The organism is Roseovarius sp. MBR-78, assembly GCF_040547535.1.
Lineage (GTDB): Bacteria > Pseudomonadota > Alphaproteobacteria > Rhodobacterales > Rhodobacteraceae > Roseovarius.
Window position 1 is genome coordinate 1 of the sequence record NZ_JBEPPX010000011.1, and the last position, 52,939, is coordinate 52,939.

Annotated in this window: 62 protein-coding genes, 1 tRNA gene and 2 pseudogenes (1 of these 65 cut by a window edge); 40 read left to right on the top strand and 25 right to left on the bottom strand. The window is 63.5% G+C overall.

Annotated elements, in window-relative coordinates; genetic code table 11:
• The first annotated feature begins 44 nt into the window (after nucleotides 1-44).
• The 5 genes from ABIE58_RS10515 (at nucleotide 45) to ABIE58_RS10535 (ending at nucleotide 2,597) form a co-directional block, all read left to right on the top strand.
• A tRNA-Met gene (locus ABIE58_RS10515) sits at nucleotides 45-121 on the top strand.
• Nucleotides 122-443: 322 nt separating this feature from the next.
• Nucleotides 444-734, top strand: coding sequence for a helix-turn-helix domain-containing protein (locus ABIE58_RS10520; protein ID WP_354544671.1), 291 nt, complete (start codon nucleotides 444-446; stop codon nucleotides 732-734).
• Nucleotides 731-2,038, top strand: coding sequence for a type II toxin-antitoxin system HipA family toxin (locus ABIE58_RS10525; protein ID WP_354544672.1), 1,308 nt, complete (start codon nucleotides 731-733; stop codon nucleotides 2,036-2,038). The genes ABIE58_RS10520 and ABIE58_RS10525 overlap by 4 nt, the downstream gene beginning before the upstream one ends.
• Nucleotides 2,038-2,370 (top strand): hypothetical protein, encoded by a 333-nt coding sequence (locus ABIE58_RS10530; RefSeq protein ID WP_354544673.1) that lies wholly within the window; start codon nucleotides 2,038-2,040, stop codon nucleotides 2,368-2,370. Before ABIE58_RS10525 ends, ABIE58_RS10530 begins: the two co-directional genes overlap by 1 nt.
• Nucleotides 2,367-2,597 carry a type II toxin-antitoxin system RelE/ParE family toxin gene (locus ABIE58_RS10535; RefSeq protein ID WP_354544674.1) on the top strand — a complete coding sequence of 77 codons (231 nt, stop codon included), beginning with the start codon at nucleotides 2,367-2,369 and terminating at the stop codon, nucleotides 2,595-2,597. The genes ABIE58_RS10530 and ABIE58_RS10535 overlap by 4 nt, the downstream gene beginning before the upstream one ends.
• Here the strand turns inward: ABIE58_RS10535 and nusG are convergent.
• Complete coding sequence (nusG, locus tag ABIE58_RS10540) at nucleotides 2,584-3,096, bottom strand: transcription termination/antitermination protein NusG (RefSeq protein ID WP_354544675.1); 513 nt, start codon at nucleotides 3,094-3,096, stop codon at nucleotides 2,584-2,586. The genes ABIE58_RS10535 and nusG overlap by 14 nt on opposite strands.
• A 208-nt stretch (nucleotides 3,097-3,304) precedes the next feature.
• Here nusG and ABIE58_RS10545 point away from each other — a divergent pair, with 208 nt between their 5' ends.
• The 22 genes from ABIE58_RS10545 to ABIE58_RS10650 are packed head-to-tail and all read left to right on the top strand — an operon-like array spanning nucleotide 3,305 to nucleotide 25,371.
• Nucleotides 3,305-4,912: a recombinase family protein gene (locus ABIE58_RS10545; protein ID WP_354544676.1), complete on the top strand. Its 1,608-nt coding sequence runs from the start codon at nucleotides 3,305-3,307 to the stop codon at nucleotides 4,910-4,912.
• A 27-nt stretch (nucleotides 4,913-4,939) separates the two neighbouring features.
• Nucleotides 4,940-5,818: a ParB N-terminal domain-containing protein gene (locus ABIE58_RS10550; RefSeq protein ID WP_354544677.1), complete on the top strand. Its 879-nt coding sequence runs from the start codon at nucleotides 4,940-4,942 to the stop codon at nucleotides 5,816-5,818.
• 14 nt (nucleotides 5,819-5,832) lie between these two features.
• Nucleotides 5,833-6,921 carry a plasmid partitioning protein RepB C-terminal domain-containing protein gene (locus ABIE58_RS10555; protein WP_354544678.1) on the top strand — a complete coding sequence of 363 codons (1,089 nt, stop codon included), beginning with the start codon at nucleotides 5,833-5,835 and terminating at the stop codon, nucleotides 6,919-6,921.
• Nucleotides 6,922-6,957: 36 nt separating this feature from the next.
• The gene (locus ABIE58_RS10560) at nucleotides 6,958-7,257 is read left to right on the top strand and encodes a hypothetical protein (protein WP_354544679.1); all 300 of its coding nucleotides are present in this window, start codon (nucleotides 6,958-6,960) and stop codon (nucleotides 7,255-7,257) included.
• A gap of 42 nt (nucleotides 7,258-7,299) precedes the next feature.
• Nucleotides 7,300-7,662, top strand: coding sequence for a MarR family EPS-associated transcriptional regulator (locus ABIE58_RS10565; RefSeq protein ID WP_354544680.1), 363 nt, complete (start codon nucleotides 7,300-7,302; stop codon nucleotides 7,660-7,662).
• On the top strand, nucleotides 7,659-8,963 hold the full coding sequence (locus ABIE58_RS10570) for a UDP-glucose dehydrogenase family protein (RefSeq protein ID WP_354544681.1): 1,305 nt from the start codon (nucleotides 7,659-7,661) through the stop codon (nucleotides 8,961-8,963). Before ABIE58_RS10565 ends, ABIE58_RS10570 begins: the two co-directional genes overlap by 4 nt.
• Nucleotides 8,963-9,970: an NAD-dependent epimerase/dehydratase family protein gene (locus tag ABIE58_RS10575; RefSeq protein WP_502950086.1), complete on the top strand. Its 1,008-nt coding sequence runs from the start codon at nucleotides 8,963-8,965 to the stop codon at nucleotides 9,968-9,970. Before ABIE58_RS10570 ends, ABIE58_RS10575 begins: the two co-directional genes overlap by 1 nt.
• Before the next feature lie 8 nt (nucleotides 9,971-9,978).
• Nucleotides 9,979-11,241: a Vi polysaccharide biosynthesis UDP-N-acetylglucosamine C-6 dehydrogenase TviB gene (gene tviB, locus ABIE58_RS10580; RefSeq protein WP_354544682.1), complete on the top strand. Its 1,263-nt coding sequence runs from the start codon at nucleotides 9,979-9,981 to the stop codon at nucleotides 11,239-11,241.
• An 18-nt stretch (nucleotides 11,242-11,259) separates the two neighbouring features.
• Nucleotides 11,260-12,204, top strand: a complete 945-nt coding sequence (locus ABIE58_RS10585) for a Gfo/Idh/MocA family protein (protein WP_354544683.1) — start codon at nucleotides 11,260-11,262, stop codon at nucleotides 12,202-12,204.
• Nucleotides 12,201-12,788: an acyltransferase gene (locus ABIE58_RS10590; protein ID WP_354544684.1), complete on the top strand. Its 588-nt coding sequence runs from the start codon at nucleotides 12,201-12,203 to the stop codon at nucleotides 12,786-12,788. The genes ABIE58_RS10585 and ABIE58_RS10590 overlap by 4 nt, the downstream gene beginning before the upstream one ends.
• Nucleotides 12,785-13,861, top strand: a complete 1,077-nt coding sequence (locus ABIE58_RS10595; RefSeq protein WP_354544685.1) for a DegT/DnrJ/EryC1/StrS family aminotransferase — start codon at nucleotides 12,785-12,787, stop codon at nucleotides 13,859-13,861. The genes ABIE58_RS10590 and ABIE58_RS10595 overlap by 4 nt, the downstream gene beginning before the upstream one ends.
• Entirely contained in the window at nucleotides 13,855-15,231 is a 1,377-nt protein-coding gene (locus ABIE58_RS10600; protein WP_354544686.1) for a lipopolysaccharide biosynthesis protein, read from the top strand. Before ABIE58_RS10595 ends, ABIE58_RS10600 begins: the two co-directional genes overlap by 7 nt.
• Nucleotides 15,224-15,808 carry an acyltransferase gene (locus ABIE58_RS10605; protein ID WP_354544687.1) on the top strand — a complete coding sequence of 195 codons (585 nt, stop codon included), beginning with the start codon at nucleotides 15,224-15,226 and terminating at the stop codon, nucleotides 15,806-15,808. The genes ABIE58_RS10600 and ABIE58_RS10605 overlap by 8 nt, the downstream gene beginning before the upstream one ends.
• Nucleotides 15,805-16,440: an imidazole glycerol phosphate synthase subunit HisH gene (gene hisH / locus ABIE58_RS10610; protein WP_354544688.1), complete on the top strand. Its 636-nt coding sequence runs from the start codon at nucleotides 15,805-15,807 to the stop codon at nucleotides 16,438-16,440. Before ABIE58_RS10605 ends, hisH begins: the two co-directional genes overlap by 4 nt.
• Nucleotides 16,433-17,194, top strand: coding sequence for a HisA/HisF-related TIM barrel protein (locus tag ABIE58_RS10615; RefSeq protein ID WP_354544689.1), 762 nt, complete (start codon nucleotides 16,433-16,435; stop codon nucleotides 17,192-17,194). The genes hisH and ABIE58_RS10615 overlap by 8 nt, the downstream gene beginning before the upstream one ends.
• The gene (locus ABIE58_RS10620; protein WP_354544690.1) at nucleotides 17,191-18,309 is read left to right on the top strand and encodes an N-acetyl sugar amidotransferase; all 1,119 of its coding nucleotides are present in this window, start codon (nucleotides 17,191-17,193) and stop codon (nucleotides 18,307-18,309) included. Before ABIE58_RS10615 ends, ABIE58_RS10620 begins: the two co-directional genes overlap by 4 nt.
• Before the next feature lie 23 nt (nucleotides 18,310-18,332).
• On the top strand, nucleotides 18,333-19,409 hold the full coding sequence (wecB, locus tag ABIE58_RS10625) for a non-hydrolyzing UDP-N-acetylglucosamine 2-epimerase (protein WP_354544691.1): 1,077 nt from the start codon (nucleotides 18,333-18,335) through the stop codon (nucleotides 19,407-19,409).
• 2 nt (nucleotides 19,410-19,411) lie between these two features.
• Nucleotides 19,412-20,521 carry a CapA family protein gene (locus ABIE58_RS10630; RefSeq protein ID WP_354544692.1) on the top strand — a complete coding sequence of 370 codons (1,110 nt, stop codon included), beginning with the start codon at nucleotides 19,412-19,414 and terminating at the stop codon, nucleotides 20,519-20,521.
• Entirely contained in the window at nucleotides 20,518-21,573 is a 1,056-nt protein-coding gene (locus ABIE58_RS10635; RefSeq protein ID WP_354544693.1) for an ATP-grasp domain-containing protein, read from the top strand. Before ABIE58_RS10630 ends, ABIE58_RS10635 begins: the two co-directional genes overlap by 4 nt.
• A complete protein-coding gene (locus tag ABIE58_RS10640) occupies nucleotides 21,570-22,901 on the top strand; it encodes a glycosyltransferase (protein ID WP_354544694.1) in 1,332 nt (443 codons plus the stop codon). Before ABIE58_RS10635 ends, ABIE58_RS10640 begins: the two co-directional genes overlap by 4 nt.
• Entirely contained in the window at nucleotides 22,898-24,214 is a 1,317-nt protein-coding gene (locus ABIE58_RS10645; RefSeq protein ID WP_354544695.1) for an O-antigen ligase family protein, read from the top strand. Before ABIE58_RS10640 ends, ABIE58_RS10645 begins: the two co-directional genes overlap by 4 nt.
• An 8-nt stretch (nucleotides 24,215-24,222) precedes the next feature.
• Nucleotides 24,223-25,371, top strand: a complete 1,149-nt coding sequence (locus ABIE58_RS10650; protein WP_354544696.1) for a glycosyltransferase family 4 protein — start codon at nucleotides 24,223-24,225, stop codon at nucleotides 25,369-25,371.
• A 170-nt stretch (nucleotides 25,372-25,541) separates the two neighbouring features.
• On the opposite strand, the gene ABIE58_RS10655 is transcribed toward ABIE58_RS10650, so the two are convergent.
• Complete coding sequence (locus ABIE58_RS10655; RefSeq protein WP_354544697.1) at nucleotides 25,542-25,805, bottom strand: spike base protein, RCAP_Rcc01079 family; 264 nt, start codon at nucleotides 25,803-25,805, stop codon at nucleotides 25,542-25,544.
• 233 nt (nucleotides 25,806-26,038) lie between these two features.
• Between ABIE58_RS10655 and ABIE58_RS10660 the strand changes: the two genes are divergently transcribed.
• The 5 genes from ABIE58_RS10660 to ABIE58_RS10680 all read left to right on the top strand — a co-directional run bounded on the left by ABIE58_RS10660 (nucleotide 26,039) and on the right by ABIE58_RS10680 (nucleotide 30,501).
• Entirely contained in the window at nucleotides 26,039-27,223 is a 1,185-nt protein-coding gene (locus ABIE58_RS10660; protein WP_354544698.1) for a LegC family aminotransferase, read from the top strand.
• Nucleotides 27,220-28,407 carry a UDP-N-acetylglucosamine 4,6-dehydratase gene (locus ABIE58_RS10665; protein ID WP_354544699.1) on the top strand — a complete coding sequence of 396 codons (1,188 nt, stop codon included), beginning with the start codon at nucleotides 27,220-27,222 and terminating at the stop codon, nucleotides 28,405-28,407. Before ABIE58_RS10660 ends, ABIE58_RS10665 begins: the two co-directional genes overlap by 4 nt.
• A gap of 3 nt (nucleotides 28,408-28,410) precedes the next feature.
• A complete protein-coding gene (locus tag ABIE58_RS10670) occupies nucleotides 28,411-29,076 on the top strand; it encodes a sugar transferase (RefSeq protein WP_354544700.1) in 666 nt (221 codons plus the stop codon).
• A 62-nt stretch (nucleotides 29,077-29,138) separates the two neighbouring features.
• Nucleotides 29,139-29,915, top strand: a complete 777-nt coding sequence (locus tag ABIE58_RS10675; protein WP_354544702.1) for an acyltransferase — start codon at nucleotides 29,139-29,141, stop codon at nucleotides 29,913-29,915.
• Nucleotides 29,916-30,048: 133 nt separating this feature from the next.
• Nucleotides 30,049-30,501 (top strand): GNAT family N-acetyltransferase, encoded by a 453-nt coding sequence (locus ABIE58_RS10680; protein WP_354544704.1) that lies wholly within the window; start codon nucleotides 30,049-30,051, stop codon nucleotides 30,499-30,501.
• 214 nt (nucleotides 30,502-30,715) lie between these two features.
• On the opposite strand, the gene ABIE58_RS10685 is transcribed toward ABIE58_RS10680, so the two are convergent.
• The 12 genes and pseudogenes from ABIE58_RS10685 to ABIE58_RS10735 form a co-directional block, all read right to left on the bottom strand.
• Nucleotides 30,716-31,792 (bottom strand): DUF2793 domain-containing protein, encoded by a 1,077-nt coding sequence (locus ABIE58_RS10685; RefSeq protein ID WP_354544706.1) that lies wholly within the window; start codon nucleotides 31,790-31,792, stop codon nucleotides 30,716-30,718.
• 10 nt (nucleotides 31,793-31,802) lie between these two features.
• Nucleotides 31,803-33,941: pseudogene (locus tag ABIE58_RS20345) on the bottom strand (baseplate multidomain protein megatron); the annotation flags it as partial.
• Nucleotides 33,942-34,610: 669 nt separating this feature from the next.
• Nucleotides 34,611-36,539: pseudogene (locus ABIE58_RS20350) on the bottom strand (baseplate megatron protein TIM-barrel domain-containing protein); the annotation flags it as partial.
• Between the two features lie 9 nt (nucleotides 36,540-36,548).
• Nucleotides 36,549-36,983 carry an NlpC/P60 family protein gene (locus ABIE58_RS10695; protein ID WP_354544709.1) on the bottom strand — a complete coding sequence of 145 codons (435 nt, stop codon included), beginning with the start codon at nucleotides 36,981-36,983 and terminating at the stop codon, nucleotides 36,549-36,551.
• Nucleotides 36,980-37,864 carry a phage/gene transfer agent baseplate hub protein gene (locus ABIE58_RS10700; protein WP_354544710.1) on the bottom strand — a complete coding sequence of 295 codons (885 nt, stop codon included), beginning with the start codon at nucleotides 37,862-37,864 and terminating at the stop codon, nucleotides 36,980-36,982. The genes ABIE58_RS10695 and ABIE58_RS10700 overlap by 4 nt, the downstream gene beginning before the upstream one ends.
• A 126-nt stretch (nucleotides 37,865-37,990) precedes the next feature.
• Nucleotides 37,991-38,221, bottom strand: a complete 231-nt coding sequence (locus ABIE58_RS10705) for a hypothetical protein (protein WP_354544711.1) — start codon at nucleotides 38,219-38,221, stop codon at nucleotides 37,991-37,993.
• Between the two features lie 86 nt (nucleotides 38,222-38,307).
• A complete protein-coding gene (locus tag ABIE58_RS10710) occupies nucleotides 38,308-38,538 on the bottom strand; it encodes a hypothetical protein (protein WP_354544712.1) in 231 nt (76 codons plus the stop codon).
• A 4-nt stretch (nucleotides 38,539-38,542) separates the two neighbouring features.
• Nucleotides 38,543-39,202 carry a lysozyme gene (locus ABIE58_RS10715; RefSeq protein ID WP_354544713.1) on the bottom strand — a complete coding sequence of 220 codons (660 nt, stop codon included), beginning with the start codon at nucleotides 39,200-39,202 and terminating at the stop codon, nucleotides 38,543-38,545.
• Nucleotides 39,203-39,206: 4 nt separating this feature from the next.
• Nucleotides 39,207-39,338 carry a hypothetical protein gene (locus tag ABIE58_RS10720; RefSeq protein ID WP_354544714.1) on the bottom strand — a complete coding sequence of 44 codons (132 nt, stop codon included), beginning with the start codon at nucleotides 39,336-39,338 and terminating at the stop codon, nucleotides 39,207-39,209.
• Nucleotides 39,331-39,681 (bottom strand): Clp protease/crotonase-like domain-containing protein, encoded by a 351-nt coding sequence (locus ABIE58_RS10725; protein ID WP_354544715.1) that lies wholly within the window; start codon nucleotides 39,679-39,681, stop codon nucleotides 39,331-39,333. The genes ABIE58_RS10720 and ABIE58_RS10725 overlap by 8 nt, the downstream gene beginning before the upstream one ends.
• The gene (locus ABIE58_RS10730) at nucleotides 39,678-40,304 is read right to left on the bottom strand and encodes a phage distal tail protein, Rcc01695 family (RefSeq protein ID WP_354544716.1); all 627 of its coding nucleotides are present in this window, start codon (nucleotides 40,302-40,304) and stop codon (nucleotides 39,678-39,680) included. The genes ABIE58_RS10725 and ABIE58_RS10730 overlap by 4 nt, the downstream gene beginning before the upstream one ends.
• Nucleotides 40,301-42,706 (bottom strand): phage tail tape measure C-terminal domain-containing protein, encoded by a 2,406-nt coding sequence (locus ABIE58_RS10735; protein ID WP_354544717.1) that lies wholly within the window; start codon nucleotides 42,704-42,706, stop codon nucleotides 40,301-40,303. Before ABIE58_RS10735 ends, ABIE58_RS10730 begins: the two co-directional genes overlap by 4 nt.
• 64 nt (nucleotides 42,707-42,770) lie before the next feature.
• Here ABIE58_RS10735 and ABIE58_RS10740 point away from each other — a divergent pair, with 64 nt between their 5' ends.
• Entirely contained in the window at nucleotides 42,771-42,989 is a 219-nt protein-coding gene (locus tag ABIE58_RS10740) for an AbrB/MazE/SpoVT family DNA-binding domain-containing protein (RefSeq protein ID WP_354544718.1), read from the top strand.
• Nucleotides 42,989-43,369: a type II toxin-antitoxin system VapC family toxin gene (locus tag ABIE58_RS10745; protein ID WP_354544719.1), complete on the top strand. Its 381-nt coding sequence runs from the start codon at nucleotides 42,989-42,991 to the stop codon at nucleotides 43,367-43,369. Before ABIE58_RS10740 ends, ABIE58_RS10745 begins: the two co-directional genes overlap by 1 nt.
• Here ABIE58_RS10745 and ABIE58_RS20355 read toward each other — a convergent pair.
• From ABIE58_RS20355 to ABIE58_RS10765, 4 genes are read right to left on the bottom strand one after another with little or no spacing between them, the layout of a single operon-like run.
• The gene (locus ABIE58_RS20355; RefSeq protein ID WP_502950087.1) at nucleotides 43,359-43,604 is read right to left on the bottom strand and encodes a DUF7697 family protein; all 246 of its coding nucleotides are present in this window, start codon (nucleotides 43,602-43,604) and stop codon (nucleotides 43,359-43,361) included. The genes ABIE58_RS10745 and ABIE58_RS20355 overlap by 11 nt on opposite strands.
• Nucleotides 43,601-44,038 (bottom strand): hypothetical protein, encoded by a 438-nt coding sequence (locus tag ABIE58_RS10755; protein ID WP_354544721.1) that lies wholly within the window; start codon nucleotides 44,036-44,038, stop codon nucleotides 43,601-43,603. Before ABIE58_RS10755 ends, ABIE58_RS20355 begins: the two co-directional genes overlap by 4 nt.
• Before the next feature lies 1 nt (nucleotide 44,039).
• Nucleotides 44,040-44,978: a phage tail tube protein gene (locus ABIE58_RS10760; RefSeq protein WP_354544722.1), complete on the bottom strand. Its 939-nt coding sequence runs from the start codon at nucleotides 44,976-44,978 to the stop codon at nucleotides 44,040-44,042.
• A 24-nt stretch (nucleotides 44,979-45,002) separates the two neighbouring features.
• Nucleotides 45,003-45,422 carry an acyl-CoA transferase gene (locus ABIE58_RS10765; protein WP_354544723.1) on the bottom strand — a complete coding sequence of 140 codons (420 nt, stop codon included), beginning with the start codon at nucleotides 45,420-45,422 and terminating at the stop codon, nucleotides 45,003-45,005.
• A gap of 89 nt (nucleotides 45,423-45,511) precedes the next feature.
• On the opposite strand from ABIE58_RS10765, the gene ABIE58_RS10770 reads away from it, so the two are divergent.
• Together ABIE58_RS10770 and ABIE58_RS10775 are read left to right on the top strand one after the other, a co-directional pair.
• On the top strand, nucleotides 45,512-45,796 hold the full coding sequence (locus ABIE58_RS10770; RefSeq protein ID WP_354544724.1) for a CopG family ribbon-helix-helix protein: 285 nt from the start codon (nucleotides 45,512-45,514) through the stop codon (nucleotides 45,794-45,796).
• On the top strand, nucleotides 45,784-46,074 hold the full coding sequence (locus tag ABIE58_RS10775) for a type II toxin-antitoxin system RelE/ParE family toxin (RefSeq protein WP_354544725.1): 291 nt from the start codon (nucleotides 45,784-45,786) through the stop codon (nucleotides 46,072-46,074). Before ABIE58_RS10770 ends, ABIE58_RS10775 begins: the two co-directional genes overlap by 13 nt.
• A 14-nt stretch (nucleotides 46,075-46,088) precedes the next feature.
• Here the strand turns inward: ABIE58_RS10775 and ABIE58_RS10780 are convergent, their stop codons facing one another.
• From ABIE58_RS10780 to ABIE58_RS10800, 5 genes are all read right to left on the bottom strand, one after another.
• Nucleotides 46,089-46,718 carry a DUF6441 family protein gene (locus ABIE58_RS10780; RefSeq protein ID WP_354544726.1) on the bottom strand — a complete coding sequence of 210 codons (630 nt, stop codon included), beginning with the start codon at nucleotides 46,716-46,718 and terminating at the stop codon, nucleotides 46,089-46,091.
• Complete coding sequence (locus ABIE58_RS10785; protein WP_354544727.1) at nucleotides 46,715-47,026, bottom strand: head-tail joining protein; 312 nt, start codon at nucleotides 47,024-47,026, stop codon at nucleotides 46,715-46,717. Before ABIE58_RS10785 ends, ABIE58_RS10780 begins: the two co-directional genes overlap by 4 nt.
• Before the next feature lie 10 nt (nucleotides 47,027-47,036).
• On the bottom strand, nucleotides 47,037-48,059 hold the full coding sequence (locus ABIE58_RS10790) for a major capsid protein (protein ID WP_354544728.1): 1,023 nt from the start codon (nucleotides 48,057-48,059) through the stop codon (nucleotides 47,037-47,039).
• 60 nt (nucleotides 48,060-48,119) lie between these two features.
• A complete protein-coding gene (locus tag ABIE58_RS10795) occupies nucleotides 48,120-48,500 on the bottom strand; it encodes a head decoration protein (protein WP_354544729.1) in 381 nt (126 codons plus the stop codon).
• A 111-nt stretch (nucleotides 48,501-48,611) separates the two neighbouring features.
• Nucleotides 48,612-50,048: a S49 family peptidase gene (locus ABIE58_RS10800; protein ID WP_354544730.1), complete on the bottom strand. Its 1,437-nt coding sequence runs from the start codon at nucleotides 50,046-50,048 to the stop codon at nucleotides 48,612-48,614.
• 80 nt (nucleotides 50,049-50,128) lie between these two features.
• Between ABIE58_RS10800 and ABIE58_RS10805 the strand changes: the two genes are divergently transcribed.
• Both ABIE58_RS10805 and ABIE58_RS10810 read left to right on the top strand, forming a co-directional pair.
• Nucleotides 50,129-50,380, top strand: a complete 252-nt coding sequence (locus ABIE58_RS10805; protein ID WP_354544731.1) for an AbrB/MazE/SpoVT family DNA-binding domain-containing protein — start codon at nucleotides 50,129-50,131, stop codon at nucleotides 50,378-50,380.
• A complete protein-coding gene (locus ABIE58_RS10810; RefSeq protein WP_354544732.1) occupies nucleotides 50,377-50,775 on the top strand; it encodes a type II toxin-antitoxin system VapC family toxin in 399 nt (132 codons plus the stop codon). Before ABIE58_RS10805 ends, ABIE58_RS10810 begins: the two co-directional genes overlap by 4 nt.
• Nucleotides 50,776-50,781: 6 nt before the next feature.
• Here ABIE58_RS10810 and ABIE58_RS10815 read toward each other — a convergent pair whose 3' ends face one another.
• Nucleotides 50,782-52,269 carry a phage portal protein gene (locus ABIE58_RS10815; protein ID WP_354544733.1) on the bottom strand — a complete coding sequence of 496 codons (1,488 nt, stop codon included), beginning with the start codon at nucleotides 52,267-52,269 and terminating at the stop codon, nucleotides 50,782-50,784.
• Nucleotides 52,269-52,478, bottom strand: coding sequence for a phage head-tail joining protein (locus ABIE58_RS10820; protein ID WP_354544734.1), 210 nt, complete (start codon nucleotides 52,476-52,478; stop codon nucleotides 52,269-52,271). Before ABIE58_RS10820 ends, ABIE58_RS10815 begins: the two co-directional genes overlap by 1 nt.
• A 60-nt stretch (nucleotides 52,479-52,538) precedes the next feature.
• Here ABIE58_RS10820 and ABIE58_RS10825 point away from each other — a divergent pair, with 60 nt between their 5' ends.
• Together ABIE58_RS10825 and ABIE58_RS10830 are read left to right on the top strand one after the other, a co-directional pair.
• On the top strand, nucleotides 52,539-52,784 hold the full coding sequence (locus ABIE58_RS10825; RefSeq protein WP_354544735.1) for a type II toxin-antitoxin system CcdA family antitoxin: 246 nt from the start codon (nucleotides 52,539-52,541) through the stop codon (nucleotides 52,782-52,784).
• Nucleotides 52,784-52,939, top strand: partial view of a CcdB family protein gene (locus tag ABIE58_RS10830; protein ID WP_354544736.1) — the 5' portion only. 141 nt of this gene lie beyond the right edge of the window; 156 of the gene's 297 nt are visible here — the first part of the coding sequence; the start codon lies at nucleotides 52,784-52,786; the stop codon falls past the right edge of the window. Before ABIE58_RS10825 ends, ABIE58_RS10830 begins: the two co-directional genes overlap by 1 nt.

Consider the following 52,939-nt stretch of genomic DNA (forward strand, 5'->3'; position numbering starts at 1 on the left):
CAAACCTGGAAATCTCCCAATCCAAACGATACAAAATAAAACACCGCGGGATGGAGCAGCCAGGTAGCTCGTCAGGCTCATAACCTGAAGGTCGTCAGTTCAAATCTGACTCCCGCAACCAAAATTACAAAATAAAACAAAGGCGTAGTTCCCTAGTAAAACACTGGGGAATTGCGCGCGCGCGGTTACATCAACGCCACATCAACACCCCACCAGAAAAACCGCATTCGTCCGCAGTCGCGTGCACCGACGTACATCAGCCCCCATTCGCGGGCATTCAACCCCGACAACATGCCCATTGTGTCCCTCTGGGACGCTTACCTTATTCTATAAGGGTAGGCTGTCGTGCCGCCCAGCAGCGACGATCTTAACGTTAAAGATAAAGTGCCTTGAGCACAGCCAGGTTCACCGCTATCTTTACCGGAAAAGGTAAGGTGGTTCAGATGGCCGATGATGCCGAGAAAGAGCTGCTGGCAGACGCCGGCTACCGGATCCGCGAGACCCGGGCCGCGCAGGGTTTGAGCCTGGACCAGCTGGCCCGGCTGACTGGTATCAGCGCGCCAGCGTTGTCCTTGATCGAAACCGGCAAACGCGATCCGCGGCTGACGACGCTGAAGCGGATCGCTGATGCATTGCGCGTGCCTCCCGCGACATTGATCGCGGACGGCTCTGGCACCGCCGAGCCCAGCGCCTCGTCGTCATCCGGGGGCTATGACCTCCGAGAGTATCAGTGACCGCCTCCGTCCCCATCTGGTTTGATGGCCTCGCGGTGGGTCAGATCGACGTTGCGGCTGATGGATCTCTCTCTTTGCGATATGCCGAGCGATGGCTGCACACGACCGGGGCTTTTCCCTTGTCTGTCACCATGCCGCTTCGTGCCGAACCCTATCCCTCTGATGTCATCTCTCCCTGGCTCGCGAACCTCTTGCCAGAGGAGGAGCAGCTTCAGGCTCTGACCCGGTCTCTCGGGCTCGATCAAGCGGACGTTCTGGCTGTGCTTGCAGAGATTGGCGGCGACACTGCCGGCGCCCTGTCCTTCGGCGCGGCGACGGATCGGGCGCTTTGGGCCTATGTGCCGCTCACCACCTTCTACGATACGGCCGATCCGCGTCTGGCGCTTGAGCGCCACTTCGAGGATCTTGGTCGCAGGCCGTTTCTGGTTGGCGAGGAGGGCGTGCGCCAGTCGCTGGCGGGTGGCCAGAAGAAATCGGCCCTGGCCGTGCTGGGCCCGGACGGCGCGCCTGTGCTGCGCCTGCCACAAAAGGGGGATGTTCTCGCCATTCCTCTCAATGGGGTGCCATCCACCTTGATCGTGAAGCCGGGCAACCCCAACTTGCCGGGCATCACCGAAAACGAGGTCTGGTGTCTGCGTATGGCGCAGGCGATCGGTATTGACGCTGCGCAAGCGACAATCCTCCAGTCCTCAAAACGGACGGCGATCGGTGTGCTGCGCTATGATCGCAGGATCGGGCGGAGCGGCCAGCTTCTGCGCCTGCACCAGGAAGACTTTGCGCAGGCCAATGGCCTGCCTCCGGGGCGGAAGTATGAGCGCGGCACGTTGCGCGGGCTCGACCTCAAAACCCTGCTGGAAACCGGTCGCCATGTCAGCGCAACCGATGCGCTGGCGCTGCTGGACCAGGTCATCTTCAACATCCTCGTCGCCAACACCGACGCGCATGCGAAGAACTATTCCCTGATCCTGCCGGTGGGCCGTGGTCCGCGTCTCGCGCCGCTTTATGATGTCTCGACGGTGCTGTCCTGGCCCCATGTCGTAAAGACCTACGCTCAATCCATCGACGGCAAGAAGAGACGCCCGGACACGATTTCTGGGCGGCACTGGGAAGCCCTCGCGCGGGAGGTTGGGTATCGTCCAACCGATGTTAAGCACCGTGTCCAGCAGATCGTCGATGCACTGGTGGCGAACAGAGCGAAGATCACGGACGAGGTGGCAGCCCTGCCCGGAGCGAGTGAAGGCTATGTCGTGCAGACCGCGGAAGCTGTCGAGGGGAATGCGCTGCGCATGGCGGGACGGTTATAATGCCCGCCTTGTCACAGCGCCGCGTGATGTGTAGATTACCAAGTCATACTCGGAGTCTGCCCATGACAGTCAAAACCACGGTCAGTTTCGCGGATCGCCATCATCGTTTCCTGACTGACAAGGTCGGCGAAGGCGTCTTCGCCTCGCAGAGCGCGCCTGTGGCGGCGGCGCTTGAACAGACGATCCGGGATGAAGAAGAGCGCGCGATCGCGCTTGATGCGATGGCCGAAGAAATCCGCGCACGGATGCGCACATCGCATGCGGAATATGTTGATCCCGAGGGCGCCTTCGCGGCGGTCCGCGCCCGTACCGGCGTCGCGCGGCGGGGATGACGTATCGCATCTGGTTTCACCCGGCTGTGGCGGATGATTTGGCATCGATCACGGAGTTGATCGCCAATTTCGCCGGGCCCGAGGCGGCCGAGCGCCACCTTTCCGAGATTGAGGCCATGATTATCAGTCTGGCTGACACACCTCTCAAAGGGAGCTTTCGTTCGGAAAGCGTTCAGGCTTTTCGATCCAGAGTGAACTACGCTTTCGAGTTGTTTACACCGCCCTGAGATTCTGCACGTCCACCGCGACGCGGGTCGCGCCGCCCATGATCTCCATCAGCACCCAGACGCGGCGGTCGGGGGTGATGCTTTCGATCGTGGCCACGAAATCCGCGAAGGGGCCCTTGGTCAACATGACCTCGTCACCGGGGCCGAGCAGCTTCGGCGGCATAAGCTTGCCGTCGCGGTCGCAGCGCAGCATCAGCGTGCTGACAAGATCCAGCGGTACAGGTGTAGGCTCCTTGCCGAGGCTGACCAGGTGTGTGATGCCGTAGGTGGAGTTGACGGCGCGCCAGCCGCCGCGCTCCACGGCGAAGGCCACGAACAGGTAGCCCGGGAAAAGCGGGCGCATCTGGGTGGTGAACTTGGCGCGGACGCGCTTGGTCTCTTCCTGCAGCGGCAGAAAGGTCCGGAAGCCCTGCCGCGCAAGGTTGCGTTCGGCGATGCGATGGCTGTTCGGCTTGATCTGCGCCAGAAACCAGGTTGTGCCGGGGTCATGGTCTGTCAAACGTGCCTCCTGCCGCCCTAATGCTCAAACTTGAGCGCACTATGCAGCCAGATGCGAACCGATTCAACAGATGAATTCTGCATGCGCACAGATGTCGGGCTATCATGCCCGATAAGCAATAAAAACCATTGAAATCATGAGATAAACTCGCGACGCGGCTTGATAGCCGGCCACGAGCACGCAAACGTCCTCCCGACACAGCGAGACCATGGAGGGTGAGTTGGACGGCAGCGGCGGTGATCGGGCAGTGTTTCGGGCGGCGCAATATGTGCGCATGTCGACCGAGCACCAGCAGTATTCGACGCAGAACCAGGCCCAGGCCATCCAGGACTACGCCGACCAGCGCGGCATCGAGATCATCAAGACCTATGCCGATGATGGCAAGAGCGGGCTGGTGATCGGCGGGCGCGCGGCGCTGCAGAGGATGATCGCTGATGTCGAAACCGGCGCGGCCGAGTTCAACGTGATCCTTGTCTATGACGTCACCCGCTGGGGCCGGTTCCAGGACGCCGACGAGAGTGCCTATTACGAATACCTGTGCAAACGCGCGGGCATTCAGGTGGCCTATTGCGCCGAGCAGTTCGAAAACGATGGCTCGCCCGTCTCGACCATCGTCAAGGGCGTCAAGCGCGCCATGGCGGGGGAATACAGCCGCGAGCTATCGGTCAAGGTTTTCGCAGGCCAGTGCCGCCTGATCGAGCTGGGGTTCCGGCAGGGCGGTGCTGCCGGGTTCGGGCTGCGCCGGATGCTGGTCGATCAGAGTGGCACCATCAAGGGCGAGCTGAAGCGCGGCGAGCACAAGTCGCTGCAGACCGACCGCGTAATCCTGAGGCCGGGGCCGGACGAGGAAGTGGCCTGGGTCAACACGATGTATCGCTGGCTGATCGAGGAGGATCTGTCTTTTCGCGAGATTGCCGACCGCCTGAACGACGAGGGCGTCGCAACGGATCTCGACCGCCCATGGACAGCGTCCTCCGTCCGCACGGTCCTGACCAACGAGAAATACATCGGCAACAACGTCTTCAATCGCAGTTCCTTCAAGCTCAAGAAGCAGCATGTCGACAACCCGCCCGATATGTGGATCCGAAAGGAATGTGCCTTCGAGGGGATCGTGCCGCTCGAGGTCTTCATGACCGCGCAGGAAATCATCACTGCGCGGTCGGCGCGGCTGTCGGACGAGGAACTGCTCGATCACCTCAAGCGCCTTTACGCCGATTCGGGCCAGCTGTCGGGGGTGCTGATCGATCAGGTGCCTGACATGCCTTCCGCGACCACCTATCGCAGCCGGTTCGGCTCGCTCACGCGGGCCTACGAGATGATCGGTTATCGCACCGACCGCGACCATGAGCGCATCGCGCTCAACAAACGTCTGCGCGCCCTGCACCCGGAAATCATCGCCCGCACCGAGGCGGCGATTGCCGAAGTCGGCGGCTCGGTGGCGCGTGATCCCAAGACCGACCTGCTGATCCTCAATGACGAGCTGGTCGTCAGCCTCGTGCTGGCGCGCTGCCAGTCGCAGGCAAACGGACGGCTGCGCTGGCGCATCCGGTTCGATCCGATGCGCTACCAGGCCGATGTCACGCTCGCGGTGCGTCTCGACGCGCTGAACCAAGGCGAGCTCGACTACTATCTGTTGCCCTGGATCGATCTGCCACGGCAGGAAATCCGGCTCTGCAACCGTACAGCCATCGCCTTCGAGGCCTTCCGCTTTGAAGACTTGCGCTTTTTCTATGGCATGGCCGAGCGCGTGGGTCTTTCGAAACGATGGGCCTGGCCAGCTGCACACACCCCGAGGAAGAAAGAGAACAAATCATGAATATAATCGCCACAAGGAGCCAGCGTGATGCAACCTGACACCCCCGACAGCGTGATCCTCCTACCCATAGAGCGGATCGAGGTCCTCAACTCGCGCGACCGCAACATGAAGGTCTTCGAGGAGATCGTGGAAAATATCCGAACCATCGGCCTCAAGAAGCCGATCACCGTGACCGAGCGCGCCGGCGCCGACGGCGAGGTGGCCTTCCTGCTGGTCTGCGGCGAGGGACGGCTCAATGCCTTCCGCTTGCTGGGTGAGACGCATATCCCGGCGATGGTGGTCAATGTCAGCGACGAGGACGCCTTCATCATGTCGCTGGCCGAAAACATCGCGCGGCGCGGCCATCGCCCTCTTGAAATCCTTGCTGATATCGAGCTGCTGCTGGCGCGGGATTACACCATCGAGGATATCATTCAGCGCACCGGGCTGTCGCAGAAATATGTCCGCGACATCGTGTTCCTGCTGGAAAAGGGCGAGGAGCGCCTGATCGAGGCAGTCCAGAACAACACCATCCCGCTCACGGCGGCGCTGGAGATCGCACGCGCCAAGAATGACGATGACGATCTCGGCGACATGCTGGAGGAGGCATACAAGACCGGTCAACTCAAGGGGCACCAGCTGACTGACGCCAAGCGGATGATGGAAAAGCGGCGCAATAAAGGCCCGAAATCCGGCGCGCGGCCCAAGCTGCCGAATTCCGCCCATTCGCTGGTCCGCACGTACCAGAAGGAGGTCGCGCGCCAGCAGAAGATGGTTCTCAAGGCCGAGCACGCGCACCAGCAACTGCTGCTGGTGGTTGAGGGCCTGAAATCGCTCTTTGCCGACGAGAACTTCGTGACGCTCCTGCGCGCTGAAAGGCTCGACACGCTGCCCAAATACCTCGCCGACCGAATTGAAACCACCTAATCAAGGAGTGTGGCATGACCCAGGCCAACACAGTAAAACCGATCTATCCCGGAGCCTTTCCGCCGCCCGGCGCTGACGAAGACAGCGTGCAAGGCTATCCCACTGCACCCCTGAACCTGACCCTCGGCTTCGATCTGGAGACCGTCCAGATCCCACTCGAGGAGTTGATGCCCTCAAAAAAAGCGCCCGACGGCGTGATGACTACGCGCAAGTTCAAACAGATCGTATCGTCGATCCGCGAGATCGGGCTGATCGAGCCGCTTTCCGTTATCAAGCCTGATCCGGATGCGCCCGGGTTTCTGCTGCTCGATGGCAACCTGCGGGCGCTGGCGCTCAAGGAACTTGGACAGGACGTAGCCCCGTGCCTTATCGCGAAGGATTTCGAGACCTACACCTATAATCATCGGATCAACCGGCTCTCGACGGTGCAGGAGCATTACATGCTGCGCCGCGCCATCGACAAGGGCGTGAGCAAGGAGCGGCTGGCGCGCGCCTTCAACGTCAACCTCTCGACCATCAACAGCCGGATCAACCTGCTGCACGGCATCTGCCCGCGCGCGGCGGAATTGCTGAATGATCACCAGTTCACGCCGGACGTGACGCGGCACCTGCGCAAGATGAAGGCCGCGCGGCAGGTCGAGGCGGTCGAACTGATGATCGCGGCGAACAGCATCACCGCGGCCCATGCCGATGCGCTCCTGAAAGCGACGCCGCCGGAACAGCGCACCGATTACACCCCGCCCAAACCCGAGGCGCCCAGGGGCGATCCGCTGGAACAGATTGTCAAGCTCGAGCGCGAAATGAACAACGTGCAGGAAAAGTACAAGGATGCCGAAAAAAGCTATGGCTCGGAGCTGCTGAATCTCGTCGTCGCCAAGGGCTACCTGACGAAGCTTGTGGCCAACGCCGCAGTGCGCTCCTGGCTCGATCGCAATACGCCGGAGATCCTTGAGCAGTTCGAGCTGGTGATCAACACCACCAGCATGGAAGAGGCCATGAAGCAGGAGGCCCGGGAAGGAGCCAGCGACGCGGCCAGCCAGGGACGTGCGGATGCGAAAGCTGAGGATGCAGCTGAGGTCACCGACGTCCGCGCAGCAGAGTAGGGCAGACACGCTCCGGGCGTGGTGTCACGGAGCGGCGTGCGCTGCCTCGATGTTGGCATGCCGCGCTGCTCCGAAAATCGCATCTTCGCATCTGCAGAAAATGCGGATTGCATCGGCGCGGTCGATGCGTTACTCACGAAAACGTGCAACGCGGTATCGTTTCGCATCGTCGCAGTAGAGTCCGTTTCGGTTGGAATTGAGGACCGAATGCGCCGCAATCCCTGGAATATCAAAACGTCCGTTGCACGGGCAGCGAATAGCGTGTATCGCTCATTATTGAGCGATTATGTTGATTCTGCTTCACACATCGAGCCGACCTGTCCCGAGGTGCCCTGAAGGCAGTCCTTGTGCGGTAGCCTGAGAGAAAGCCCCAGGATAATGACCGATCAGCGTGACAAGATGCGCGAAGATGTTCAGGTGCGGATCCTGCGTCTGTTGCAGGAAAACCCCGAGATGTCGCACCGGGAACTGGCCAAGGCCGTTGGGATCAGCACGGGCGGCATTCATTATGTTCTCACCGCGCTTCTGGACAAAGGTATGATCAAGTTTGGCAATTTCACCGCCGCCAAGGACAGGCGGCGTTACGCCTATGTTCTGACGCGAAAAGGGATAGTTGAGAAGGCGCGGCTGACGCGGGCGTTTCTTGCGCGCAAGATGGCTGAATACGAGGCGCTCAGGGCCGAGATCGAGGCCGTTCAACAGGAAATTGCCGCGGATGACGCGCAGGAGAGCCGCTCATGAAAATCGCGATGATCGGCACGGGCTATGTTGGGCTTGTGTCCGGGGTGTGTTTTTCCGATTTCGGGCATGAGGTGATCTGCGTCGACAGGATGCCCGAGAAAATCACCATGCTGGAGCGCGGCGAGGTGCCTATATTCGAGCCGGGGCTCGATGCGCTGATGGCCAGGAATGTCGAGGCCGGGCGGCTGTCCTTTACCACCGATCTGGCGCGCGCGGTGGACGGGGCCGATGCGGTGTTCATCGCCGTCGGCACGCCGACGCGGCGCGGCGACGGGCACGCGGATCTGAGCTATGTCATGGCCGCCGCCGAAGAGGTGGCGCAGGCGCTGACCGGCTATGCCGTGATCGTGACGAAATCCACCGTGCCCGTGGGCACCAACCGCCGCGTCAGGCAGGTGGTGGCCAAGGCCAACCCGAAGGCGGAGTTCGACGTGGCCTCCAACCCCGAATTCCTGCGCGAGGGCGCGGCGATCGAGGATTTCATGAAACCCGACCGCGTTGTGGTGGGGGTGCAGTCCGAGCGCGCGGCCGAGGTCATGGCCGATATCTACCGCCCGCTCTACCTGCGTGATTTCCCGATCCTGACCACCGATCTTGAATCGGCGGAGATGATAAAATACGCCGCCAACGCGTTTCTCGCCACCAAGATCAGCTTTATCAACGAGATGGCGGCGCTCTGTGAGCGGGTCGGCGCGGATGTGAAGGAAGTGGCGCGCGGCATCGGGCTTGACGGGCGCATCGGCAACAAGTTCCTGCACGCAGGCCCCGGTTATGGCGGGTCGTGCTTTCCCAAGGATACCACGGCGCTGGCGCGCATCGGGCAGGAACATGCGGTGCCGCAAACCATCGTCGAAACGGTGATCCGCGTCAATGACGCGGTCAAGCTGCGGATGATCGAGAAACTGCGCGATCTCTGCGAGGGCAGTTTCAACGGCAAGGTGGTGGCGGTTCTGGGGGCCACCTTCAAGCCCAATACCGACGACATGCGCGACGCGCCCAGCCTGACCATCGTGCCCGCTCTGGTGGGCGGCGGGGCCAGGGTGCGCGTGGTTGATCCCCAAGGGCGGCGCGAGGGCGAGGCGCTCTTGCCCGGCGTGCACTGGAGCGAAGACCCCTACAAGGCCGCGCAAAAGGCCGATCTGTTGGTGATCCTCACCGAATGGAACGAGTTCCGCGCGCTTGACCTGAAGAAGCTGGCGAAGAAGATGGCCACGCCGCGCATGGCCGATCTTCGCAACATCTATTCCGCCAAGGACGCCAAACGCGCGGGCTTCGATGCCTATGTAGGGGTCGGGCGCTGATGCGGATCTTCGTCACCGGAACCGCCGGGTTCATCGGGTTTCATCTGGCCCGGCTTTTGCTGGCCGAAGGCCATCAGGTGGCCGGCTTCGACGGGATGACGGATTATTACGATATCCGGCTGAAAGAACGCCGCCATGCCATGCTGCTCGAAAACCCCGCTTTTTCCGCCACGCTAGCGATGCTGGAGGATGACGCGGCGCTTTCATCGGCGGTGGCGGGCTTCGCGCCCGATGTCATCGTGCATCTCGCCGCGCAGGCGGGGGTGCGCTACAGCCTCGAGAACCCGCGCGCCTATCTTGATGCGAATGTCATCGGCACGTTTACCGTGATGGAGGCCGCACGCCGCCTTGGCGTGCAGCATCTGCTGATGGCCTCGACCTCGTCGGTCTATGGGGCCAATACCGAAATGCCGTTCATCGAGACGGAAAAGGCCGACACGCAGCTGACCATCTATGCCGCCACCAAGAAGGCCAACGAGAGCATGGCCCATGCCTGGGCGCATATCCACGATCTGCCGATCACGATGTTTCGGTTCTTCACCGTCTATGGCCCCTGGGGGCGGCCCGATCTGGCGCTTTACAAATTCGTCGATGCGATCCTCGACGGGCGGCCCATCGACATCTACAACCACGGCGAGATGTGGCGCGATTTCACCTATGTCGACGATCTGGTGCGCGCGATCCGCCTGCTGATCGACGCCGCCCCGCAACGCCCCGAGGATGGGGTGGTGCCCGAGGGTGACAGCCTGTCGCCGGTCGCACCCTGGCGCGTGGTCAATATCGGCAATTCCGACAAGGTGCGGCTTCTGGATTTCGTCGACGCGATCGAGGACTGCCTCGGGCAGAAGGCGATCCGCAATTACATGGGAATGCAGACCGGCGACGTGCCCGCGACCTGGGCCAATGCGGATTTGCTGAAGACATTGACAGGCTACCGCCCCCAAACCGATTTCCGCGATGGCATCGCAAGGTTTGTGGAGTGGTATCGGGAGTATTCTGGAAAATGACATCTGACATGAAAACGATTGCCATCATCGGCCTTGGCTATGTTGGCCTGCCGCTTGCGGTGGAATTCGGCAAATCGCGGCCCGTGATCGGGTTTGACATCAACGCCGCCCGCATCGACGCGCTGCGCGCCGGGCGGGACGTCACGCAGGAGGCCTCGGCCGAGGAGCTGGCCGCCGCGCGCCATCTCAGCTATACGACCGACCCCGCCGATCTGGCCGCCGCGTCGATCTATATCGTGACCGTGCCCACGCCCATCGACGCCCATAAACGCCCCGATCTTACCCCGCTCATCAAGGCGTCCGAGACGCTTGGCCGGGTGCTCAAGCGCGGCGATATCGTGATCTACGAGAGCACCGTTTACCCCGGTGCGACCGAAGAGGATTGCGTGCCGGTGCTGGAGCGCGTCTCGGGCCTCAGCTTCAACGTGGATTTCTTTGCCGGATACAGCCCCGAACGCATCAACCCCGGCGACAAGCAGCACCGCCTGCCCGATATCCGCAAGGTCACATCCGGGTCCACCCCCGAGGTGGCCGAAGAGGTGGACCGGCTTTATGCCAGCATCATCACCGCAGGCACCTACAAGGCCGAGAGCATCCGCGTTGCCGAAGCCGCCAAGGTGATCGAGAACACGCAGCGCGACCTCAACATCGCGCTGATCAATGAACTTGCCATCATCTTCAACAAAATGGGCATAGACACGCAGGCGGTGCTGGAGGCGGCGGGGACGAAATGGAATTTCCTGCCCTTCCGTCCCGGTCTGGTCGGCGGGCACTGTATCGGGGTCGATCCCTATTACCTGACCCACAAGGCCGAAGCGATGGGCTATCACCCGCAGGTGATCCTTGCCGGGCGGCGGATCAATGATGGGATGGGGGCCTATGTGGCCGGGCAGATGATCAAGGCGATGCTCAAACGCCGCATTCAGGTAGAGGGTGCGCGGGTGCTGGTCCTTGGATTGACCTTCAAGGAGAACTGCCCTGACCTGCGCAATACGCGCGTGGTCGATGTCATCGCAGAGTTGCGCGATTACGGCGTCATCGTGGATGTGCATGACCCTTGGGCGAATGCCGATGAAGCCCGGCACGAATACGGGCTCGCGCCGGTGGCGACCCCCGAGGAGGGGGCTTATGACGGCATCGTGCTGGCGGTCGCGCATGATGAGTTTCGTGAGCTTGGCGCGGCGGGTTTGCGGGCATTCGGGCGGTCGCCGCATGTTCTTTATGATCTCAAGCATGTCCTGCCCGCTGATGGCAGCGATTTGCGTCTTTAAGCGGGAGATATTGCAATCATGAAACGTTTTGCTCTGATTGGCGCGGCCGGCTACATCGCCCCGCGCCACATGGGCGCGACCCGCGACACAGGCAACGTGCTTGTCGCGGCGCTCGATCCCAGCGACTCGGTCGGGATCATCGACAGCTTTTTCCCCGACGCGGATTTCTTCACCGAATTCGAGCGCTTCGACCGCCATATCGACAAGCTGCGGCGGCAGGGTGCGGGCGTGGATTACGTCTCGATCTGCTCGCCCAACTACCTGCATGACAGCCACATGCGCTTTGCCCTGCGCTCGGGCGCGGATGCGATCTGCGAAAAACCGCTGGTGCTCAACCCCTGGAACATCGACGGGCTACAGGAGATCGAGGCCGATACCGGGCGGCGCGTGAACACCATCCTGCAATTGCGCGTGCACCCGGCGATCATCGCGCTGCGGAACAAGGTCGCCGCCGAGGCGCGCGATGGCAAGCACGAGGTGGATCTCACCTACATCACCTCGCGCGGTCACTGGTATCTGCAAAGCTGGAAGGGCGACGAGAAGAAATCGGGCGGCATCGCCACCAATATCGGCGTGCACTTCTTCGACATGCTGCATTTCATCTTTGGCGCGTTGCAGGAAAACCGCGTACATCTGCGCGAGGACACCCGCGCCGCGGGCTACCTGGAATATGAGCGCGCCCGCGTGCGCTGGTTTCTGTCGCTCGATGTGGGCGACGTGCCCGAAGGGCCGCGCAGTGCCGGGCAGCGCACCTATCGCTCGATCACGGTGGACGGCGAAGAGATCGAATTCTCGGGCGGCTTCACCGACCTGCATACCCTCAGCTACCAGGAAATCCTTGCCGGGCGCGGCTTCGGGCTGGAGGAAAACCGCGTGGCGATCGAGACGGTGGCGCATATCCGCAGCGCGCCGGTCGGGACGGGCGGCGAGGTGCACCCCTTCGTGGGGAAGGTGCTGGCATGAACTATTCCGTGCATCCAAGCGCCATCATAGATGACGGTGCGCAGATCGGCGCTGGCAGCCGCGTCTGGCATTTCGTGCATGTCTGTGGCGGGGCGCGGATCGGGGCGGGTGTCTCGCTGGGGCAGAACGTGTTCGTGGGCAACAAGGTGGTGATCGGTGACCGCTGCAAGATCCAGAACAATGTCAGCGTCTATGACAACGTGACGCTGGAGGAGGGCGTCTTTTGCGGCCCTTCGATGGTCTTCACCAATGTCTACAACCCGCGCGCGCTGATCGAGCGCAAGGATGAGTATCGCGACACCCTGGTGCGGCGCGGGGCGACGCTGGGGGCCAATTGCACGGTGGTCTGCGGCGTGACCATCGGGGCTTTCGCGTTTGTCGGGGCGGGGGCGGTTGTGACACGCGACGTGCCCGATTTTGCCCTTATGGTCGGAACGCCCGCACGCCACATCGGATGGATGAGCGCCTATGGTGAACGTTTAGCGCTGCCGCTTGAGGGCGAAGCCGAGGCGTTTTGCGCCGCCACGAATGATCGCTACGTCCTGCGTGGCGGCAAGCTCACCCGCGAGGAAGCCACATCATGATCCCCTTCGTTGACCTTGCCGCGCAGCAGGACCGGCTTCGCGCCGAAATCGAGTCCGGGATCGCCCGCGTTCTGGCGCATGGGCAATATATCCTCGGCCCCGAGGTGGCAGAGCTCGAGGAACGGCTTGCCGCCTATACCGGGGCGGCCCATTGCATCACCGTGGCCAATGGCACCGACGCCTTGCAGATCGCGCTGATGGCGCTGGGCGTGGGGCTGGGGGACGAGGTGATCACGCCGGGCTTCAGCTATATCGCGACGGCCGAGGCCGTGGTGCTGCTGGGGGCCAAGGTGGTCTATGTCGATATCGACCCGATCACTTACAACATGAACCCGGCCCTGCTGGAGGCCGCGATCACCCCGCGCACCAAGGCGATCATCCCGGTATCGCTCTACGGTCAGCCCGCCGATTTCGACGCGATCAACGCGGTTGCCGCGAAACACGGTATCCCGGTGATCGAGGACGGCGCGCAAAGCTTCGGTGCCAGCTACCGGGGCCGCAAATCCTGCAACCTCTCGACCATCGGCTGCACCAGCTTTTTCCCGTCCAAACCTTTGGGCTGCTATGGCGATGGCGGCGCGATCTTCACCTCGGACCCACAGCTTGCCACCGTGCTGCGCCAGATCGCCCGCCACGGTCAGGACCGCCGTTACCACCATATCCGCGTTGGCGTGAATTCACGTCTTGATACGATCCAGGCGGCGATCCTGCTGCCCAAGCTTGCCATCCTCGATGACGAGATCGCGGCCCGGCAACGGGTGGCCGAGGCCTATGACGCGGCGCTCGTCGGTCTGCCCACGCCGCACATCGCGCCGGGCGGCCAGAGCGCATGGGCGCAATACACCATCCGCGTGCAGCAACGTGACCAGTTGCAGGCCACGCTGAAAAAGGCTGGAATTCCGACCGCCGTGCACTACCCCCTGTCTTTGAACCGCCAGCCTGCGGTCGCCGACCCCAGCGCTTCGCTGCCGCAAGGTGATCAGGCAGCGGACGAGGTCGTCAGCCTGCCAATCCACCCTTACATGGACGGCGAGACTATTGATCGCGTCGTAGAAGCTGTTGCTGCATGTTGAATGCACTGCCAAAACGCCTCAGAGAGCTGAGACATGACAAGTTCCTTCGTGCTGCGGGTGTCTTGGTCGGCGGTACCGCCGCGGCTCAGGGTATCGGCCTGCTTGCCCTGCCGCTGCTCACCCGGTTCTATTCGCCCGAGGATTTCAGCCTACTGGCCATTTATGTGGCGATCCTCACGATGTTTGCGGCAGTGACCTGCATGCGTCTGGATACGGCAATTCCCTTGCCCAAAAAGGATGACGATGCCGCCAACCTTCTGGCGCTAGCCCTGAGCAGTGTCGCCATCGTCACCGTGCTTTGTGGACTCGTGGTGTGGCTTTGGGGACCGGTTCTGGCCGAGTTTGCGGGGCGTCCGGAAATTGTGCCGCATCTTTGGCTTGTGCCTTTTGGTATCAGCCTGATGGGACTTTATTCAAGCTTTCAGTACATGGCCATGCGCCAAAAGGCGTTCAACCTGATCGCTCGCACCAAGATTACTCAGGCAGTGGTCGGCCTCGGCTCGCAAGTTGGAATGGGATGGGCGGGGGTGGTTCCGCTGGGGCTTCTGCTCGGGCATGCGTTGATGTCAGGTGCCGGGGTCGTGGCCCTGGCGTTGCGAACCTTGCGGCGATCAGCGGGGGGCGTGTCGCTGATGGGCGTCAACTGGCCCCGCATGCGCGAGACACTGCATACCTATCGGCGCTTTCCACAATATTCGGTCGCCGAAGAGCTCAGCAACAACGCCGGAATTCAACTGCCGATCCTGTTAATAGCGGCATACGTCGTCGGACCCGAGGCCGGATTTCTGTTTCTTGCCATGCGGGCGGTCGGCACGCCGATGACCATTGTCGGCAGCGCTGCGGCACAAGTCTATTATTCCCATGCGGCAGAATACGCCCGAGAGGGGCGCCTTGCCGAAGAAACCATGGCGGTAATCAGGCGGTTGTCGCGTATGCTGGTCATCCCGATGCTGATCATAGGTCCACTTGCGCCGGATTTGTTCCGGGTTGCCTTTGGCCCGGAATGGGAGCGCGCCGGGGTCATCGTGATCATGATGCTGCCATGGTACGCGTTCCGCCTTATAGCCTCGCCGATTTCGATGGTGATGCACGTGCGCATGCGTCAGCGGCTGATGCTGATGCTGACTCTGGCCGGCTTAGCCGGTCGTGTCTTGCCACTATTGGCAGTGCTGTACTTCGCGCCCGAACAGGCGACACTCGTCTTCGCGATAACCAGTGCGCTGTTCTATTTCTCGATCGTTGTCGTGTTTATGACGATTGCCGGGGTCACTGTCGCGGCCCTGACGCGACTCGTAGCTACCGAACTGGCCTTGTGGGGGGGGAGCGTAACTGCCGCTTTCATCGTTCTGAGGGTGATTGAATATGCGTAGTCTGGCTCGGGCAGTCTTTGCCGCAATTGCGCCGATCATCGGAGCCTTCCTGCGCCTGTTCTTCGAGAGCCAGTACCTGCGCGGACGACATTTCGAAAGATCTTTTGCCGGGCATCTCTGGGGTTTGCGAGCGGTCTGGACGCGCAACATCCTGCGGCTGGACAAAACCTATCCCTTTCCAGTCGCTCTGGGCGTTCGCATTTCGAATGCGCAGAATATCACCTTTCACCCCGATAATCTTGACAACTTCCAGTCGCCTGGTCTGTATTTGCAAAATTTCGCAGGTCACATTACGCTTGGGCATGGATGCTATCTGGCACCCAATGTTGGCATCATCACAGCCAACCACGACCCGTTGAATCCTGACAAGCATCTTGATGCGCAGGACGTTGTGATTGGAGACGGGTGCTGGATTGGCATGAATAGCGTGATCCTGCCTGGAGTTGTGCTAGGGCCGAAAACCGTAGTCGGCGCAGGCAGCGTTGTGACAAAGCCTTTCGTGGATGGACATGCCGTGATCGCTGGTTCACCCGCGCGTCTGATTAAATCCCTCATCACCGAACGGAAGGCTCCATGACAATCGATACGGCTCCTGTCATCCGGATCGTTGACTATGGCCAGGGCAACCTGGGTTCGATCCGCAACATGCTGTCGCGCATTGGCGCGCGAAGTGAAGTATCCAGCGACCCCGACGAGATCGGCCGGGCGACGCATCTGATCCTGCCGGGGGTGGGCGCCTTTGATCGGGGAATGAAAGCAATTGCCGACCGTGGCCTGCGTGAAGTTCTCGATCAGCAAGCGCTCGAAGTCAGGATTCCCGTGCTGGGCATCTGCCTGGGGGCGCAATTGATGACCAGGGGCAGCGAAGAGGGCGACCTGCCCGGCTTGGGGTGGTTTCCGGCCGAAACGAAGCGCTTTGTCTTCGAGCCTCCATTACCGAAGCTGCCGACACCAAATATAGGCTGGCGGGACGTCCGCGCGGCCAAGCCGAACACGCTGGTATCTGGGCTTGAAGACGAGTGCCGCTTCTACTTCGTGCATTCGTATTTCATGGTGTCCGACGACGCCGCCTCCGTCGCGCTGCAATCGGATTATGGATACGAATTTACAGCGGGACTGCAACGGGACAACCTGTTCAGCGCCCAGTTCCACCCGGAAAAGAGCCACCGCTTCGGCATGCAGTTCTTCAGGAATTTCTTGAATGCTTGAGACCAGAAAACGCATCATTCCGGTCCTGCTTCTCAAGGGGCAGGGGCTGGTCAAAACCCGCAAATTCGGGTCCCCGACCTACCTGGGCGACCCGGTCAACACGGTGCGGATTTTTAACGACATGGAAGTCGATGAAATCGTGCTGCTCGATATTTCATCGACAGCCGATTGCAAAATGCCGCAAATAGAGCTGTTGAAAGAGATCGCCGCCGAGGCCCTGTTTCCGCTCGCCTATGGAGGTGGGGTCGTTGATCTGGACGTCGCCGCCCAGATCATTGAATCCGGTTTCGAACGCATCGTTGTCAACACGGCCTGTTCGACGCATCCCGATTTCGTCGCCAGAATGTGCCGCGAGCTGGGTTCATCGACTGTGGTCGGTTCGATGGATGTCAAAACGCGGCGGCTGCGCGGTGAAACCGTGTTCGTCTCGGGCGGCGGGATTGCCGTCAAATCGTCGGTCCTAGACTGGGCGAAACGGCTCGAAGACCTGGGTGTCGGCGAGATCATGGTGAACGCCATCGAGCGGGACGGCGAAATGAACGGTTACGACCTTGATCTGATCCGCCGCGTGAGCGACGCGGTATCGGTCCCGGTCATCGCCTGCGGCGGCGCACAGTCCTTTCCAGATCTGGCCACGGTTTTTAGTGCCGGGGCCTCGGCCGCAGCCGGTGGTGCGGTCTTCGTCTTCAAGGGAAAACACCGCGGTGTGCTGATCCAGTACCCGCGTCCATCAGATCGGATCGCAATCAAATGAGCAACCTATCCTATCAAATCTGCAAAACCTGCGTCATGGACTCCACGATGCCGGGCACGGTTTTCAACGAAGAAGGTATCTGCAACAACTGCACAGAATTCCCGGAAAAAGCCGCAGTCCACTGGAAACCCAACGCCGAGGGCGCGGCGCGGCTGAATGCGATCCTAGCCAAGATCAAGGCGCAGGGCACGGGCAAGGAATACGACAGCATCTTGGGATTGTCAGGTGGCGTTGACAGCTCGTTTCTTGCCTTTAAGGTCAAGGAATGGGGCCTGCGTCCATTGATCCTTCACGTTGACGGCGGCTGGAATACCGAGTTAGCTGCGGCGAATATCCGCCGCGTGGTCGATGAGAATGGCTATGACTTGGTGACCGAGGTGGTCGACTGGGAAACGATGAAAGACCTCCAGCGGGCCTATCTGCGTGCTGGGGTCGCCAACCAGGACGTCCCGCAAGATCATGTGTTCATCGCATCGCTGTTTCATTATGCGCGCAAGCACAAGATCAAGGCAATCATCAGCGGCCATAATTTTGCGACGGAATCGACGCCAATGCGTTGGCAGCACCCGGCGATGGATCGTATCAATTTGCGAGCAATCCACAAAGCGCATGGCGAACGTCGGATTCAGGGATACCGTACTATTTCGGCGCTGGAGTTGTTTCTGTTGACGCCGCTGTTTAGACGGATCAAGTTCTACCAACCTCTCAATCTGGTACCTTACGACAAAGAAGAAGCAATCGAGTTTCTTGAAATCAAGGGCTGGCGCAAGTATCCGCGCAAGCACGGCGAGTCGATCTTCACCCGGATTTTCCAAGACTATATACTGCCCAAGAAGTTCGGCATCGACAAACGCCGCGCGCACCTGACCAGCCTGATCCATGGCGGTAGCATGTCTCGAGACCGCGCTTTGGCCATCCTACAGGAACCTTTATATGATGAAGCTGAAATCCGGCGCGAAATCGAGTTCTTTTGCAGGAAGGTTGGGGTCAGCGTCGAGGAATTCGACCGGCTGATGCAAGAAAAGCCTCACAGCCACAAGGATTACAAGAACTGGGATCGCTACATCAAGATGATGCAACCTTTCAAAAGCGCAGTGCTTCGCCTGCGCGGTTAACGACAGAGTCGAGAGTGAAGATAATGAAACTCCTCACCATCATCGGCGCGCGTCCGCAATTCATCAAGGCCGCCACCGTCTCGCGGGTGATCGCTGGGCGGGATGACATCACCGAAATCCTTGTCCATACCGGCCAGCATTATGACGCCAACATGTCCGACATCTTCTTCGAGGAGATGCATATCCCCAAACCCGACCACCACCTTGGCATCGGGGGCGGCGGGCACGGGCAGATGACCGGGCGGCAGCTTGAGGCGATCGAGCGCGTGCTGCTGGAGGAAAAGCCTGATCGCGTGCTGGTCTATGGCGATACCAATTCCACCCTCGCGGGCACCCTGGCGGCGGTCAAGCTGCATATCCCTGTCGCCCATGTCGAGGCCGGGTTGCGCAGCTTCAACCGCCGCATGCCCGAAGAGATCAACCGCGTGCTGACCGATCACGCCGCCGATCTGCTGTTCGCGCCGACCGAAACTGCGGTTGCGAACCTGCGCGCCGAGGGGCTGCCCGCCGACCGGATCAAACTGCCCGGCGATGTCATGTATGACGCCGCACTCTTCTATCGCGGGCTGGCGCGGCGGCCCGACTGGTTTGCCGGGCACGGGCTGAGCGAGGGCGCATTCGTGCTGGCCACCGTGCATCGGGCCGAGAACACCGACGATCCCGCGCGGCTGGCCGGGATATTCGCGGGGCTTGCGCAATCGGCGCTTCCGGTCGTGCTGCCGCTGCATCCGCGCACGCGCGGGCGGCTGGACGCAGCCGGGATCACGCCTGCGCCGAATATTCACATCGTCCCCCCGGTCGGGTATCTGGAAATGGTCTGGCTGGAAGCGGCCTGCCAGATGATCGCGTCCGATTCGGGCGGCGTGCAGAAAGAGGCGTATTTCCATGGCCGCCGCTGCGTCATCCTGCGCGACGAGACCGAATGGGTGGAACTGGTCGAGGCAGGCTGGAACGTGATCGCCGGGGCCGATACCGCACGCATCGCGGCGGCGCTGGCAGACCCGCCGCCGACGGGAGAGACGACGCAGCTCTACGGGGCGGGCGACGCGGCTAGTCTTACCCTAGACATCCTTGTCGACATGACGGTTAGCGGAGGCTGATAATGAGAATTGCACTGTTGGGCGATATTGCGCCGTTCGGACGCTATTGCCTCGCCCAAAACCCCAATTTGATTGATCAGGTTTCATCGGTTAGGGATTACCTGAGACAATTCGATTTGGTGGTTGGCAATCTTGAAACGCCTTTTGCGACGGACGAGCCTCCGATCAGCGGCAAGTCCGCGACAATTAAGGCTGATCCTGTCAACATAGCGCTCTTATCGGCGCTCGGGATCAGCCACGTCACGCTCGCCAACAATCACATTGGAGATTTCGGTCAACGGGCCTATGAACGCACAAAGGCATGCCTCGACGAAGCAGGTATCGGCTGGTTCGGCACTGAGGGAAAGCAAATCACACTTGATCTGTGCGGGGAAAAGATCGCGTTGCTCGGGTTCTGCTCTTACAACACCAACCCTTCGCCGGTTGCCGCCCGGACCGGTAAAGGCTTGAATTATCTTGATGTCGAAGACGTTTGCAAAGCGCTTGGGGACAATGCTGTCCACGGATATCTAAGCATTCTTGCCGTGCATTCCGGGCAAGAGCACGTCCACATGCCCAGTTCGGATGATGTCGCGTTTGCCCGCGGCTTGGCCCGCAAATACGACTATGTCTACTTCGGCCACCACCCGCATGTCATCCAAGGGCATGAAACAATTGGCAGGTCGGCGATTTTCTACAGCCTCGGCAACTTTGTCTTCGATGATGTCTACACGCCGCGCGACCCTGATGAACCGCTTATCCGGCTTTCCGAGGCGAACAAGACTGGCGGGATTGGCACGTTGGAGATATCCGACGGGTGTATCGTGGGCTCGGGCGTTATACCGATATACATGGCACCCGAACGCATGCTGATCGGTGAGGAGGTTTCAAGCTTCGACATTAATATGTTCAACGGGCACCTTGCGGATGCTGGCACGCCGGAATACGATGCCCGACGTTCGTCGACTGTCGCTGAATTCATCAGTGGCCGGATAGAGATGCGCAACCTGAAGTGGTATATGCGCCGTTTGAACCTCAATTCAGTCGGGATAATTCTTAAAGCCCGAAAGAATACCAGACTGTATCGGAAAGCATTTTCCACCAAATTGAAGCTCCTGGAGGGCAGGCTATGAAGCATCCTAGTGTTGCCATTGTGAGATCCGATTTCCACGACAGGCATTCAACGTCTTGGGGCCATGTCTGGCTTGAGTATTGCGTCGATGCCGACCTCCCGCATAGCTTGATCGATTGGCGCGGGCTCGGAGCGTTCGAAGCGTTGGCAAAGCATGATATCGTGGTGTGGCATTACAGTCATTTCTCTCGAGACGAGATGCTTTTTGCACGCAGCATTTTGGTAGCGCTCAAGGCGGTCGGATGCCGGGTCTTTCCCGATGTCGCGGATTCCGATCATTTCGATGACAAGATCGCGCAATCCTATCTTCTTAAGGCACTCGGCATCGCGATGCCGAAGGACTACCCGATGCATTGCAGGAGTGCTGTGGACGAGTGGATTCGCGACGTGGGCGAGTTTCCCGTTGTCGCTAAGCTGCGCACAGGTTCTGGCGCCAGCAATGTCCGCCTCATCACCAGCGCGGACGAATTGCGGCACTACGCGAAACGCATGTTTGGGCGTGGTTTCAGCGGCAAGCCCGACACGGTGTTCAAGATCAAATCCAATGTAGCATCGGCGCGATCGCTCAAAGATATCGTAAAGCGTCTGAAACGCGCGCCCGAGTTCTTCTTCTCCCTCCGCAACGCGCGCGGCCTGCCGCGAGAGCGCGGCTATGTGTACCTGCAGGAGTTCATGCCGGGCCTCGACTACGATCTCAAAGTTGTTGTTGTCGGCGATCAACTCAGCTTCATCGGTCGGAGCGTGCGAGCGGGCGATTTTCGCGCATCGGGGGGGGGGGGCCTGTTTTATGAACGCACCCTTATCGATCAAACCATCATCGACTCTGCGTTTCAGGCTGCCGACACCCTGCGTTCGGATTGCACTGGTTTCGACATGATCAAGGATCCGCGGAACGGACAGCCGGTAATCCTCGAGGTCAGCTACGGCTTCTCGCACACTGCACTGCTCGGATCCGGCGGTCATTTCGATCGCGAGGGGAACTGGCACGACACTCCCCTGAACGCGCCCCGTGCGTTGCTTGATCGTCTGGTAAAAGAAGTAACAGGTCAATGAAAGTTCTTTTCGTCGTTACGGCATTTTACCCGGAGCAAGCTATCGGTTCTGTTCGCACAACGAAATTCGCCAAGTATCTCATGCGCGCCGGCGTGGACGTTTCGGTAATTTCGCTTGCTCCTCCCCCTTGGGCTGCAAAGGACGACTCACTGTGGTTTCCCGAACTGAGTGAAATACGATGGGATACGGTCGATCAATCGACGTTATTCACGAAAGTGTTTCAGCGCGCACGAATCGCAACAATCGGAAAAGGTTCAGCCGTTGGAGGAGCGTCGCCGCAGGAAGCCCGCACGACACTGAAATCCCTCGCTCGACAAAATGCGCAGTTGGGGTATACGCTGTTGAAGGCTTTCGATTGGAAATTTCGTGTACGCAGCCATGTGCGAAAGCATTTCGCGAATGAGCGTTTCGATATTATTTATTGCAGCTACCCAAGTCTTGCATCGCCGTTCACCGGCATCATGCTGAAAAGAATGGGGCTTGGGCGGCAGGTCATAACGGATTTCCGAGATCCGGTTTGTGTAACAAACACAGGTTTATTCAATGTCCGACGGTGGATCCAAAGATATCTGATTCGTAATAGCGATCTTCGATTCTACATTTCCGCCGGCCAAAGAGATGGGATGGTTGGCCAAGGTTGTGAAATGCGGGATAAGGTCTTGAACAATGGATACGATCCTGAGGATGTGTGTAAAATCAATGAACTGTCCACGTCAAATGAAGAAGGTCGAACGCTGCGGTTCGTCTATACTGGGACGGTGTATGGAGGAAAACGGGATCTTGGCCCTTTTTTCTCCGCTATGTCAGAAGTCATTCGCAAAACCAATCACTCGGCAGAAGATGTTGTTTTCGAGTATGCGGGTAGTGAAGGCGAATTGTTTAAAAAATATGCGGAATCCGTTGGGCTGGGTCAGCGCGTGATAGATCATGGCCGATTGACGCGAGCGGGCTCTCTCCGGCTCCAGAAGTCTGCGGATATCTGCCTTCTCGCGACTTGGAACACCGATGCTGAACAAGGCGTCCTGACCGGCAAGGTGTTCGAGTATTTCATGCTGCGCAAGCCAATTTTGGCGATCGTCAGCGGAAATCGAAGTGGTAGCGAAATCGGCGACATGATCGACCGTCTGGGTGCCGGGCACTGTTTCGAATGCGCGACGCCGGAGCGCCGAGCGGATATGGAAGAGTGGCTTTCACAAGCTCTGGATGTAAAGATTCTGAAAGGTAGCCTACCATTTAAATACAACGAACGCGTGGACGAATTCGGAATGGATAAAATATCCGAAAATCTCCGGCGGGAGATGGCAACAATGCTCAAATCTGGATCATGATCTTCAAGGCTAGGGTAATACGCGTCGCTCCGACACTCCTTTTTTGGGGATTTTTCTTCACACCCTTCACGTCGCTCCGCTTCGGAGTCGTCGGTCCCGGTGAGATCATGATCGTTGTCGCTGCAATAGTCATCTTTTTTGCATCCCACGGCAGGATTGCGATAGATGGCCGGCTCCGGATTTTGTCAGGTTTTTGGGCACTGTTCCTGTTGGCGTCACTCTGCGGTCTTTTCTACAACGCCTTGGTTCTCGGCTTTGCAAGCGGACTGCCCTTTAGCCCCGTGTTTGATTTATTCGCGTATTTCTTCATTCTTCTCTCTATCCTGATCGTTGGCCATCTGGCGCAGAACAACCAGATTTCCGCTGCGTCTTTCTTCACGAAGTTATTTTCTCTCTGGGCTGTAACCTATTCGGCGCTTTACGGTTTGAGTTTCGTCACAACCTCAATATTTGGCATGCCCCTTCGTTATTATCATTTTTTTTCGCCACTGGTAGATAACGTTCACCAAGCGGCCAGTATAACATGCGTTATGGGTTTCATAATGTTCTTCCTTGCGCTGAGAGCAAAAAGTGTTCTGGCTCGGCTACTGTATCTGGTATCGGCGGTATTATTCGCCAAGATGGCGCTCGACAGCGGTTCGACCAAGGCATTTCTCGGCGTGCTGTTCGGGGTCGTTGTCAGCGTCGTTTTTCTGGTTGTGTATCGACCTTCTGGCCGCAACAGGTTTGTTTTCAACATATTAGCATTAACAGGATTTGTAGCAGCGATTTTTGCCTTTATTATCGCGAGGGGTGATTTGGTGGCGAATGTCGCGATCCGCTTCTTCATGGAAAGTGATGGTGGCGGCGCGAGAGAGGCGCTTTATTCCGTTGGGCTCGCGCACGGCATGAAAAGCTTTCTCGTAGGTTACGGCCCCGGGTCTCACGCACCTTACGGAGGAGGGTTTTCGGACGCGCACAACACAACCTTGACGGTCTTCTTGCAAGGAGGGCTGGTCGGTGTGTTGGCTTTGGTGGCACTGGCCGCGCGATTTGCCCGGGAGTTGACCGTGAGCCCTGTGCTGATAGGTGCAGCCACAGCAATCGGGATGTATTTCCTAGGCGGTGATATTCTGCGGCGACTACCAACGTGGATCATGATGATCGGCGTGGTCTATTTCGCGAGGGAAATTCACTTGGCGCGGAAATCGCGAGCGCTGGGAACGGGTCATGAGATCCACTCTGACCCGCGGGTTCCCCACGGTCAGAACGCCAGCCGGTTTGACAAGGGGCGTCCTGTAAACCAATTCCCGCAAGTAGTGAAAAATCGTTAACGACTTCCATGCACCTCCTCCTCCTCGCCTCCTACGCCCCGTCGCTGATCAATTTCCGCGGTCCGCTGATCCGTGATCTCCGGGCTGCGGGGCATCGCGTGAGCGTCGGTGCCCCCGACATCTCCGCCGACCTGCGCGCCCGGCTGGAAGCGATGGGGGCAGAGGTGCATGAGACGCCGCTGCGGCGCACCGGCACCGGTATCCTTGCCGATCTGCGCTATGGCCGCGCCCTTTACCGCCTGATGCGCCGCATCCGCCCCGACATCGTGCTGACCTACACGATCAAGCCCAATATCTGGGGTGCGTTTGCCGCCCACCAGGCGGGCGTGCCCTCGGTCGCGATGGTCACCGGGCTGGGCTATGCCTTCACCGATGCGGGCGCGGCGTCGCTGCGCCAGCGCCTCGTGCGCGGTGTCGCGCGGCGGCTCTACCGCGCCGCCACCAACCGCAATGCCCGCGTGATCTTCCAGAACCCCGACGACCGGGATGATTTCCTGGCGGCAGGGTGCCTTGCCGACCCCGCCAAGATCGGCATGGTCGACGGCTCGGGCGTGGACATGGCGCATTACGCGCGTGCGCCGCTCCCCGATGCGCCGGTCTTCCTGATGATCGCCCGGCTGCTGCGCAACAAGGGCGTGCGCGAATATGCCGAGGCGTCGCTGCGTGTGATGCAGTTGCATCCACAGGCACGTTGTCTGCTGGTTGGTCCGTTCGATGAAGGACCCGATGGCATCGCGCGCGCCGACCTCGATCGTTGGGTCGCAGGCGGCCTGGCCTATCTCGGCCCGCTCGACGACGTGCGCCCCGTTCTCGCGCAGGCCCGGATTTATGTGCTGCCCTCCTACCGCGAGGGCACGCCGCGTTCGGTGCTCGAGGCCATGGCGATGGGACGCGCGGTGATCACGACCGATGCCCCCGGCTGCCGCGAGACGATCCGCGACGGCCAGGAAGGTTTTTTGGTGCCGGTGCGCGACGAAGCGGGCTTGCGTCGGGCCATGGAGAAAATGATCGTGGCTCCGGAGGCGGCCGCCGCGATGGCGGACGCCGCTCATGCCCGGGCGCGCGAAAGATACGACGTCCAAATCACGAACCGCAAGATGATGCAGCTGATGGGGCTCTGTGATGACGCTCAGGGCACCGTCTCTTCTGTCTCGTGAAGGCCCAGCATCGTCAAGGCCTGCCGACCGGATACCGCGATCACCCTGAAACAATGTGGACAGGTCCGACGGGTCATACCAGGCCCCGGCTGCACCATTCTGGAACAGTCCTTCCGGGCCCCACCCTCGGCGCGGACGGGCTGAGGTCGCGCTGATATCGGTGACAATCTTCATGCCAGAACCAGCGCGTGAATGCCGGTGGCCGTTGTCCCGGTTGCGTTCACCCGCCGTACCCCGATCGGCAGGATCGAGAAATCGGCCACGACGATGCTGCGCGTGGACCCGGCGACGGTGACAAAGCTGATGCTGCCGCCGGTCTCGACATAAAGGCCGATGGCCACATCGGGCAGGTCAATCGTGTCGGACGGGGTGACCGGCAGGGCGTCAGTTGCCGGGCCGGACAACGCATGGCTACGGTTTTCAAAAGGGTTCATGTCAGCTCCTGTTTGCAAACGCCCGCCAAGATCAATGACAGGTCACGCGCAAAGAATTGTGCAGGGCAGGTTTCCACGGGCTGAAGGCAGCGTGCTTTACCCCGGCAACACCCCCGTTCAGGCTTGTCACCGGTGCCGTCAACCTGTATCGAGTGGCCAATGTTTCGCCCGTCAAACGCTGTTGAAACCGAGGGTGTCGCAGTGCAGATGTTTCAGATTTATCAAGTGAAATCATGATAATAGATAATGACACGGAAACTACGGCTGCCCTGATCAAACTTGTCGGGGATATTTTCGGCCCCGCCCCTACCCCGCTGCACCGTCCGGTCTTCGAGGGTAACGAGCGCGCTTACCTTGTTGACACGATCGACTCGAATTTCGTGTCCTCGGTCGGGGCGCGGGTCACCGAGTTCGAGGACCGGATCGCGGAATTCACCGGATGCGCGCGCGCGATTGCCACCATGAACGGCACGGCGGCGCTGCATATGGCGCAGCTTGTGGCCGGGGTGCGTGCGGGTGACGAGGTGATCTCGCAGGCGCTGACGTTCGTCGCCACCTGCAACGCAATCAGCTATATCGGCGCGCGCCCGGTCTTTGTCGATGTCGACCGCGACACGATGAGCATGAGCCCCGCCGCCCTGCGCCGCTGGCTAAAGGAAAATACGCGGCGCGACGGGGCCGATACCGTGAACCGCCGGACCGGCGCGCGCATCGCCGCCTGCGTGCCGATGCACACGTTCGGCCTGCCGGGCCGCATAGCCGAGATTGCCGACATTTGCGACGAATTCGGGATCACCCTTGTCGAAGACGCCGCCGAATCTCTGGGCAGCTATGTCGGCCCCCGCCACACCGGCAAGTTTGGCAAACTTGCCACGCTCAGCTTCAATGGCAACAAGATCATCACCACCGGCGGCGGCGGCATGATCGTGACCGACGATCACGCTCTTGCCGACCGCGCCAAGCACCTGACGACCACCGCCAAGGTGCCGCACGCGTGGGAATTCGTGCATGACGAGGTGGGTTATAATTACCGCTTGCCCAATCTCAACGCGGCACTTGGCTGTGCGCAGATGGAAAAGCTGCCCGCAATGTTGACCATAAAGGCCGATATCGCGGCCCGTTACCGCGCCTTTTGCGCCGAACACGGTCTGCATTTCGTCGATCCCATCGACGGCACCACGGCGAATTTCTGGCTGAATGCCGTGCGGCTGAAGGATCGCAACGCGCGTGACACATTTCTTGAATATACCAATGCGCGGGGCGTGATGACCCGCCCGATCTGGGCCCTGATGTGCGACCTCAAGGCGTTCGCCGATTGCCAGACGGACGGGCTTGAAACCTCTCGCTGGCTGGCGGACCGGATCGTCAACCTGCCCTCCAGCGTTCCCGAAAGCGAATTCCACAGGCTTGCGACATGAATATTCTCGATCTCATCGGCCGTGACCGGGCGCTGTTCGATACCGATATCGCGCGCCATGATGCGCAATTGCGCGATCTGGTGGGCGCGTCGCGGTTTCTGGTGATCGGCGGCGCGGGCTCTATCGGGCAGGCGGTCACCCGCGAGATATTCAAGCGCAACCCGCGTGCCCTGCATGTGGTCGATATCAGCGAAAACAACATGGTCGAGTTGGTGCGCGACATCCGCAGCACGCTGGGCTACAACGATGCCGATTTCCGCACCTTCGCGATTGATTGCGGCAGCCGCGAGTTTGCGGCGCTGATGGCCGCAACGAGCGGCTATGATTACGTGCTGAACCTCTCGGCGCTCAAACATGTGCGCTCCGAGAAGGACCCGTTCACGCTGATGCGGCTGATCGAGGTGAATATCCTCAACACAATCGCGACCCTGCACGCCGCCCGCGACAAGGGCGCGGCCAAGTATTTCTGCGTCTCGACCGACAAGGCCGCCAACCCCGTCAACATGATGGGCGCGAGCAAGCGGATCATGGAAATGTTCCTGATGCGCGAAAGCCTGACCATGCCGGTTTCCACGGCGCGCTTTGCCAATGTGGCCTTTTCCGACGGCTCGCTTTTGCACGGCTTCAACCAGCGCTTTGCCAAGAACCAGCCGATTTCCGCGCCCAATGACGTGCGCCGCTATTTCGTCACGCCGCAGGAATCGGGCGAGCTGTGCCTGATGTCCTGCATGACGGGCGGCAACCGCGACATCTTCTTTCCCAAGCTGAGCGAGGCGCTGAACCTCACCCGGTTCTCGGATATCGCCGTGCGCTACCTGCACGCGCGCGGGTTCGAGCCGCATGAATGCGCCACCGAGGACGAGGCCCGCGACCGCGCCGCAGACCTGATCCGCTCGGGCAAATGGCCGGTCTATTTCTTTGCCTCCGACACCACCGGCGAAAAGGATTTCGAGGAGTTCTTTACCTCCGCCGAAACCCTCGACATGGACCGTTTCGACAGTATCGGCGTGATCCTGAACGCGCCCGAATTTGATCCCGCCAGCCTCGATCATTTCCTGTCCGAGATCGACCGCATCCGCAACGCGACGACCTGGGACAAGCCCGAGATCGTCGCGCTGTTCAACGCCATGATCCCGGATTTCGACCACAAGGAAACCGGCAAATACCTTGACGCAAGGATGTAGGCCATGTTGCAGCGTCTGCTTGATATTGTCTTGTCCGGTGCGGCGCTGATCGTGCTCGCCCCCATCCTTGTGCCGGTCGCGCTGATCCTGCGGTTTTCCGGCGAGGGCGAGGTGTTTTTCGGCCAGAACCGCGTCGGGAAGGGTGGCGGCTATTTCAAGCTGCTGAAATTCGCCACCATGCTCAAGGACAGCCCCAACATGGGCACCGGCACGGTCACGCTCAAGGATGATCCGCGCGTGCTGCCGGTGGGAAAATTCCTGCGCAAGACCAAGATCAACGAGTTGCCGCAACTGCTCAATATCCTCAGGGGCGACATGAGCATCATCGGCCCGCGCCCGCAGACGAAGCGCTGTTTCGACGCCTTCCCCGAGCGCTCGCAACGGGCCATCGTGACGGTGCGGCCGGGCCTGTCGGGGATCGGCTCGATCGTGTTTCGCGGCGAAGAGGACATGATGCACGCCGCCAATGACCCGGACCGCTTTTATGACCATGTGATCATGCCCTACAAAGGCCGGTTGGAGGAATGGTATGTCCGCCACCAATCCATCACCACCTATCTCGCGCTGATCGCGCTCACCGTGTGGGTTGTGCTCAACCCGCGCTCGGGCATCGTCTGGCGCATATTCCCCGATCTGCCCCCCCGCCCGAGGACATCGCGGGCGATGTGAACTGGCCCCCCGCGCGCCATGCCGCATGATACGCAAGATAGTGTCCAAGTCAGGATTCCGACATGAAGCCAGCATTCGACGAAGCGTTTTTCAAGCATATAAACGATGCAAGAAACGCCGAGACAGGCCATGCATCCACGCTGTTAACAGTAATCGAAAAATGGCTTTCCAAGCCTTTTATCAAGATTCCGCTCGCCGTTTTTGAACGTATCCTGACCATCATCCTGACCCTTCCCATACCGGTCTATTCCACGCTTGTTTACATGTTCGTGAACAATATTCCGGGGTTGCCAAGCTTTTCCGGGGTTTACCTCCGCGCGTTGTATTATCGGGGCCGGATCGGCACGATGGAATCAAACGTGATGATCGAACAGGGTGTTTTCATTGCATTCCCGAAAAATGTCGTGCTGAAAGAATTCTGCTTCCTCGACAAGAACGTGATCATCATGGCGAAATCCGCGCAGGTTGGTCGCCGGGTTCACATAGCTCCGAATGTTTTTGTCAGTGGCGGCGGCGATTTCATTGCGCGCGATTACAGTTGCATTGCGACGGGATCACAACTGATCACATCCACCGAGGTTCTCAAGGGCGGTGCCCGGTGCTCCGGTCCTATGGTTTCTGCGGATCAAAGAAACGTTCTTCGCGGCAAGGTTGAACTGATGGAGGATGTGTTCGTCGGGGCAAACGCAACGATCCTGACCAATGTCACCCTTGCACAAGGCTCGGTGGTGGGGGCCGGGGTCACGATTGCAAAGGACACCGAGGCCTGGGGCATCTATGTAAACGACAAGCCTCGGCTGGTTGGGCACCGCGAGGCTGTTCGACATGAAAATAATTGAATTCTGCAATCAATCGACAACGCTACCGGTAGTGCTGGTCAACAGTGTTCAAGACGCTCGGTTTCGTGCATCTTGGTAGGGTTCTGCTCGAAGCCATGACGCGGTTCTGATCGTCGAGGCCGACGGCAACGGCGTGATCGGCTTTGTTACCGGCGGCAGCGGCATGGGGCCGATCTATCGCCAGATGATCCGCGATTGGCCCAACCTTATCGCGGCCCTGCTGCCGATCATGTTTCAGCCGCGCAAGGTTTTGGGAATACTCGAAATCCTCAGGCGCCGCGACAAGGATGATCCGGGCGGCGACCTGCCCCGGCATGAGCTGTTCAGCATCGCCGTCGCCCCTTCCGCGCGTGGCACAGGCGTGGCGGAACGTCTTTACCACCGCCTGACCACGCATTTTCTTGCCCGCAATGTGCCCGCCTTTCGTATCGTCGTCGGCGAAAGCCTGACCCCGGCGCACCGCTTCTACACCCGCATGGGGGCCAGGCCAGTGGCGACGCTGCGCCTCCACGGCGATGCGCTATCCACCGTCTATGTTCAGATCACCGGAGCCGAGCGGTCCCGTTCCCCGCGAACCCAGGCGTAATCGCTCAAGCGCCGCCCTCACGCTGCCTTACCTTTCCTCTGCGTTTCGGCGTCTGCCATTTTCGGGATATGATCGCGGGATGGCAGGGACGCGGGGATGGATGTGATGCTGGCTGCGCGTGATCCCACAGCCTTGCGCTTGGGGTGACAAACGCCCGTTTGCGTGAAGGATATCGCCGCTTGATTTCGACGCCAGAAATGTCAATTCACGCCGCTCACCCGACCTTGCAGCCCCAGAACGACGTTTGCTCGGCGGCGAAAAACCCATCCGCGACCCGGAAATACCCCTGCAACTCGACGACATCACCCGCGGTGAGCGCCACCATGGTTTGCAGCCAGAGCGCGGTGGCGAGCGAGACGTGGGTGGCGGAGATTTCGCCGAGGGAGCCGCGGATTTCGGTGGTCCCGTTCAGCACGAGCCGCCCGCGCATGCGGGCCGTGGCGCTGGCGTTGATCTTGTACATGAGCGTCGCGCCGAAGAGGTAGGTGCCGTCCACGGGTGCCACGAAATGGTTGTTCGCGGCGTCGAAGGTGCCCTGATCGTTATAGTCGGTGTTGTTGATGGCGATCTTCGTCCAGGTATCGACGCCGACATAGTTGTCGAAGTTGGTCCATGCCTTGAAGCGCGGCAGCCGGGGCTGGTCGACGATGCCGGTGGCGTTGTCGACGATCAGCCCATCGAGGAAGGTGCTGCCATCGACCGAGACCGCAAGGCGGAACCGGTCCGTCCCGAAGAGGCCGAGCAGCACCTTGGTCACGAAGCCGGTCTGCAGCGTCAGGCCGAGATCGTCGCCTGCCGCTTCCTTGTTCATGGTGTAGAACAGGTCGCCCGTGCCGCCCTCGGCCACGGTCTTCGCCGCCCAGAGCGCGGCGTTGAGCTTGGCCGAGAACGGGTTCGAGGCGTCTGCGGTCGTGCCCAACCCGAGCAGCGCAAGGTTCTGCAGAGAAGATGGGGTTGTGCCGACCCAGCCAGTACCGTCGTAGACCAGCAGCAGAGCCTCGTCCTCGACCCATGCGCGCCACCCCGTCCGCGGCGGCAGGCGCAGCCATGCGCCATCGGTCCAGAGCGCGACGTTCAGGTCCCACCCCGCCCAGTCGCCGGTCGCACCGCTCGCCACGATGTAGCGGTCGCCATCGGCTGGCGAACCAGGCGGCGCAGTCAGGTCCCGGTCGAGAACCGAGAGCTGGACGAGCCCGTCCAGCAGGCGCAGCGACTCGTTGTGGGTGACATGCTTCTGGGCCTGCGCCGCCAGGATATAGGGGAGCAGGAGATGGGTCGTGGCGTCGGACATGGGATGGCCTTCAGAACAGGAGCGTGACGGTCTTGGGCGCGCCCCGCCCGACGAGGGCGGAGAGCTGGAAGATGCGGATGTCGAGCGTGTCGCCCGGCCCGAGCAGCGCGCCCCAGTCGGCGGTCTGCTGAGCGGCGCTGTAGACTGCGCTGGTGGTGGCCGTGCTCAGCACCCGTTTCACCGATGCGCCGTCGAGGATCTCGACCTCATAGGCTTCGAGTTCCTCGCCGAGCGACACCTCGAGCCCGCCCCAACTGTCGGCCGCCAGCGCGCGCGACCGGCGCGTCCAGCGGATCGTCAGATCGCCGGGCGTGCGCGGCGTTCGCCACGGTTGCTCGACATGGGCGACCGAGTATGGCCGCAGCCCGACGCCCTTGGGCGTGAAGGCCTGCGCGACATAGGTCTCGTCGCTGACCGGGCGGCTGGCGGGGCCGATGCGCCAGTTCCAGGGCAGCCCGAGATCGGCCTCGGCGATGGGCAGGGACGCAAGCGCGGTGTCCAGCACGACGATCCGCGCGCCCGCAGGCACCGGGTTGCCCATCGCGCCCTCGGTGCCGCGCTGGCCCCGCAGGAGCCGGGTCAGGCGATAGCGACCGGGGGCGATCAGTTCCGCCGCGCCCGCCTGCACGATCTCCCACACGCTCGGCGCGGTTTCCACCGCCAGCGCGTTCGCCCCGCCAAACAGCGTGAGGTCGGTGACGCTTTCGAGCGTGCCGGTGAGCAGATCGACGATCAGGACGTTGCCCAGATCGAAGCGCGAGGTCGGGCCGGGCCAGAAATCCGACACCAACGCCCCGATCCGCGCCCGGCCGCCAAAACTGGTCAGCAGATCGAAGCCATCGGTCGATGGGCTGCGATAGACCGCCATCTCGCCGGGCCAGGGAACGGCATGGGCCGCGACAAGGGGCCGATGCGCGGGCTGGTCTTCGGTCAGCTGCGGCAGGTCCATGAGCACCGCCACGGGCGGGCCGAACACGATGGCCCTTGTGAGCGCCGTGGTCCGGGCCTGCCCGGGCGGCAGGTCGTAGGCCTCGCGGTCCTGGCGCACCGCCTCGATGCCGCGCGCCCCGGCGTCGGCGATGGAGACGAGGCGCAGCGGGACGGACCGTCCGTCATGCTCGAGCGCCAGCACATCGGCCGGATCGAGGGCCAGCCGGGAGGGCGGCAGGCGGAACGCGGCGCCCTCCCGGCCCACCCATGCCTCCATCAGCGCACGGCGGGTGCGGCGCTCGGCCTCTTCGGGCGGCACCGCCATCGGGAAGGTCTCGGAGGCAATGCGCGTGGTGTCCACGGTGATACGCCGCGCCTCGAGGACGGCGGCGTCGTAATCCTCGTCCGCGCGCGCGACATGCCATTTCAGCGCCTGCGGCAGTTCGGTTTCCTGGCCCCGGGTCAGTTCCAGCACATCGCCGTCACGGGCACCGCTGCCTGCGCTCAGAGCGACCAGATCGTTGGGCGTGACGCTGGCAACTGCCGCCCGGCCGCGCATCATGAACCGGATCACGCCCTCGGTCTCGACGGCATCGAAGCCGAAGTGGCGGGCGAGCGGGGCGATCGAGGCGCGCGGGGATTCGAGTGCGGTGATGACGTAGCCCTCGACAGCGCCCCAGAGGCCGGAGACATCAATCCTGGCCTCGGGCAGACCGGCGCGCAGACAGAGGTGACGCACGAGGGCGGCGAGCGATACCGCGCCGAGCCGACCCGTGAGCCAGTGGCCGCGCCGCCAGTTCGCCCCGTCGGTCCAGACGTCGGCGAGTTCCGGAAAGAACGGATAGGGCCGCGCGTCCCAGGTCCAGGCCGCGCATTCGGGGATATGCACCATCGGACTGCTGTAGACGCCGGAGACCGGGTTGTTCGCGGCCTCGCCCCACCAGAGATATGTCGCCTCGAGATAGGCCCGCTGGATCGCGTCGTCGCGCCAGCCCCGCGAGAAATACGGCACGGCGCTTTCCGCCGACTTCGGATCGACGAAGACATTGGGCTGGTTGGTGCCGCGGTCGATGGCCGGGCAGCCGAGCTCGGTGAACCAGATGGGTTTGGACTCGGGCACCCATGCCGTGGGCACAGCACTCTCCACCCCGCCCGGACGATCGAAATGCGGGTTCGACCACCAGGCGCGCAGATCTTTGTAACGAAAAACCCACGGTCTGGGGGGAGGGACCATCTTCTGGCGCAGCCATTCGCGTAAGGCAGCGAAATCACCGAACGTGCTGCGCTCGACCTCGAGATAGCCATAGACGCGGTAGGAGCCGGGTATGACGCTGCCGTATTTCCCGAAGGTTGACCGAGTAGAATTGAGATCGGCAAAAACGGTGTTGTTTTGCGACGCGATCACGGAGAAGCGCTGATAGATCGCAGCATGCAGAGCGGTGCGATCTGCCTGAACAGGCGCACCATCAACCGTGATGTCGCCGCCCAGCACGCTGACCGGTCCCGTGACAGTGGGGTGCGCCAGGCCGGTGTAGAAACCCAGGACGCCTTCAGACGAACGCATGGCGCTCCATGTCAAAGCGTTCTTGTAACCGGCCATGGCGATGGAGACCGCAGACGAATAGACACCGGCCATGTTGAAATACACAAAGCGGTTGGAGGTGAAATCGAGAAAGAAGGCTGCGTTCTCTCGCCCGAGAATGGGCCTGAGCGCAGGATCAGGCTGGATGGCGTGACGACCATTGCCGCTTTTGTCGTCTATACGCGCGACAAGCTGTCCAGTGGTGGTCACAGGGATTGTGCCGTCCACGTCCTGCCAAAGCGTTGCCAGGTCGGACGGGTCAAACCAAGCGCCCTTGCGGCCAGTGCTGAACTCGGACGCAGGGTTAAAGATCGACGGCTCCGCACCATCCGAAATCGGCGAACGAACTTGTGCATTGCGATCAGCATCGCTGGCGTAGAACCACTCGAACCCTTCGCCGCCCGCGATGTTCGCCTGCAGGTATGCCCGGTCGTAGATGGCAGGCCAGCCTGCTTGAGCATCCGCATGATCAAACCCGTCGCGCCAATCGGAGAGCGGCATGTAGTTGTCGATGCCGATGAAATCGATCACCGGGTCCGCCCAGAGCGGATCGAGGTGGAAGAACGCATCGCCGCTGCCGTCGCCCGGCTGGTGGCCGAAATATTCCGACCAGTCGGCGGCATAGCTGATTTTTGTCGACGCCCCGAGGATCGAGCGCACGTCAGCTGCGAGCATCTGAAGCTCCTGCACCGCCGGATAGCTGTCGGCGTCCGCGCGGACGGTGGTCAGCCCGCGCATCTCCGAGCCGATCAGGAAGGCGTCGACCCCGCCGGCGGCGGCGCAGAGATGGGCGTAATGCAACACCATGCGGCGCAGGCCCCAGTCGTCGGGGGTGCCGGTATAGCTCACCGCTTCTCCCGCAACCGCGAAATCGCCGACCGCTGCCTCCCCGAAGAGCGCCGAAACCTGGCCCGCCGCCGTGGCGGTCCTGTCCACGGTCCCGGCAAAGCCCGCCGCCGGGGCGACGGTGATCCGCCCGCGCCAGGGGAATGCGGGCTGGCCGATCCCGGCGGCATTGTCGGAATACGGGTTCGGAGCCAAGTTGCCGGGCGGCACGTCCATCAGGATGAACGGATAAAAGGTTACGCGCAGGCCCCGCGCCTTCATCTCCTGAATCGCCTGCACCACCGCGAAATCCGCCGGCGTGCCGCCGAACATCGGCCGGCCCTCGATGTCGCGACTGACCAGATGTGCATTGGCGCGGGAAACGCCGTTCACCACCCATGTCTTCGGTGTCGTGGTCTTCGCCGCCAGCTCGACGCCCGGCATGATCCGGGCCGCGCCCGCGCGCAGGTCGTCGCCGAACCAGGCGACCACGAGGCTCACGCTCTCGACGCCGGGCGCGCTGGCCTGCAGCCGGTCGAGCGCCACCACCATGTCGGCGGTGTCCGGCAGCGCGTGCAGGTTGTCGGGGTCCGAGGAATCGCCGCCGCCCTTGCGGATGCCTTGCGTCGCATAGACGAACTCGCCCGAGGCCGGGATCATGGTGACCGCGCGGGTCAGCCCTTCGGCGGTGTCAGGATCGGCGAGCGGTCGGAACACCTCGAAAGAGAGCTGCGGCAGGCGGTTGCCGTAGGTCGAGAGCGCCAGTTCCTCGAACACCACATAGGCCGTGCCGCGATAGGCGGGCGTGTTGGCGGAGCCCATCTTCGCCGCGATGAACGGATCGGCGTTCTGAGCTTCGTCGCCCGGATACCAGCGCCAGGTGACGCCGGAGAGGTCCATCGGCTTGCCGTCGGCCCAGATGCGCCCGATGCCGGTGATTCCCCGCCCTGCCGGGCCTCCTCCGCCTCCATTCTCTCCACCGGAGAGAATGGTCCCTGCGGGACCGGCTTCGGAGCCCTCGCAGAGCGCCACGGCGAAGGAGGCGTAGTACAGATACTCGGTGGTCTTGACCTTGCCGCCACCGCCACCGCCCTTGCCGCCGCCTTGGGTGGTGGTCTTCGTCTCCTCGCGGAAATCGGTCGCCCAGATGATGTTGCCGCCCATCCGCATCCGGCCGTAGAGACGCGGGATGACCGCGCCCTCGGTGGCCGAGGTGATGCGCAGCGTGTCGAGCCGCGCGCCCTCGATGCGCTGGGTCGGCGCCAGCGAGGAGATGATCCAGCTGTCGACGACCGAGCCGATGCTGGAGCCGATGAAGCCGCCGATGGTCGCGGCGCTGACGCCGAGGATCGCGCCGCCGATCGAACCGCCGATGGCGGCGCCAGCAGCACCGAGAACGAGGGTGGCCATGTCGGGGTCTCAGCGTTGCGGAAACAGGAAAGCGAAGGCGATGCGCCGCCGCCAGGATTGCGTGAGCGGTTCCTCGATCACGCCGAGCCGCTCACAGGCGTGGAGGAAGCTGTCGGGGCCGGTGAGGATCCCGACATGCTTGGCGATGGCGCGCGGTTTCATGCGGAACAGGACCAGCGCGCCGGGACCTGCCGCCGCGGGTTCCACCTCGATCATCATGCGCCGCGCGCCCTCGGCCAGAACCTCGTGCGGCCCTGTCTCGCCCCAATCCCGGCTGTAGGGCGGGATCGGGAACGGCTCGGGTCCCACGACCTCGCGCCAAACCCCGCGCGCGAGGCCGAGGCAGTCGCAGCCGACGCCCTTGAGGCTGGCCTGGTCGTGATAGGGCGTGCCGAGCCAGCCGCGCGCCGCGGCGATGACGCGCCCGGGATCGGCGGCGGTCACAGCACCGCCCCGTCGTGTCCGCCTGACGTGGAAGCGTAGCGCAGGATCGTGTCCTGGCCCGGGATGTGCGGAAAGCCGCGAAAGTTCACGACATTGCCGAATTTCACGGCACAGGTCTCGATCCGCTTGTCGCAGCCCGCGCGCGCGATGAATGCGTCTCCAGCGGCGACCGGCCGGACTGGCGTCTCGAGCAGGGTCAGCACCGCGACGCCGGAGGTCACATCGTGACCCAGCACCTCCGTCTTGCGCCCGGCATTCGCGCCGCTGGTCCACTCAATGGTGCCAAAGGCGAACCAGCCAGACGCGAAGCCACCAAGCCCCGAGGCGGTGAAGGCACGGTCGCGCAGCAGATCGAGCACCGCGCCCGTGCCCTTGAGGGCCGGGTCCTCGAGATCGACGCCGCAGCGCGCGTCCCCAAGCGCGGCGTCGCAGGTCGCCTGGAAGGTCCGCCCGACCGTCTGGCCCAGCACATGCGCGAGCGAGCGGACCTCAGCCACGAAGGCCAGCCGCCCGCGTCTGATCTGGCCGATGGCCCCGCGCCGCATCAGCACTCGCTGCGTGGTATCGGCCCAGTTCACCCGCCAGACCTCGACTTGCGCCGCGTCCCAGCGGCCGTCGAGAATGTCGGTCTCGGTGATCCGGTCCGAGGTCAGCACGCCTTCGGCGTCCTGCGCATCGACGGACAGGTCCGAGCCCGAGCGCACCTCGGAGGCTGTCAGCCCGCTCTCGGGTTCGAAGTCCGTGCCGTCGAAACTCAGCGTCCGGTCGTGATCGGTGAAACCGAAGGTGACGCCATCGGCACGCGTGATCCGCCAGCACCAGGCGAGCGTCGTCGTGCCCTCGTCGAGGTGGGATTGCAGGGCGGGCGAAAGGGTTTTCATCGGCAGGTCCCCGTCATGCGGTCGTCGAGATCGGCGATCCAGGTCGCCCAGTCTGGGGGCACATCATCAACGGTCTCGGCAGGCGGCCGGGCGAGCCGCGCCTCGGCATAAGATGCACAGCCCGCCTCACCAGCGCCCATCGTTGCGGCGCAGGCGCTCAGCAGGGCCGCCAGCGCTGCGGCCATCGCGAACCGCGTCGCGGCCCCTTCCGACGCGCTTGCTCTTGTCTTCCATCGCATCGCGTTCCGCCTCCCGTTTGCCTTCGTGCTTCCCTTCGACGCGGCCCCAGAGCCGGCCGAGGACGACGCCCCCGACCGCGCCGAAAGCTGCAACCACCCAGATCAGGAGATCAGTCATCGTCCCGCTCCCCGCGTGCAGCTGCGACGCAGAGGGCGGCAACGAAGACGCCGAGGCAGCCGCCCACGATCAGACCGGCGAGGAACTCAAGCATCGCCGCGGAACCCCCGCTCGATCCGGTCGCGCAGACCGATCAGGCCGAGCCCGAGGAACATGAGCCCTGCCGGCGAAGCATCGCCCGAGCCGGCAAGCAGAGCGACGAGGCGGAACAGCTCGCCCAGCGGCCCGGTCGAGGGCAGCGCAAGCGAGGCGATGCCGGTGAGCATGGCGAGGAGCCCGGCCCACCAGGTGAGGGAATTGGGTCGAATGTAGCGCATGGGATCAGGCCCTCCGGATCAGGGTGGAGAAGAAGGCGGCCAGCCGGGCGAGCCAGCCGGTCGGCGTATCGGGTTCAGGATTGACGACCGGCGGTCGCGGTGTCGGAGGTCGCCGTAGCAGGGCCAGCGCCTCGCCTTCGGTGAGGCGACGGATGGGCCGGGAGAAGTCGACGCGGCCGGTGCGATCCACGGACCAGACCGGGATGGTCCCGGCGGGATAGCGGCCATGGCAGAACAGGTCCTGCTCGGCCTCCCGGCGCGGAATGATCGATGCCGGTCGCCGCCAGTTCAGAAACGCGTCGGCGGCTGCAACGCGATTGCCGTCGTTGAGGTGTCGGGTCAGCGCAGCCTTCGCGATGCCGCCGGTGTTGTAGTGGAAGGAGACCAGCGCATCGAACTCGTGCGGCTTGAGCGGTACCTTCACGGCGCGCAGCACCTCCGTCTCATAGCGCGCGAGATCGGCGCGGAAGACCCGGAACGCCTCGCGGACGCGCGCGTCGAGATCGGCGGGCATGCCGCGCGGCATGGTGGCCGGATCGGGCGGTCCGGCTGCGGCGGTGTGGCCGATGCCGAAGGTCCAGACGGCCTTTGCATCGAGATAGGGTCCGGGCACGAGTCCCTCGTGCCGGATCAGGGCCAGAAGCCCCCGGTCTGTCATGTGCATGGGATTATCCGATGAACGAGAGGATCAGGATCAGCGTCGCGACGGCGAGGCCTACCGCCAGGCGGTGGCGAAAGGCCTGCCAGGGATCAGCCGGGTCGCAGCGGAGGGCGCGCGCGAGGCGGAGAAGCTCATTCATCGCCGTCGCCCTGCTTGGCGCGGTGCAGCCGGGCGAGGAGCATCTCGATGAAGGCCGGGCCGAAGACCCCGACGAGATAGGCGGCCGAGCCTGCCGCCCCTCCCGCAGGGATCGCCTCGGGCGGCAGACCCATCCAGCTGGTGATGACCGCCATCGACAGGCTGCCCATTCCGGCCGCGATCAGCCCGCCGAGCAGGATGTGCCGCAGCGCATCGCGCAGCCGCATCTTGGTGGTCAGTGCGTTCGTGGCACCGCCGAGCGCGCCCCAGGCGGCGAGGATCACCGCCGTCGAGGCCGCGAGCTCGCGCAGGACCGTGGCGACAAAGCCGGGCTCATTGTTCATCGCCGGATCTCCAGAAGCGGGATGGAGGTGATCGAGCCGAGCCGCTCGAGGTCGAGCGTCACGTCGAGCGCATCGGTGTCGAAGCGGACGGGCACGTCGAACTCGAAGCCTGCGGTGATCGCGACGCCCGCCGCCGGGGCGCTGTCGAAGGTGACGACCCCAGTTGTGGTGTCGACCGTCCAGCCCGACGGCTGCTCCACCCCGCCGAACGCAATGCGCACGCTGCCCGCGACGGGCTTCGTGATGTTCCGCGACCAGGATTGCGCGCCGGAGGCGTAGTGCTTCACCAACGGGAACGCAGCCGTCGCGCCATCGCCGGTGCCGATCGCCTGGTCGGTCGGCGATGGCGTGCCCGAGGGCGGGCTGGACTTGTGGTCGCCCCAGTCCTTGAAGCGAAAGCCGTGCAGGCGACCGTTGCGCGCCTCGAAGAAGGCGACCACCGCCGCCAGATCGTCGGCGCGGCGGATGCCGTAGGCGACGTCGTAGCGCCGCCGCGAGTTCGCCCAGCTGGCGTTGCGCTCCTCGTCGCCCGAGGCCAGTTCGACGATCTGCGTCCGCCGCTCCGGCCCGCCGCGCGCGCCCCGACTGATATTGTCGGGGAACTGAACCTCGTGGAACATCACATGCCCCTCCGCCCGAGCGACACGGCGCGGGCAATATCCGCAGCGACCTGCGTGCGGGACTGGCGGAAGCTCTCGGCGTCGCGCGCCATGATGGTGACATTGATCCCGCCGCCTGCGCCGTAGCTCTGCGCCTCGCGGCGCGACAGCACCCGCTCGCCGCGCTGCAGGATCGCGGGCACCTCGTCATGGCGAAGCCCGGCGACACCGCCGCCATGCATCCGAGGCGCAGCCGCAAACGCCATGGCCGGGACCATCCGCGAGGGGCCAGCGGAGCCAACCATGCCGCCCGCGTGCAGGATGTTCGCCAGTATCCCGCCCGCGCCACCCGCGCCTCCAAGCGCGCCGGAGAGCGCATTGGCGATCGGCCCGAGGATGAACCGCCGCGCCGCGAGCTGGGCGAGATCGGCGAGCAGCGAGGTGACGAGATCGCGGAAGTTCAGCTTGCCGGTCTTCACGAACTCGCCGACGGCGCTCTCGGCCGATTGGAAGGCGCCGACAAGGCTCTGGCCGATATCGCCGCCGATCTCGCGTGCGCGGCTGGCGTAGTCCGACAGCGCCGCCGTGACCGCCTGCCAGCCGGTGACGGCGGCCTCGGTCGCGGGCTTGGCGGCCGCACCGGCACCCGTGGCGGCGCGCCCGGCATCGTCAAGGGCGGTCTCCAGCCGCTCGGCAGCGCCGGTGGCCTCGGTCAGCGCGTCCGCGCCATCCTGGTCGCTCCCGCGCACCGCATCGCGCAGCGCCTGCCAGCTTTCCAGCGGCGCGCGCACACTCTCGGCCAGGTCGCGCGCCGCCCCGCGAGAGCGGTTGGCGGACTCGAGCGCCCGGTTCGCCGCCTCGGTCAGACCAAGGTCGGGCGCGGAGAGCGGATTGTCCTCGAAGGCCCGCTCGAAGGCCGCCTGCGCAGCAGTCGTGGCCGTGCTGGCCGCGCCCTCGAAGCGGTTCTCGATCTGCCCAAGATCGAGGTCGGGCACCAGCGAGATGCGCCGCTCCGAGCCGAGCGCTTCGAGGCCGGCGTTGATCCCGCCGATGAAGCCATTGATGCGCGAGACCACGCCGTTCAGCATCGCCTCGACACCGTCGACCAGGCTGTTCGCCGCCTGGAACGCCAGATCACCGATGGCGGCGGGCAGCAGACCCCAGATCGCCTTGATCGCATCGAACGCCCCCTCAAAGGTGTTCGCGGCGGTGTTGCCAAAAGCCACCACACTCTCGATGGCGCTCTGCATGGCCGACGCGGCGTCCGCCTTCAGGTCGAAGAACGTCGCCGTGGCCGCGGCACCCGCCGCAGCCGCCCCCAGCTTGATGCGTTCCCAGACCTCGACCGCAAGGTCTTTCAGCAGCGACATCGCCTCGCCAAACCCGCCCGCGCCCGACACCAGGCGGGTGAACTGAAACACAAGCTCGCCCGCGCCGACGATCAGCGCCCCAATGCCGGTGCGGATCAGCGCGCCACGCAGGACGACGAGCGCCGTGGCGAGGCCGCGCACGGAGAGCGCCGCGGCGGCCATACCCGCCACCCAGCGCCCGGCCAGGAAGGCGGCGAAGGTGGCAGCAATGGAGATCAGCCGCCCGATGTTGTCGAAGAGGCCGCGAATGGCGATGCCGAGCGGCCCGGTGCGGCTGGCCACGGCGGCGATGGCATTCGCGACGGCTTCCAGCGCAGGCGCCGCTGCGACCGCAAGCTGGTTCGACAGCCCGCGCCAGATCAGCCCGAGCCGGGAGATCGCATCGTTCGTCCGTTCGATCTGGGCCGCGTCCTGGTCCGAGACCACCACTCCGAAGGCAAGCACATCCTCGGTCGCCTGGCGCAGCGTCGCCGTGTCGATCCGCGTGAACACGAGCGCCGCCCGATCGCCGAAGAGCTGGGAGGCCACGGCCGCGCGCTCGGCCTCCGGCACATATTGCCCCAGCGCCTGCTGGATCGCGGCGATGCGCGCATCGAGCGGCAGGCGCTGCAGATCCTCGGCCGTGAGCCGCAGGCGGCGCAGCGCCTCCACCGCGGGGCCCGTGCCGGAAGCAGCCTGGCTGAGCCGTCGGGTCAGCTGGACCGTGGCCTGCTCGACCTGACCCATCGACACGCCCGCCAGATCGCCCGCGCGTTCGAGCACCTGGATGCTGGCGACGGTGGTGTCGAGGGAGGTCGCGAGCTTGGCCTGAGCATCGACCGTCTGGAGCCCGGAGCGGATCATCGCCACACCAGCGGCGGCAGCGGCTGCCACGGCTGCCGCCGCCGCGATCTTCACCCGGCGCGAGAAGGCGGCCAACCGGGCGTTCGCCGCCTCCATCTCCCGGCTCAGGCGTCCGAAGCCGCGCGACCCGGCTTCGCCCACGCCTTCCAGTTCGGCGCGCACCTGCCGTCCGCCGACCGCAGCGAGGCGGACCGAGACACGTTTTTCGGCCATCGCTCAGGATCCTTGCATTTGTCGCGTGGGCGTCTTACGTTTTTGGCATCGATCAACAGTGAGTATGACCATGCCGGAGACCGCGACCCTCTCCTCGAAGTTTCAGATCTCGATCCCGAAGGCGATCCGCGCCGCGCTACATTGGGAGGCGGGGCTGACCTTCGCCTTCATCCCCAAGGGCACCGGCGTGCTTCTGGTGCCGGTCCCGAAGCGGGAGAGCCTGAAGGGCCTCGCGCGCGGTGCGTCCGCCACCGATTATCGCGACCGCTCGGACCGCTTCTGATGGTGCTGGTCGACACCTCGGCCTGGATCGAATGGCTGATCGGCTCGCCGACCGGCGACACGCTGGCCGGGCATCTGCCCGATCAGGCCGAATGGCTGGTTCCGACCATGGTCCAGCTGGAACTGGCGAAATGGCTCACCCGCGAGGTGGGCGAAGACAAGGCCGATCAGGTGATCGCCTTCACGCAGGTCTGCCATGTGGTCCCACTCGACACCGAGATCGCGCTGGTGGCGGCGGAAGCCTGCCGCGAGCACAAGCTCGCCACCGCCGACGCGATCATCTTCGCAACCGCCCGCGCACAGGGCGCGACGCTTCTGACCTGCGACAGGCATTTCGAGGGGCTGCCCGGCGTCACCCTGATCGAGAAGATCAAGGACTGAGACCCGGGCCGCCATTCGCCACCATCTCCTCGTTCAATCTTCGCACCATCACCGCCTCGATGACCGGCAGCAGTTCGGCCATGGCGAGCGGCGGGACGCCGAGGGCGTCACCGAGGGCCAGCGCGGCCGACATGTCCCAGCCGATCACCGCGCCGGGGAGTACACGAAGCTGACCGCCGAGACGGCCGACGAGATCCCAGACCTGCCAACCCTCCGGAGTTTCCGGACGGTTCAGCCGCGCCGGGCAGTCCGGGCAGGCTTGCGCGCAGGCTTCGCAATATCGCTCGCCCCCGCCGAAGAACCATTCGGCGAGAGCGCGGAGGCGTTTTTTTCCTGTTCCAGCAGCAGGCCCTTCGAGACGTAGGTCAGCTGGAAAGCCTCGAAGATCGGCCAGACGTCGAGCAGCGCGTCGATGGCCTCGGGGCCCGGATCGATCGGCTTGCCGTCGGCGTCGCCGATGCCCTCCCAGGCGAGCACGGCGCGTCGCGCCAGTGCTTTCGCGAAGGCGACCGCGCGTTCCTCGTCGGAAGCCTCCTCGGAAACCGCCTCGACAGCTGGATCGCTCCGGGTCGCCACCATCAGCGCGGTGGTCAGCGGGCGCAGCTGCACCCGAACGCCGGGCGAGAGGTCATGCCAGCGCGGGGCGTTGGTCAGGTCGAGCGTCAGCATCTCAGTAGGTCTCCACGTCGTTCACGAGGGTGGCTGTGCACATCCGGCCGACGACGCTGTCGCGGGCAGCCTGCCAGTCGAATGTCGCCTGCACCCCCTGCGGCCCGGAAATCTCGATCCGCGGGCGCGGCAGGTAGACGGCGTGCACGGTTAGGCGCAAGCTCTCGCCCGAGGGCAGGACGTAGGCGAAGGTGATCTCGCAGGGATCGCCATTGATCGCCTGCGTCACCAGCGTTTGGTCGGCGAAGCGCACCTCGATGGAACCGGTCAGCGCGGCGATGGAGGGGTCTGCGCCGTCGATGCGGCCGTCCGAGCGAATGGTTTCGATCCGGTCGAGGTTGTTGGCGTAGGTGATGTCGGCTGAAACCACATTGCCGAGGGCGGAGCCATTCCGCGTGATCGCCCCGTTGAAATGGCCGAAGCGCTTCAACTCGAGCGCAGCCGGTGTCCCGGCGCTGGTCGTCGTGCCTACTGTCTCGCCCTGCGCCACCAGCCGGGCCGTTGCGGTCAGCAGCCCCGAGCGCTGCATTTGCCAGTTAATCTGGTCGAGCACGCAGCCGGAATACATCGCGTAGCGCGGCACCTCGGGCATGCCGGTCTCGATGGACATGCTGGGCAGCGTCCAGGACCCCGACTGGAACTCATGCGTCCAAGGGCCGGTGCCGGTCGTGGTTGGGTCACCAAAGGCTGCCTTCAGCCAGAACCCGAAAGCTTCCGCATCGAGCGGCACGACCACATCGCCATCGGCCGTCACTGCGTCCTTGATCGGCGCTAGCGGATCCCGGCCGTAACCCAGCAATTCCGAATTGAGCAGTGGTTGCTCCGCCCCCAGCGAGGTGCTGGCGAAGGGCATCTTGGTGAAACCGCCCACGGGCGGCGTTCCATAGGTCGTCTCGAACGCAAGCGCCATCTGCGCCCGCGCCCCCTGGGCTCGTCCCATCGTGTTCTCCTTGGATTGTCGGGGTCAGGCCAGCGGGTCGGCCGTCGAATAGTGCAGTACCACCGGCACGACGGCCGCCTTCAGGCTCGCCGCGCCCTCGACCGGCAGATCGACTGGCCGGGGCGCTTCGGCCTCGATCCAATCGCAGAGGCCGCCCAACGTGCGGTCGCCAGCAATTGCCGCACCGATGCTGGTGGTCAGGGTATCGAACGCAGCGTCACGCGCCGCGCCTTGGACCACCGCCTCGATTTCGGCGCGGTGCTGGTAGTGGTAGCGCAAGGGCGACAAAGTCACCTCGGGCTCCCCCGGCTCGCCGTCGCGCAGGATCAGCAGGCCTTCGGCCGGGACACGCTCGGGCAGCACCTCTCCGCGCAGGGCGGTGGCGGGCAGCGCCGAAAGCCGCGCGTGCAGCGCGGTGAGGATGGTTTCGCGGGGGCTGGGCATTATGGATGCTCTTGCTGAATTGTGACTTCTACGAGAGGTGTTGATGTGCTAGAGGTAATACCTGTGAATACCCGCGTGGAGTCATCCCCATGAACGCCGTCCGCCCAATTGCCGTAAAACTTGATCAGGACACCCGCGACCGCCTCAAGCGGCTGGCGGAGGCCAGAGACCGCTCCACTCACTGGATGCTCCGCGAGGCCGTGGCGCAATTCGTCGATCGCGAAGAAAAGCGCGAATCGTTTCGCCAAGCCGGGCTTCAGGCATGGGAAGAATTTCAGGCCACCGGCAAGCACGTCACGCATGACGAAGCCGATGCCTGGCTTGTCAGGCTGGAAGCGGGCGAAGATGCGGACGCTCCTGAATGCCACGACTGATCTGGTCTCCCGCAGCTCTGCGGGACGTTGAGCGGCTCTACAGATTCCTTGCCGATAAAAACCCCGATGCAGCGCGCCGCGCGGCCAAATCCATTCGCGAGGGTATGAACATCCTGCGCGACCAGCCGGGGGTCGGTCGCCCCGTCGAGGCGATGGCCCCGGAATTCCGTGAGTGGTTCATCGCGTTCGGTGACAGCGGGTATGTGTCGCTCTATCGGTTTGACGGCGAAACAGCGGTGGTCCTGGCCGTTCGTCATCAGCGTGAAGCTGGGTATTGAGGGTGGGCGACCGGCTACAGCCTTCCGCCCACCCAGTTCGCTAAGATCAAACCCGGCACCGCGTCATGCGCCCGCTCCGCATCCCGCGCGAGGTCGAGCCGCTTCGGCAGCTTGACCTGCGGCACCAGCAGGAAGATCGGCGCAGTGACCCTTCCGCGCCCGGTCTTCGAGCGCGACACGACCGCCTGACCCTTCGTGTTCAGCCGTCCCTCCGCCACCAGCAGGCTCGGGCCCGTGCGGCGATAGACGAAGCGCAGGCGAAGACCGCGTCGCCGTTCCCATTCGCCGGGCGTGATCCGACCACCCCGCGCGGATTTCCCGGCGGCCTCGGTCGGGATCGCCAGCCAGAACCCGTTGCGCGACCGGATCAGCGGGCCGGTATCATGCGCATTGATGATCTTGGGCGCTTTTGACCAGACCAGGGCTGCGGCGTTCAGGCTGGCTTTGCCTTTGGGATATTGCTCGGACCGGATCGTGCGCGCGAGCCGGGTGCCCAGCCCCGCGCCGGTGATCTGCCCGCGCCAGGCGGTCTTGAGACTGGTCCCGGCCTCGCGCGTGGCGGCGGTGACAGCCTTCTCGCCAGCCCTGATTTCGGCCGCCATCATTGCAGCGAGGTCGGGCGTTACGTCGAGTTTGAGCTTCATCCTGGCCTCAGATCGACGGTCCAGACCAGCCGCTCGCGGTCCCGCAGAGGCTCGCCTTGAATGAGGAATGCGTCGCCATCGATCTCGATCCGGTCACCGGGGCGCGGGTTCGCCACTTCGGCGACACGCAGATCAACGCGTGTGGTCTCGGACCACATGCGCGCCTTGCCAAAGCCCGTGACCTCGTCCGCGCGGCGGGTGACCACGCGGACGAGAACCGGGTTGCCGCCGTCTGCGATCCAGGTGGCATCGCGCGCGATATCGGGATCGGCGAAGAGCGTCTCGATGGCGGCGGCAAAGATGGACACGTGTCAGCCGTCAGTTCGAGCTGTGCAGCCGGATCGCGAGGCGCGGGCGCTTGTTGACCGGCAGGATCGAGGCCTCGGTCATCAGATCGATCCAGCGGCCCTTGGCATCCATCATCTGCCGGGCATAGAGCGGCAGGCCGATGGTATTGGCGGTCTCCAGCAGGTTGGCGGGGCCGCCATAGGTGGTGAAGGTGTCGAAGGTGCCCAGCGGGAAGGCGATGCCCTCGCCGGTGGGGATCAGCCGCTCCGAGGTGCCGTTCGAGAGGGTGACCGAGCCGTTGTATTCCTCGAAGAGGATGCCCGCGAAGGGAAAGGCGCGGCGCATGTCCTCGCGCAGCGGCTGGCCGCCCGTGGCCGAGAAGAACTTGTAGGCATCCTCGGTCTTCGGGTGGCTGATCAGCTTGTCGAAGAACTCGGAGCTGACCAGCGCATGGGCGGTGGTCATGGTCTCGCCCTTGAGGTTGTCCTCGATCGCGCGGAGCGTGGTGCGCACCTTGCCCTGAATGTTGGTGCCTGCCGTGCCGAAAACGAAGTCGACCGAGATCTGCGCGAGCCCGAATTCGGTGAAGTAGTTGTAGAGCGTGGTGCCCGCGCCGTCCTTCACGATGCCGCGCAGGGCGTTCATCTCCATGTATTCGCGGGTCTGGGCATGCTTGCGGCGCATCAGCGTCAGCTTGCGGTTCATCACCTCGACCAGCGGATCGGCGGCGTCCGAGACGCCCAAGCTCGGCATGCCCTGAATATCGGCGGGCAGGATCACGTCGTCATGCGGGATCCATGGCAGCGCGAAGCTGCGCATCGACCGCTGCTCGCGGTTGCCGACGGTGGCGGCGGCACCGAGCGGCACCGAGGGCAGCAGGCTGAGTACACCTTCGCGCTGCTCGATGACGATGGAGCGTTGCGTCACGCCCTCGAATCGAAAGAGCCCGATCTGGCCGAGCCGGGTGTAGAGGTTGGGCAGGATGTTGATGGCCTGCGTCATCTCGGCGAGCGAATAGCCGCCCGCGTCGAACGGGTTGCGGGTGAGGGTCATGGGGATCTCCGGGGAAAGGGGGGGGGCGGGAAAAAGGACTTTGGTGCGCGCGCGGCCGGATCAGGCGGTGTCGCGCGGGATGATCCCGAGGGCGGCGATCTGGCCGATCTTGGTGGTGATCTTGCCTGTGTCATCCACGGTGCCGTCGTAGGCCAGCGCCGCGCGCGAGACGATGGCAGGGCCGCGCACGAGCACCACGCCCACGGCATCGGCGAGGGTTGCGTCGACGGCGTAGAGCAGCACGGCGGCGGCCGTCTCTGATCCATCAGTGCCGGTGTCGGGGGAGAGCGTGTACTTGCCGCTGGCGGTGACGCGCCCCAGCACGGAGCCGACCGGATAGGGCATGCCCGTCAGCAGGGTCACGGTCTCGCGGGTGTAATTCGGGTTGACCTCGTATTTGAGGACGTCGCCCATGCCGGGCGGTTGGGTCAGGACAGTCATGATGGCGCTCCATGCGAAGGGGGCAAAAGACATCTCCCGCCGAAGCGGTGCGACGGAGGATCAGGTGAGCAGGCGAGTGTCGCGAGGGTGTCAGTGGCTTTGACCGGGTGATCAGGCTTTCGTGCCGACCGCAGCCGCGCGTTTCGCCGCTGCCACGATCGGGCTTTCCGCCGCCTGCGGCAGGACCGGCGAGGGCGGGGCGGCGACGATGTCGCGCGCGTCCGACGCGGCGCTGGCGCGTTCCAGCACGAGACGGCGCAGGGCCTCGGGCGTGGTGCCCTCGCGCAGCGCTTTCGCCGCGTCGATGGCGATACCGAGGCGGCCCGCCTGCGCCGCGATCTCGGCGATCTCCGCTGCCTCGCGGCGCAGTTGCGCCGAAAGCTCGGCCAGATTGTCCGCCTGCGGGGTGGTCGGCGCGGCGGCAGTTGCTGCGGCAGCGGGCGGTTGAGTTTCAGAGGGGGATGGCTCGGCAACGGCAGGTGGGTCATCGGGGGCATCCGTGTCGCCGTCCTCGATGTCCGTTACGTTCACTCCCACGTCCTGTGGGCTGTCCTCGGTGTCGTTCTTGGTGGCCATCATTGCCTCCTGTCTGGGGTGGGAAAGGGATGCGCGCCGGGTGCGCGCGGGGGATAGGATCGGGGTGCGGATCAGCATCTGCCGGAATGCCGAGAACCCACGCGCCAGATCGGAGACCTCGTCAGCAAGGCCTGCGGCGACGGCATCCGCCCCGCGGAAGGTGGCCGCCTCGGTCGCGAGCGCTGCCTCCTGGCTCAGCCGCCCGGCGCGGCCGGCCGCGACGGTTTCCGCGAAGAGAAACCGCAGCACGTCGATTTCGAGCTGGATGTCGTCGCGCACGGGATCGGGCAGGGGCTGATAGGGATTGCCATCGACCTTGTGGCGGCCGGAATGGATGAGGGTCACGCGCACGCCGTCCTGATCGAGTTGGCCGCTCATGTCGGCATGCAGCACCACGACCCCGATGCTGCCCAGCGCGCCGGTGCGCGGCAGGATGATGCGGTCCGCCTGAGATGCCAGCGCATACCCGGCCGAGAAGGCATGTTCGGCCACGAAGGCCCAGACCGGCTTGTTTTGGCGCAGCGCGCGGATGCGGTCGGCCAGATCGAACACGCCCGCGACTTCACCGCCGAAACTGTCGATCTCCAGCGCCACGCCACGCACCAAGGGGTCGCTTGCTGCGGCCTCGATCTGCGCGGCGATCCCCTCATAGCTGGTCTGGCCCGAGGACTCCCCGATCCAGCCGCCGCGATGGATGAGCACGCCGGAGATTTCGATCACGGCGATACCGTCCACCAGCGTGTAGGGCGCGTCGCCCTGCTGACGCAGGCTCTCGGCAAGACCGCCTGCGAGGATACCGGCGCGGGCAGGCAGGGCGGCAGTGCCGGGTGCGTCATGCACATCATGGTCCGCCAGTTCGATCTGCCGTCCGAGGATGCGGGGGCCGAGACCGGACAGAAACGCCATCGCCTTGGACGGCTCGACCAGCAGCGGCGTGTTGAAGGCGCGCGCGGCAATGCGGGCGTGGAGCATCAGGGCTGGTCCTTCGCTTGATTTTGCATTTCCGATCTCCACATGGTAAGGAGAAGGCGGAATATGTAAGGAATGTGCCGATGCAGGAATCGACAGTTACGGTCAAAGGCCAGACGACCTTGCCCCGCGATGTCCGGGCGGCCCTTGGCCTCGCGAGCGGCGACCGGGTGCGCTACGTCATCCTCGACGGCGAGGTGCGCCTCCTGAAGGCGCGCTCGGTCAAGGAATTGCGCGGCGCTCTCGCCCGTCCGGGCCAGAGGCCGGTGTCGCTCGACGCGATGGAAGAGGCGATTGGCGCAGGTGCCGCAGAGAGCGGAACCTCCGGCGCATGATCGCGCTCGACACCAATGTGCTGGTGCGGTTTCTCGTGCAGGACGACCCCGGGCAAGCGCAGGTTGCGGGTGATATCATGGATCGGCTGACCGATGCCGATCCCGGATTTGTCGGCCGCGAGGTTCTGGTCGAACTCGTCTGGGTGCTCGAGCGCGCCTATGGTTACGGGCGCTCCGAGATTGCCGGGGCGCTGGACGGGCTGCTGTCTTCGACCGAGTTGGTGATCGAGGCGGCTGATGATGTCGGCCTAGCTGTCGATCGCTATCGAAACGACGGCTTTGGCTTCGCCGATCTGATGATCGCCGCTGCCGCCCGGCGTGCCGGGGCCTCCGAATTGGTCACATTCGACCGCAAGGCGGCGCGCCTGCCCGGGGTGCGTCTGCTCGGAGGCTGAGGGCGGCTAGCCTTCCTCCTGTGTTGAGGGTCTGTTTTCCGCGTCCGTGTCCTCGGGTTCAGCATCATCCTGTCCGGACGGCACCGCCTGCACACCCTGCGCGGGCGAGCCTGGTCGGCGGAAGTCGAGGCCCAGCGCGCGCTCGCGGGCACGCTCAAGCGCGATCTCGCGGTCGACCTGCTCGGCGTCGTAGCCGCGCTCGGCGATGGCTTGCGTGCGGGATTTCAGGCCGGCCTCGATCTGGGCGATCTCGGCATTGGCGTCCTTTAATGGGTCGACCCAGTCCCACTTCGTGGGCAGCCAGTCGGCGGTCAGCAGCCGCGCGCGGTTGGCCTCGTAGCCTGGCAGGGTCAGCGCGCCGGACAATACCGCCGTATCCATCCAGCGCGCCCAGACCGGTCGGCAGAGCTGCCAGACCATCACCGAATGCTGCCAGGCCGAGACACGGCGGCGGAACTCGATCAGGGCGAGGCGCGAGTTCGAGAAGTTGCCCTTCACCATGTCATTGGCGAGGTAAGGATAGGGGATGCCGAGGGCTGCCGAGATTTGCAGCAAGGTGCGGTACTGGAACGGCTCGTAGGTCGCCCCGCTGTCGGCGGGCTGGCCGACGGTCACGTCCTCGCCCGGATCCAGCCGCACGATCTGACCGGGGCTGATTTCCACGCCAGCTGGCACATCCTCATCCTCTGGGGCGGTGAGCGGGTTCTCCGGTGCCGGTGAGGTCACGAACATCGCATACATCGCCGCGACCTTCTTCCGGTCCAGTTCGGCGTCGTCATACTGATCGAGCAGGAAGAGCTTCACGATGGCGGGGGCCAGTTTCGAGACGCCGCGCAACTGCCCGCCCTCGACCGGGTCGATCACATGGATGACCTCGCTGGCGGGCACGCGCACCACCTCGCCCGTCAGCCCCGGATCGGTGCTGTCGCCCGGGTGGCGGCGCAGGAAGTGATAGGCGACGCGCCGCCCGATCCGGTCGAATTCGATGCCCTGCCGGATGGCATTGCCGTTGGCGGCGGTGCCGCTTCTCTCCAGGGGCAGCATTTCGGCGGGCAGCATCTGCAACTGCAGCGGCACCGTCAGCCCATCGCCTGCGCGCCGCATCCGGATCCGGAAGAACACCTCTCCGGCCATGAACACTTCGCGCGCGGCGCGGCGCTGCAACCCGTAGAAATCTGTCAGCCCCTCGGCATCGGCCTCGTCGGTCCAGGCGAGCCAGAGCCGCTGCAGCTCTTCCTTGCGCGCGGCATCGCCGATTTTTGATATTGGCTTGATGCCGTCGCCGACGGTATTCGCCGCCCAGCTTTCGACCGCATTCACGGCATAGCCGTTGTTGCGCACCAGCCAGCGGGCGCGGGCGGTGATGTCGGGTCCGGCGGCGGCGATCAGCGCGTTGACATGGGCTCGTGTCGCGCGGAAGCCGCGCAGACGACGATGGTGCTGACCGGCATCGAACCCGCCGATGAAGGCCCCGAGCCGCTGTCGCCAGTTCATCACAGATCCTTCACGGCATGGGGGCGCAGCACTCTGCGACTGGTACGTTCCAGCGCCGCGATCCGGCGCTCGATATCGGCGATGGCGGCGGCCAGTTCCGCGTCCGAGCCATAGTTGATGCTCTTGCCGTCATAGCTGACCGACCGCGTGCCGCTGTAGCGCGCGGCCAGCAGGGCGCTGTGGCGGGATTTCAGGTCATCGAGGGTCATAGGTGTCTCTTGATGCACACACGAAGCGTGTGTATTCCAATTGTGTTGATGGAGGGTCCGATGCCGCAGAACAGCACCGAGAAACAGCGCACGAATGTCTCGCTGACCGCCTCCACCCTCGCCGCCGCGCGCGAGTTGGGCCTGAATGTCTCCGCGATCAGCGATGCCGCGCTCGCAGAGGCCGTGCGTACGGCGAAGGCCGAGGTCTGGGCGCGCGAGAATGCCGAGGCGATCGCCGAGCGCCGCGCCTGGATCGAGGCCAACGGCACCCCACTGGCCGATCTCCAGGTCCTGAAGCTCGACTGATGGCGCAGTTCCATGTCTATCGTGTGCCTGGCGGCCGGCTGGTGCTCGACCTCCAGACCGATCTGATCGAGACCGGCACCCGCGTGGTCGCGCCGCTGGTGCCCGCCGCCTCGGGACTGAGGGCCATCGGGCGGCTCGAGCCGGTCTTCGAGATC

Bases quoted from the DNA above. Each gene is read 5' to 3' on its own strand.
- ABIE58_RS10660 (WP_354544698.1), top strand. From the start codon at position 26,039: ATGATAATAGATAATGACACGGAAACTACGGCTGCCCTGATCAAACTT.
- ABIE58_RS10700 (WP_354544710.1), bottom strand. From the start codon at position 37,864: ATGAAAACCCTTTCGCCCGCCCTGCAATCCCACCTCGACGAGGGCACG.
- ABIE58_RS10665 (WP_354544699.1), top strand. From the start codon at position 27,220: ATGAATATTCTCGATCTCATCGGCCGTGACCGGGCGCTGTTCGATACC.
- ABIE58_RS10780 (WP_354544726.1), bottom strand. From the start codon at position 46,718: ATGAAGCTCAAACTCGACGTAACGCCCGACCTCGCTGCAATGATGGCG.
- ABIE58_RS10590 (WP_354544684.1), top strand. From the start codon at position 12,201: ATGAACTATTCCGTGCATCCAAGCGCCATCATAGATGACGGTGCGCAG.
- ABIE58_RS10715 (WP_354544713.1), bottom strand. From the start codon at position 39,202: ATGCACATGACAGACCGGGGGCTTCTGGCCCTGATCCGGCACGAGGGA.
- ABIE58_RS10565 (WP_354544680.1), top strand. From the start codon at position 7,300: ATGACCGATCAGCGTGACAAGATGCGCGAAGATGTTCAGGTGCGGATC.
- ABIE58_RS10755 (WP_354544721.1), bottom strand. From the start codon at position 44,038: ATGCTGACGCTCGACCTGACCAACGCCCCGCGCTGGCATGACCTCTCG.
- ABIE58_RS10790 (WP_354544728.1), bottom strand. From the start codon at position 48,059: ATGACCCTCACCCGCAACCCGTTCGACGCGGGCGGCTATTCGCTCGCC.
- ABIE58_RS10815 (WP_354544733.1), bottom strand. From the start codon at position 52,269: ATGAACTGGCGACAGCGGCTCGGGGCCTTCATCGGCGGGTTCGATGCC.
- ABIE58_RS10760 (WP_354544722.1), bottom strand. From the start codon at position 44,978: ATGGGACGAGCCCAGGGGGCGCGGGCGCAGATGGCGCTTGCGTTCGAG.
- ABIE58_RS10620 (WP_354544690.1), top strand. From the start codon at position 17,191: ATGAGCAACCTATCCTATCAAATCTGCAAAACCTGCGTCATGGACTCC.
- ABIE58_RS10770 (WP_354544724.1), top strand. From the start codon at position 45,512: ATGAACGCCGTCCGCCCAATTGCCGTAAAACTTGATCAGGACACCCGC.
- ABIE58_RS10600 (WP_354544686.1), top strand. From the start codon at position 13,855: ATGTTGAATGCACTGCCAAAACGCCTCAGAGAGCTGAGACATGACAAG.
- ABIE58_RS10775 (WP_354544725.1), top strand. From the start codon at position 45,784: ATGCCACGACTGATCTGGTCTCCCGCAGCTCTGCGGGACGTTGAGCGG.
- ABIE58_RS10555 (WP_354544678.1), top strand. From the start codon at position 5,833: ATGACCCAGGCCAACACAGTAAAACCGATCTATCCCGGAGCCTTTCCG.
- ABIE58_RS10535 (WP_354544674.1), top strand. From the start codon at position 2,367: ATGACGTATCGCATCTGGTTTCACCCGGCTGTGGCGGATGATTTGGCA.
- ABIE58_RS10570 (WP_354544681.1), top strand. From the start codon at position 7,659: ATGAAAATCGCGATGATCGGCACGGGCTATGTTGGGCTTGTGTCCGGG.
- ABIE58_RS10740 (WP_354544718.1), top strand. From the start codon at position 42,771: ATGACCATGCCGGAGACCGCGACCCTCTCCTCGAAGTTTCAGATCTCG.
- ABIE58_RS10520 (WP_354544671.1), top strand. From the start codon at position 444: ATGGCCGATGATGCCGAGAAAGAGCTGCTGGCAGACGCCGGCTACCGG.
- ABIE58_RS10805 (WP_354544731.1), top strand. From the start codon at position 50,129: ATGCAGGAATCGACAGTTACGGTCAAAGGCCAGACGACCTTGCCCCGC.
- ABIE58_RS10635 (WP_354544693.1), top strand. From the start codon at position 20,518: ATGAAGCATCCTAGTGTTGCCATTGTGAGATCCGATTTCCACGACAGG.
- ABIE58_RS10735 (WP_354544717.1), bottom strand. From the start codon at position 42,706: ATGGCCGAAAAACGTGTCTCGGTCCGCCTCGCTGCGGTCGGCGGACGG.
- ABIE58_RS10675 (WP_354544702.1), top strand. From the start codon at position 29,139: ATGAAGCCAGCATTCGACGAAGCGTTTTTCAAGCATATAAACGATGCA.
- ABIE58_RS10745 (WP_354544719.1), top strand. From the start codon at position 42,989: ATGGTGCTGGTCGACACCTCGGCCTGGATCGAATGGCTGATCGGCTCG.
- ABIE58_RS10530 (WP_354544673.1), top strand. From the start codon at position 2,038: ATGCCCGCCTTGTCACAGCGCCGCGTGATGTGTAGATTACCAAGTCAT.
- ABIE58_RS10605 (WP_354544687.1), top strand. From the start codon at position 15,224: ATGCGTAGTCTGGCTCGGGCAGTCTTTGCCGCAATTGCGCCGATCATC.
- ABIE58_RS10820 (WP_354544734.1), bottom strand. From the start codon at position 52,478: ATGACCCTCGATGACCTGAAATCCCGCCACAGCGCCCTGCTGGCCGCG.
- ABIE58_RS10655 (WP_354544697.1), bottom strand. From the start codon at position 25,805: ATGAACCCTTTTGAAAACCGTAGCCATGCGTTGTCCGGCCCGGCAACT.
- ABIE58_RS10670 (WP_354544700.1), top strand. From the start codon at position 28,411: ATGTTGCAGCGTCTGCTTGATATTGTCTTGTCCGGTGCGGCGCTGATC.
- ABIE58_RS10630 (WP_354544692.1), top strand. From the start codon at position 19,412: ATGAGAATTGCACTGTTGGGCGATATTGCGCCGTTCGGACGCTATTGC.
- ABIE58_RS10810 (WP_354544732.1), top strand. From the start codon at position 50,377: ATGATCGCGCTCGACACCAATGTGCTGGTGCGGTTTCTCGTGCAGGAC.
- ABIE58_RS10765 (WP_354544723.1), bottom strand. From the start codon at position 45,422: ATGCCCAGCCCCCGCGAAACCATCCTCACCGCGCTGCACGCGCGGCTT.
- ABIE58_RS10575 (WP_502950086.1), top strand. From the start codon at position 8,963: ATGCGGATCTTCGTCACCGGAACCGCCGGGTTCATCGGGTTTCATCTG.
- ABIE58_RS10615 (WP_354544689.1), top strand. From the start codon at position 16,433: ATGCTTGAGACCAGAAAACGCATCATTCCGGTCCTGCTTCTCAAGGGG.
- ABIE58_RS10640 (WP_354544694.1), top strand. From the start codon at position 21,570: ATGAAAGTTCTTTTCGTCGTTACGGCATTTTACCCGGAGCAAGCTATC.
- ABIE58_RS10550 (WP_354544677.1), top strand. From the start codon at position 4,940: ATGCAACCTGACACCCCCGACAGCGTGATCCTCCTACCCATAGAGCGG.
- ABIE58_RS10645 (WP_354544695.1), top strand. From the start codon at position 22,898: ATGATCTTCAAGGCTAGGGTAATACGCGTCGCTCCGACACTCCTTTTT.
- ABIE58_RS10825 (WP_354544735.1), top strand. From the start codon at position 52,539: ATGCCGCAGAACAGCACCGAGAAACAGCGCACGAATGTCTCGCTGACC.
- ABIE58_RS10795 (WP_354544729.1), bottom strand. From the start codon at position 48,500: ATGACTGTCCTGACCCAACCGCCCGGCATGGGCGACGTCCTCAAATAC.
- tviB (WP_354544682.1), top strand. From the start codon at position 9,979: ATGAAAACGATTGCCATCATCGGCCTTGGCTATGTTGGCCTGCCGCTT.
- ABIE58_RS10685 (WP_354544706.1), bottom strand. From the start codon at position 31,792: ATGTCCGACGCCACGACCCATCTCCTGCTCCCCTATATCCTGGCGGCG.
- hisH (WP_354544688.1), top strand. From the start codon at position 15,805: ATGACAATCGATACGGCTCCTGTCATCCGGATCGTTGACTATGGCCAG.
- ABIE58_RS10725 (WP_354544715.1), bottom strand. From the start codon at position 39,681: ATGAACAATGAGCCCGGCTTTGTCGCCACGGTCCTGCGCGAGCTCGCG.
- ABIE58_RS10545 (WP_354544676.1), top strand. From the start codon at position 3,305: ATGGAGGGTGAGTTGGACGGCAGCGGCGGTGATCGGGCAGTGTTTCGG.
- ABIE58_RS10650 (WP_354544696.1), top strand. From the start codon at position 24,223: ATGCACCTCCTCCTCCTCGCCTCCTACGCCCCGTCGCTGATCAATTTC.
- ABIE58_RS10720 (WP_354544714.1), bottom strand. From the start codon at position 39,338: ATGAATGAGCTTCTCCGCCTCGCGCGCGCCCTCCGCTGCGACCCGGCT.
- ABIE58_RS10585 (WP_354544683.1), top strand. From the start codon at position 11,260: ATGAAACGTTTTGCTCTGATTGGCGCGGCCGGCTACATCGCCCCGCGC.
- ABIE58_RS10800 (WP_354544730.1), bottom strand. From the start codon at position 50,048: ATGCTCCACGCCCGCATTGCCGCGCGCGCCTTCAACACGCCGCTGCTG.
- ABIE58_RS10595 (WP_354544685.1), top strand. From the start codon at position 12,785: ATGATCCCCTTCGTTGACCTTGCCGCGCAGCAGGACCGGCTTCGCGCC.
- ABIE58_RS10705 (WP_354544711.1), bottom strand. From the start codon at position 38,221: ATGACTGATCTCCTGATCTGGGTGGTTGCAGCTTTCGGCGCGGTCGGG.
- ABIE58_RS10710 (WP_354544712.1), bottom strand. From the start codon at position 38,538: ATGCGCTACATTCGACCCAATTCCCTCACCTGGTGGGCCGGGCTCCTC.
- wecB (WP_354544691.1), top strand. From the start codon at position 18,333: ATGAAACTCCTCACCATCATCGGCGCGCGTCCGCAATTCATCAAGGCC.